This is a genomic window from Polynucleobacter sp. 71A-WALBACH (assembly GCF_018882365.1).
Taxonomy (GTDB): Bacteria; Pseudomonadota; Gammaproteobacteria; order Burkholderiales; family Burkholderiaceae; genus Polynucleobacter.
On sequence record NZ_JACVOP010000001.1, the window covers coordinates 771,403 to 829,073 of the forward strand.

General features: G+C 42.5%; 53 protein-coding genes (2 of these 53 only partly in view). 33 read left to right on the forward strand and 20 right to left on the reverse strand.

The genetic code is table 11. The features are described 5' to 3' along the window. Together ICN42_RS04030 and galE are read left to right on the forward strand one after the other, a co-directional pair. Positions 1-737, forward strand: partial view of an O-antigen ligase family protein gene (locus tag ICN42_RS04030; RefSeq protein WP_216251191.1) — the 3' portion only. The gene continues 643 nt to the left of window position 1, outside the view; the window shows 737 of its 1,380 coding nt (coding positions 644-1,380); its start codon lies off the left edge, out of view; the stop codon is at positions 735-737. Positions 738-764: 27 nt separating this feature from the next. After that, positions 765-1,775 (forward strand): UDP-glucose 4-epimerase GalE, encoded by a 1,011-nt coding sequence (gene galE, locus ICN42_RS04035; protein WP_216251193.1) that lies wholly within the window; start codon positions 765-767, stop codon positions 1,773-1,775. A gap of 30 nt (positions 1,776-1,805) precedes the next feature. Here the strand turns inward: galE and ICN42_RS04040 are convergent, their stop codons facing one another. From ICN42_RS04040 to ICN42_RS04050, 3 genes are read right to left on the reverse strand one after another with little or no spacing between them, the layout of a single operon-like run. Then, positions 1,806-2,966, reverse strand: a complete 1,161-nt coding sequence (locus ICN42_RS04040; protein ID WP_216251195.1) for a glycosyltransferase family 4 protein — start codon at positions 2,964-2,966, stop codon at positions 1,806-1,808. Then, positions 2,941-4,230, reverse strand: a complete 1,290-nt coding sequence (locus ICN42_RS04045; protein WP_216251197.1) for a hypothetical protein — start codon at positions 4,228-4,230, stop codon at positions 2,941-2,943. The genes ICN42_RS04040 and ICN42_RS04045 overlap by 26 nt, the downstream gene beginning before the upstream one ends. Position 4,231: 1 nt before the next feature. Continuing rightward, positions 4,232-5,227 (reverse strand): glycosyltransferase family A protein, encoded by a 996-nt coding sequence (locus tag ICN42_RS04050; protein WP_216251199.1) that lies wholly within the window; start codon positions 5,225-5,227, stop codon positions 4,232-4,234. A gap of 351 nt (positions 5,228-5,578) precedes the next feature. On the opposite strand from ICN42_RS04050, the gene ICN42_RS04055 reads away from it, so the two are divergent. Both ICN42_RS04055 and ICN42_RS04060 read left to right on the forward strand, forming a co-directional pair. Beyond that, entirely contained in the window at positions 5,579-6,619 is a 1,041-nt protein-coding gene (locus ICN42_RS04055; RefSeq protein WP_216251201.1) for a glycosyltransferase family 9 protein, read from the forward strand. Positions 6,620-6,692: 73 nt separating this feature from the next. After that, positions 6,693-7,790: a glycosyltransferase gene (locus ICN42_RS04060; protein WP_216251203.1), complete on the forward strand. Its 1,098-nt coding sequence runs from the start codon at positions 6,693-6,695 to the stop codon at positions 7,788-7,790. A 73-nt stretch (positions 7,791-7,863) separates the two neighbouring features. On the opposite strand, the gene ICN42_RS04065 is transcribed toward ICN42_RS04060, so the two are convergent. Together ICN42_RS04065 and ICN42_RS04070 are read right to left on the reverse strand one after the other, a co-directional pair. Beyond that, positions 7,864-8,655, reverse strand: coding sequence for a bifunctional 2-polyprenyl-6-hydroxyphenol methylase/3-demethylubiquinol 3-O-methyltransferase UbiG (locus ICN42_RS04065; RefSeq protein WP_216251205.1), 792 nt, complete (start codon positions 8,653-8,655; stop codon positions 7,864-7,866). 62 nt (positions 8,656-8,717) lie between these two features. Continuing rightward, the gene (locus ICN42_RS04070) at positions 8,718-10,034 is read right to left on the reverse strand and encodes an exopolysaccharide biosynthesis polyprenyl glycosylphosphotransferase (RefSeq protein WP_255539231.1); all 1,317 of its coding nucleotides are present in this window, start codon (positions 10,032-10,034) and stop codon (positions 8,718-8,720) included. A gap of 18 nt (positions 10,035-10,052) precedes the next feature. Between ICN42_RS04070 and ICN42_RS04075 the strand changes: the two genes are divergently transcribed. The 27 genes from ICN42_RS04075 (at position 10,053) to ICN42_RS04205 (ending at position 39,090) form a co-directional block, all read left to right on the forward strand. Then, positions 10,053-11,372 carry an O-antigen ligase gene (locus ICN42_RS04075; protein ID WP_216251225.1) on the forward strand — a complete coding sequence of 440 codons (1,320 nt, stop codon included), beginning with the start codon at positions 10,053-10,055 and terminating at the stop codon, positions 11,370-11,372. A 181-nt stretch (positions 11,373-11,553) separates the two neighbouring features. After that, the gene (locus ICN42_RS04080) at positions 11,554-12,723 is read left to right on the forward strand and encodes a hypothetical protein (protein WP_216251230.1); all 1,170 of its coding nucleotides are present in this window, start codon (positions 11,554-11,556) and stop codon (positions 12,721-12,723) included. A gap of 104 nt (positions 12,724-12,827) precedes the next feature. Then, positions 12,828-14,651, forward strand: a complete 1,824-nt coding sequence (glmS, locus tag ICN42_RS04085; protein WP_216251233.1) for a glutamine--fructose-6-phosphate transaminase (isomerizing) — start codon at positions 12,828-12,830, stop codon at positions 14,649-14,651. Positions 14,652-14,949: 298 nt separating this feature from the next. After that, positions 14,950-16,065 (forward strand): DegT/DnrJ/EryC1/StrS aminotransferase family protein, encoded by a 1,116-nt coding sequence (locus ICN42_RS04090; RefSeq protein WP_216251236.1) that lies wholly within the window; start codon positions 14,950-14,952, stop codon positions 16,063-16,065. 40 nt (positions 16,066-16,105) lie between these two features. Next, a complete protein-coding gene (locus ICN42_RS04095) occupies positions 16,106-16,801 on the forward strand; it encodes a WbqC family protein (protein WP_216251239.1) in 696 nt (231 codons plus the stop codon). Between the two features lie 252 nt (positions 16,802-17,053). Then, the gene (locus tag ICN42_RS04100; protein WP_216251241.1) at positions 17,054-17,773 is read left to right on the forward strand and encodes a bifunctional 2-polyprenyl-6-hydroxyphenol methylase/3-demethylubiquinol 3-O-methyltransferase UbiG; all 720 of its coding nucleotides are present in this window, start codon (positions 17,054-17,056) and stop codon (positions 17,771-17,773) included. Positions 17,774-17,807: 34 nt separating this feature from the next. After that, entirely contained in the window at positions 17,808-18,770 is a 963-nt protein-coding gene (locus ICN42_RS04105) for a hypothetical protein (protein ID WP_216251243.1), read from the forward strand. 101 nt (positions 18,771-18,871) lie between these two features. Beyond that, positions 18,872-19,375 carry a hypothetical protein gene (locus tag ICN42_RS04110; protein WP_216251246.1) on the forward strand — a complete coding sequence of 168 codons (504 nt, stop codon included), beginning with the start codon at positions 18,872-18,874 and terminating at the stop codon, positions 19,373-19,375. Positions 19,376-19,393: 18 nt separating this feature from the next. Next, entirely contained in the window at positions 19,394-19,825 is a 432-nt protein-coding gene (locus ICN42_RS04115) for a hypothetical protein (protein WP_216251248.1), read from the forward strand. Positions 19,826-19,850: 25 nt separating this feature from the next. Beyond that, positions 19,851-20,417: a GNAT family N-acetyltransferase gene (locus ICN42_RS04120; protein WP_216251250.1), complete on the forward strand. Its 567-nt coding sequence runs from the start codon at positions 19,851-19,853 to the stop codon at positions 20,415-20,417. Next, positions 20,414-21,172 carry a bifunctional 2-polyprenyl-6-hydroxyphenol methylase/3-demethylubiquinol 3-O-methyltransferase UbiG gene (locus ICN42_RS04125; RefSeq protein WP_216251253.1) on the forward strand — a complete coding sequence of 253 codons (759 nt, stop codon included), beginning with the start codon at positions 20,414-20,416 and terminating at the stop codon, positions 21,170-21,172. Before ICN42_RS04120 ends, ICN42_RS04125 begins: the two co-directional genes overlap by 4 nt. Next, the gene (locus ICN42_RS04130; RefSeq protein ID WP_216251255.1) at positions 21,169-22,089 is read left to right on the forward strand and encodes a glycosyltransferase family 2 protein; all 921 of its coding nucleotides are present in this window, start codon (positions 21,169-21,171) and stop codon (positions 22,087-22,089) included. The genes ICN42_RS04125 and ICN42_RS04130 overlap by 4 nt, the downstream gene beginning before the upstream one ends. Further along, a complete protein-coding gene (locus ICN42_RS04135) occupies positions 22,086-22,919 on the forward strand; it encodes a bifunctional 2-polyprenyl-6-hydroxyphenol methylase/3-demethylubiquinol 3-O-methyltransferase UbiG (RefSeq protein ID WP_216251272.1) in 834 nt (277 codons plus the stop codon). The genes ICN42_RS04130 and ICN42_RS04135 overlap by 4 nt, the downstream gene beginning before the upstream one ends. Before the next feature lie 48 nt (positions 22,920-22,967). Next, entirely contained in the window at positions 22,968-23,357 is a 390-nt protein-coding gene (locus ICN42_RS12010) for a GtrA family protein (protein ID WP_216251275.1), read from the forward strand. Between the two features lie 465 nt (positions 23,358-23,822). Next, positions 23,823-25,490 (forward strand): hypothetical protein, encoded by a 1,668-nt coding sequence (locus ICN42_RS04145; protein ID WP_216251279.1) that lies wholly within the window; start codon positions 23,823-23,825, stop codon positions 25,488-25,490. Next, positions 25,477-26,952 (forward strand): lipopolysaccharide biosynthesis protein, encoded by a 1,476-nt coding sequence (locus ICN42_RS04150; protein WP_216251283.1) that lies wholly within the window; start codon positions 25,477-25,479, stop codon positions 26,950-26,952. Before ICN42_RS04145 ends, ICN42_RS04150 begins: the two co-directional genes overlap by 14 nt. Further along, positions 26,949-28,202 carry a glycosyltransferase gene (locus ICN42_RS04155; protein WP_216251287.1) on the forward strand — a complete coding sequence of 418 codons (1,254 nt, stop codon included), beginning with the start codon at positions 26,949-26,951 and terminating at the stop codon, positions 28,200-28,202. Before ICN42_RS04150 ends, ICN42_RS04155 begins: the two co-directional genes overlap by 4 nt. After that, positions 28,199-29,482 (forward strand): hypothetical protein, encoded by a 1,284-nt coding sequence (locus tag ICN42_RS04160; RefSeq protein ID WP_216251289.1) that lies wholly within the window; start codon positions 28,199-28,201, stop codon positions 29,480-29,482. The genes ICN42_RS04155 and ICN42_RS04160 overlap by 4 nt, the downstream gene beginning before the upstream one ends. 21 nt (positions 29,483-29,503) lie before the next feature. After that, complete coding sequence (locus ICN42_RS04165) at positions 29,504-30,565, forward strand: polysaccharide biosynthesis protein (RefSeq protein WP_216251291.1); 1,062 nt, start codon at positions 29,504-29,506, stop codon at positions 30,563-30,565. Positions 30,566-30,567: 2 nt separating this feature from the next. Next, positions 30,568-31,674, forward strand: a complete 1,107-nt coding sequence (locus tag ICN42_RS04170) for an NAD-dependent epimerase/dehydratase family protein (protein ID WP_216251292.1) — start codon at positions 30,568-30,570, stop codon at positions 31,672-31,674. A 1-nt stretch (position 31,675) separates the two neighbouring features. Next, positions 31,676-32,806, forward strand: coding sequence for a non-hydrolyzing UDP-N-acetylglucosamine 2-epimerase (gene wecB / locus ICN42_RS04175; protein WP_216251294.1), 1,131 nt, complete (start codon positions 31,676-31,678; stop codon positions 32,804-32,806). A 12-nt stretch (positions 32,807-32,818) separates the two neighbouring features. After that, positions 32,819-34,036, forward strand: a complete 1,218-nt coding sequence (locus ICN42_RS04180) for a glycosyltransferase family 4 protein (RefSeq protein WP_216251297.1) — start codon at positions 32,819-32,821, stop codon at positions 34,034-34,036. After that, positions 34,036-34,647, forward strand: coding sequence for a sugar transferase (locus tag ICN42_RS04185; RefSeq protein WP_216251300.1), 612 nt, complete (start codon positions 34,036-34,038; stop codon positions 34,645-34,647). The genes ICN42_RS04180 and ICN42_RS04185 overlap by 1 nt, the downstream gene beginning before the upstream one ends. Then, positions 34,644-35,294: a NeuD/PglB/VioB family sugar acetyltransferase gene (locus ICN42_RS04190; RefSeq protein ID WP_216251304.1), complete on the forward strand. Its 651-nt coding sequence runs from the start codon at positions 34,644-34,646 to the stop codon at positions 35,292-35,294. The genes ICN42_RS04185 and ICN42_RS04190 overlap by 4 nt, the downstream gene beginning before the upstream one ends. Positions 35,295-35,310: 16 nt before the next feature. Continuing rightward, the gene (locus ICN42_RS04195; protein WP_216251307.1) at positions 35,311-36,552 is read left to right on the forward strand and encodes a DegT/DnrJ/EryC1/StrS aminotransferase family protein; all 1,242 of its coding nucleotides are present in this window, start codon (positions 35,311-35,313) and stop codon (positions 36,550-36,552) included. Positions 36,553-36,704: 152 nt separating this feature from the next. Next, complete coding sequence (locus ICN42_RS04200) at positions 36,705-38,690, forward strand: nucleoside-diphosphate sugar epimerase/dehydratase (RefSeq protein ID WP_216251310.1); 1,986 nt, start codon at positions 36,705-36,707, stop codon at positions 38,688-38,690. Positions 38,691-38,754: 64 nt separating this feature from the next. Further along, a complete protein-coding gene (locus ICN42_RS04205) occupies positions 38,755-39,090 on the forward strand; it encodes a hypothetical protein (protein ID WP_216251313.1) in 336 nt (111 codons plus the stop codon). Positions 39,091-39,119: 29 nt separating this feature from the next. Here ICN42_RS04205 and ICN42_RS04210 read toward each other — a convergent pair whose 3' ends face one another. Together ICN42_RS04210 and ICN42_RS04215 are read right to left on the reverse strand one after the other, a co-directional pair. Continuing rightward, complete coding sequence (locus ICN42_RS04210; RefSeq protein ID WP_216251316.1) at positions 39,120-40,037, reverse strand: tyrosine-type recombinase/integrase; 918 nt, start codon at positions 40,035-40,037, stop codon at positions 39,120-39,122. Positions 40,038-40,047: 10 nt separating this feature from the next. Further along, positions 40,048-41,034, reverse strand: coding sequence for an HD domain-containing protein (locus tag ICN42_RS04215; protein ID WP_216251319.1), 987 nt, complete (start codon positions 41,032-41,034; stop codon positions 40,048-40,050). Between the two features lie 117 nt (positions 41,035-41,151). Between ICN42_RS04215 and ICN42_RS04220 the strand changes: the two genes are divergently transcribed. Further along, positions 41,152-41,373 carry a helix-turn-helix transcriptional regulator gene (locus ICN42_RS04220; RefSeq protein WP_216251322.1) on the forward strand — a complete coding sequence of 74 codons (222 nt, stop codon included), beginning with the start codon at positions 41,152-41,154 and terminating at the stop codon, positions 41,371-41,373. Positions 41,374-41,574: 201 nt separating this feature from the next. Here the strand turns inward: ICN42_RS04220 and ICN42_RS04225 are convergent, their stop codons facing one another. The 13 genes from ICN42_RS04225 to ICN42_RS04285 all read right to left on the reverse strand — a co-directional run bounded on the left by ICN42_RS04225 (position 41,575) and on the right by ICN42_RS04285 (position 57,139). Continuing rightward, complete coding sequence (locus tag ICN42_RS04225; protein ID WP_216251327.1) at positions 41,575-44,301, reverse strand: hypothetical protein; 2,727 nt, start codon at positions 44,299-44,301, stop codon at positions 41,575-41,577. Position 44,302: 1 nt separating this feature from the next. Beyond that, positions 44,303-47,158, reverse strand: coding sequence for a hypothetical protein (locus ICN42_RS04230; RefSeq protein ID WP_216251329.1), 2,856 nt, complete (start codon positions 47,156-47,158; stop codon positions 44,303-44,305). Beyond that, the gene (locus tag ICN42_RS04235) at positions 47,151-47,732 is read right to left on the reverse strand and encodes a hypothetical protein (RefSeq protein WP_216251333.1); all 582 of its coding nucleotides are present in this window, start codon (positions 47,730-47,732) and stop codon (positions 47,151-47,153) included. Before ICN42_RS04235 ends, ICN42_RS04230 begins: the two co-directional genes overlap by 8 nt. A 925-nt stretch (positions 47,733-48,657) precedes the next feature. Continuing rightward, on the reverse strand, positions 48,658-48,864 hold the full coding sequence (locus ICN42_RS04240) for a hypothetical protein (RefSeq protein ID WP_216251336.1): 207 nt from the start codon (positions 48,862-48,864) through the stop codon (positions 48,658-48,660). Between the two features lie 15 nt (positions 48,865-48,879). Then, complete coding sequence (locus ICN42_RS04245; protein ID WP_216251339.1) at positions 48,880-49,257, reverse strand: MarR family transcriptional regulator; 378 nt, start codon at positions 49,255-49,257, stop codon at positions 48,880-48,882. Continuing rightward, positions 49,254-49,670 (reverse strand): DUF6516 family protein, encoded by a 417-nt coding sequence (locus ICN42_RS04250; RefSeq protein ID WP_216251344.1) that lies wholly within the window; start codon positions 49,668-49,670, stop codon positions 49,254-49,256. The genes ICN42_RS04245 and ICN42_RS04250 overlap by 4 nt, the downstream gene beginning before the upstream one ends. A gap of 85 nt (positions 49,671-49,755) precedes the next feature. After that, complete coding sequence (locus ICN42_RS04255; RefSeq protein ID WP_216251347.1) at positions 49,756-50,886, reverse strand: Fic family protein; 1,131 nt, start codon at positions 50,884-50,886, stop codon at positions 49,756-49,758. A gap of 389 nt (positions 50,887-51,275) precedes the next feature. Further along, positions 51,276-52,016, reverse strand: coding sequence for a toll/interleukin-1 receptor domain-containing protein (locus ICN42_RS04260; RefSeq protein WP_216251350.1), 741 nt, complete (start codon positions 52,014-52,016; stop codon positions 51,276-51,278). A gap of 8 nt (positions 52,017-52,024) precedes the next feature. Then, positions 52,025-53,074: a nucleotidyl transferase AbiEii/AbiGii toxin family protein gene (locus ICN42_RS04265; RefSeq protein WP_216251353.1), complete on the reverse strand. Its 1,050-nt coding sequence runs from the start codon at positions 53,072-53,074 to the stop codon at positions 52,025-52,027. Between the two features lie 4 nt (positions 53,075-53,078). Then, positions 53,079-53,762 carry a DUF6088 family protein gene (locus ICN42_RS04270; RefSeq protein WP_223146574.1) on the reverse strand — a complete coding sequence of 228 codons (684 nt, stop codon included), beginning with the start codon at positions 53,760-53,762 and terminating at the stop codon, positions 53,079-53,081. Between the two features lie 956 nt (positions 53,763-54,718). After that, on the reverse strand, positions 54,719-55,801 hold the full coding sequence (locus tag ICN42_RS04275; RefSeq protein WP_216251355.1) for a glycosyltransferase: 1,083 nt from the start codon (positions 55,799-55,801) through the stop codon (positions 54,719-54,721). Positions 55,802-55,966: 165 nt separating this feature from the next. Continuing rightward, positions 55,967-56,491 (reverse strand): hypothetical protein, encoded by a 525-nt coding sequence (locus ICN42_RS04280; protein WP_255539232.1) that lies wholly within the window; start codon positions 56,489-56,491, stop codon positions 55,967-55,969. Between the two features lie 27 nt (positions 56,492-56,518). Beyond that, complete coding sequence (locus ICN42_RS04285) at positions 56,519-57,139, reverse strand: hypothetical protein (protein WP_216251357.1); 621 nt, start codon at positions 57,137-57,139, stop codon at positions 56,519-56,521. A 93-nt stretch (positions 57,140-57,232) separates the two neighbouring features. Here ICN42_RS04285 and gspG point away from each other — a divergent pair, with 93 nt between their 5' ends. Beyond that, positions 57,233-57,671: the 5' portion of a type II secretion system major pseudopilin GspG gene (gspG, locus tag ICN42_RS04290; RefSeq protein ID WP_216251359.1), read on the forward strand. It continues 137 nt past the right edge of the window; 439 of the gene's 576 nt are visible here — the first part of the coding sequence; its start codon is at positions 57,233-57,235; its stop codon lies off the right edge, out of view.

A 57,671-nucleotide genomic window follows, 5' to 3' on the forward strand; every position in this document is an offset into this window, starting at 1 on the left:
TTATTTATATTGTGACCATCCTAATGACGGTTGCTCTTTTTCATGTGGAAGATGATCGCTTAGGTTACTTATTTGTAGCCTTACTTTTATTGATGGCCGCTATTCCAGTTGGCAATTCTTTATTAAAGAAATCTTCAATCTTTAAGTTAATATCTTTAGTACTTTTATTGTTCAGTATTACTTCGGTTGGAGTGATTGCATATCGACAGAATGATCAGTGGAAAACCTTAATTGCTGATGCTAAGGTCGGCATTCAAGTCGACCGTTATGATGCCTGGAAATACTCTCGCACAACACGCCCTGACTTACCTTTGAATGAATTTGAAAAACCAGCCAGTCTTTCAAACTACGAAAGAACTGCTTGGGCCACCGCTGGCTCTCGTTTGGCGCTAAGCAATCCTTTGGGGTATGGCCTAATGAGCCAGTCTTTTGGTCGCCTATGTCGAATTTATTGGCCAGATGCGGAGACCAGTTGGAGCCATAGTGCTTGGTTAGACTTTACTTTAGGATATGGTGTGATTGGGCTTCTCCTACTATTAGTTGCATCATTGCTTGCATGGAATGTGGGCGGATCTATTTTGGAGCCATGGAAATTAATTGGGAAATGGGGTTTGGGCTCTTTAGTCCTAGTTTTTCTAGTAAAAGAAGTGTCATCAGAGGTTTATATCAATGCATTGATTTTTTTAGTGATGCTGGTGACGGCGCTTGCTTTAAGATTTCCAGAGCGGCAAGTCTAAAGTCAGCAACCATTTCGGAAGGGGAATATGCGGATACTTTTAACTGGTGGCGCAGGTTACATAGGTAGCCATACTGCCGTAGTGCTTACTCAAGCAGGACACGAGGTTGTCATTCTTGATAATTTTTGTAATAGTCAAAGATCTGTATTGGAGCGCTTAAAAAGTATATTGGGCAAGGGGCTCCTTTGTATCGATGTTGATGTTCGTAATACAGCTTCTGTAAGTAAGGCATTAAGAGACTATCAGATTGATGCAGTGATTCACTTTGCCGGCCTTAAAGCAGTGGGGGAGTCTGTTCAGAATCCCTTGAAGTATTACGCCAATAACGTACAGGGCTCAATTAGCGTGCTGCAAGCTATGCAAGAAGTGGGCATTAAGACTTTTGTATTCAGTTCAAGCGCTACCGTATATGGTGATCCTAAGTATCTGCCTTATGATGAGGATCATCCAACTCAGCCAATGAATCCCTATGGCTGGACCAAGCTACAGGTTGAAGAAATCTTGCACGATCTTTCCAAATCAGATCCTCAATGGAAAATTTCCTGCCTTCGTTATTTCAACCCCGTGGGCGCCCATGATTCCGGCTTAATTGGCGAAGACCCAAATGGAATTCCCAACAATCTAATGCCTTTTATTTCCAAAGTGGCCTCTGGGGAATTACCGCAGTTGAATATTTTTGGAAATGATTATCTATCTAAGGATGGAACAGGCGAAAGGGATTACATTCATGTAATGGACTTAGCCGATGGGCATATGGCAGCACTAGATTTTTTGTCAAATAACTCTGGTTGGCACGCCATTAATCTTGGGACCGGTGTCTCAACTAGTGTCTTGGAATTAGTCGAGGCCTTCGAAGGGGTGATTCACAAAAAACTACCAAAGGAATTTGTCGAACGACGACCGGGTGATTTGCCAATTTACTATGCCAAGGTAGACAAGGCAAAGAATACCCTAGGCTGGGAGGCGAAAAGAAGTCTTCAGGATATGTGCAGGAGCTCTTGGGATTTTAAGAAAAAGAATTTATCTCCTGCCCAATAATAGGTAATTTCGTTAAAGATATAGATTGTTTTATTTTTTAGATAGTAAAAAAGCGGGTAAGGGTTTAAGTACATTTTCCCATTTGTAGTGCTGTGCTTTTTCATGAGCCATGATTTTCATACGACTCCTATCTTCGGGAGATAGACTAAAAAACTGTTTTAAGCCCTGCGTAATCGAGGTTTTATTTCTCGCTACAAATATTCCGTCTACCCCATCGGAGATGTAATCCTCTAAACCCCCTACTTTTGTACATAAAACGGGAAGTCCGCAAGCTAATGCCTCAATGCCGACTAAGCCAAACGATTCATATTCAGTCGGAAGCAAAAATAAATCTGAGCCTTGGTATGCGCGAGTTAATTGCTCCCTATTGGCTGCTGGTAAAGCAGAAACCTGACTTGATAGACCGAGCGCTTTTGCTTTGGTTAAAAGCTCAGTGGGATTGTCTTTGCCAATCACTACATAATGAAATTTAGAGGTGTCACCGTGAATTAGTTTCAAAGCGTCAAGTACTTCAAGGCAACCCTTGCGCTTAATCTCGTTTGTTACAGTTAGTAAAATAGTAGCATCCTGATCAATCCCCAAAGAATTAGCTAATCCAGACTTTGATGCGGTGGAGGGAAAAAAATTCCTCAGATCAACACCATGCGGAACAATGTGTACACGTTCTTTAGCTGCGCCATAAAAAAAAGTGATTTCTGATTTGGTTCTTTGCGATGGGACTAGTATCTTAGGGCTCCCTTTTAAAAAAAGGATAGCTTCAGAAAGAATATAAAACCAGTGCTTAGGATTAAATAACCACTTGAATGCACCATGCTTCAGTCTCGTAGCTTGGGCGGCAAGATGGCAACTCCCAGCCATCACTAAGTCCGCAGAAAACAGGGCGCAGGGCGCGCTAATAATCTTAGAATGTGGGGTTTTTAATTGATTTGCAATTTGATGCGCGTCCTTCATCCATTGGATGCGCTGCCAAATATCAAGAAAAGTATTTTTTGATTTTTTTAGGGGGAGACGACGGATATTTTCGCATAGGGACTCTAATGACTGGTCAATCTCAGAGCAGATTACATCAATTTTGAACCCGTCTTTAGCAAGAAATTTTAGAACCTCAACCATTACACGTTCTACACCGCCAGTGTAATTAATTGACGGGTAGACGATGATCGCTTTATTGCGCTGAACATAATCGTTCATATAAACCTTGTCTAAATAGCAATGAATATGAAAGCATCAAAAATAACGCCACTGTAACTATGCTTGCCATAAAAATTCCGCTGTAGCCAAAGTGGGAGGATAAAAATTGGGATAAAAATATCTTTATGGCAATGAGCGGGGCAAGCCATACCGCCAATGCTTTTGATACTTCAGAAAATTGAATAAAAATTTGCATCAATGTTGCGGATAGAGTTAAGAATAAGAGTAAGCCGGACAACGAAAAAACAAATGGTTTATCAATATAAATATGGCTCCATAATTGAGCTACCGGCTGCCCTATAAATGTAAATACAACAGCATAAAAGAGTCCTACAGCAAAGAAAATTAAATAACCTTGATGTATTTTATGCATCACACTTGACTTGGTAATTTTTCCGAGATGCGCGACAAAGTTGGCTATCACTGGAATAAGTGCGGCAGCTAGCAGACCGACACCTAATAACTGGAATCGAGAAATTACACTGACCTTAGCTACATCTTCCGGTGCCAGAAAAAATCCCGCCAAATAAACATCTGAGCCAAGGAGCATCACCATGACAATTTGGACTATCCACAAGACCCATCCTTCTTTTAATAGGGAGAGCGCTATTAATTTTGTTTTTTGAAAGTGGGCAATAGTTATTTTTAAAATTTCTGCAGATGTCCAGCCGGTAGTAAGTAAAAATATTTTTCCAACTAAGGGCACATACAACATGGCGCTTAGGAAAAAATAAATAACAAGAGCTGTCAGACTCCAATTAAAGAAATAGGCTGCGCTAAAGATGGATATCTGAACAATAGAGCGGGCTGCTTCAATGTAGCCAACAATCGAAGTTTCGAGATGGGCAAGCAAACTCTGGGCAGATACTGTCCCCAAAATCGTAATTGAGGAGCAGATGATGGCGATATTCCTAAGTGAGGCATGATCCTTTGTTTCTGTGTGGAGAGTACTATAGACCAAGACGCCGAAAGCGATTAAAAGAAGGATCACCACAGTCATTAGAAATGTTGTGGCGTAGAGGGCTTTATTTTCTGCTGAGTTACCGGGCCCTAAATTTTTACCAATTCGTACTCGCATGGCGCTGATATAACCAAAATCTTGCGCAGTAATTAGGGAAAAAATTGCGAATAACCAGGCCCAAATTCCGAATTCATCAGCATTTAATAGGCGACCAAGTAGCAGTACATTTAAAAAGCTCGCCACCAAGCCTGTTAGCCTCGCGGCTAAATTGGCGATTGCCCCTACATAAATTGCTTTTGACACTTCAGCTCTTTCTATTCATGCCAGTCAGAATAATAGATTTAGCAATATTTTTGGGCAAAATGGCGACTGCAATGAACCAACCGGTGTAAAGGAGGCGTTTTTTTATACTGAAGCCTGGCCAGTGGAGAATGGATTTTATTCCATCTATCAGGCACTTCCAGCGGGTATCTCCGCTGATAGGGTGCTCTTCTGGATTTACGCGCAATGAAATTAGTCGTAGTTTTACTTGGGCCGGCATCTCGTAATCGTAGGCGGAGGTAAGCCAGCGGGCCTTAGTTAGCAGTTCGTAAACAATTTTTCGAGTGTACTCAGCTAGCTCGACAGCCTTTGATGGAATGGCTGGACTATTGTTCATCACAAAGGTATTCACAGATTTAATTTTGTTGTGGATGCGATAAAACCCACCAGGGCTGTTAAGGTTGACAACTTCCCCTTGAAATGGGGCAACCAAGGCTGGAAGGGTATCGGCGCCAATTTTCCAGTCTATCTCACGCATTGGAAAGTAACCTTCTATCGCTGTCCGGCGATAGGCATTTCCACTCCCAGGTGGGCTCCCGTAGCTTCCAAACTTCTTAATAATCGTTTGAATATTGCTATCGTGAAGTGTTTCTGGAAATAATTCGCCCGTTGGTACACCTTGTTCATTCATTAAGGTCAGTCGCCACTGCACTTTAGCGACAGCAGAGTCATTAAATAGCTTTGTCGCATCTTTAACAACGTTTGGAAGTAAAAGATCATCCGAATCTAAAAAAATGATAACTTGACCGCTTGATGCCTTAAATCCTGCGTTATAGGCACTCCCTTGGCCACCATTCGCTTTTGAGATGATTTTTATTTGGTCGGAGAAGGTGTTAGCAATCTCGAGGGAGTCATCTGTTGAGCCATCATCTACAACAATCACTTCAATTGGTTGATAGGTTTGACCGATGGCACTTCGAATACAGTCTGCTAAAAAGCGCCCATAGTTGTAGTTATTGATGAGGATTGAAACTAGCATTCAGAATTCCAAGATGTTTGCACCAATGATATTTATGGGCAATCTGTAATTGCCCATATTGCCAATTGGATATGAGAGATCTTCAGTCGCTTTAAATGCTTTATGTATTAAATCTAAATAGAATTATGCATAGCAATAAATATCTTACAAGCTTAATTTTAATATAATTCAAGAGTTGTAAATATTTTTAAGCCTTATATAAGTTCTAACGGTGTATTGCTAAATAGCGCAATACTTGATCAGTAAACCTGGCTGAATTTCAGGAGAAAAGTCCTGTCAATTTTTTAGGCTAAATAAGATGTATACCGGTAGTTATCGCATATGCGAAAAATCCTATAAACTGACCAACTAATGAAAATTACGCTTGTAAAACTTGGTGGAATAGGGGACATAGTTCAGCTCTCAACGGCGCTATTTAAATATCGCCAAGATAATCCAGATCTCAAGCTTGATTTTGTAACGAGTAAATCCTTTTCTGATCTTGTTCAAGCATTTGGTGTTGCTGATAGAGTTATTGCAGTTGACGATAAAAAATTGTTTTTTGGAAATTATCTTTATCGACTTATTAATCTTTTAGCCGCATCCCTAAAAATAGCAACTTTTACTTATAACAGTAAAAAAATTATTACTGCATATGTTGATTGGCGCTATAGACTCCTAACCATGGCGACCTTCTGGGTTCCTTGCATCTGTTTTTTAAAAAAGGGGAATGACCCTCAGCTGATTCAGGGTAGAAACCGAGTGTTTGAGTATTTAAGTCTCATCTCACAAGAGTCCTTGCCAAAAATTGACGTCGCAAAGGTTTCGGATGAATTTGGGGCTCATTTACTTTCAGGCTCTGGTGATACTTTAAAAAAGTTCAATCTTTATCAAGCACCTTTCGTAACCTTAATTCCAGGTGGCGCTAAAAATCTTCTGCGTGATGATGGTTTGCGTCGATGGCCGGTCAATCACTATAAAGAGCTTGCTATAAATTTGATTGCGCTTGGTGAAAGGGTCGTTATCGCAGGTGGTCCTGAAGATATCTGGGTAAGAGAGGCCTTCAAGGGTCTGCCCGTAATCGATATTATTGGAAAAACTTCCATCATCGAATTGGTTCACATATTTAGTCAAGCTCGGCTGGTTATTTCACACGATACCGGCCCAATACACTTAGCTTCGTTAACTAAGGCGCCGCTCATAGGTCTTTTTGGCCCCACCCCAATCAATGCCGTTATTCCTTTAGGAAGGGCAAAAACCGTTGGCATACAACTGGGTAATCGTATTTCTTGTTCTCCTTGTTATGACGGTAGAAGCTATGCGGAATGCTCAAACGCGCGATGTATGAAGGAGATTTCTCCTGAGCAAGTATTGGTTGAGGCAAAAAGTCTATTGCCAAAAACGATTTACTAAAAATGGCACCCTCTTAAGCTGCGACTGATGCATTGTGCTTCTCAAAAAAATATTAGATCAGAAAGAAGATTAGATGCGGGTAGCAATTGTTCACTATTGGCTAGTAAATATGCGTGGCGGAGAAAAGGTGCTCGAGGCCTTATGTGAGCTTTATCCTCAAGCTGATATCTACACTCATGTATATGACCCCGAGAATATTTCTGAGGCTATCAAAAAACATCACATCACCACTACTTTTATTCAAAAGCTGCCTAAGGCGATCCAGTGGTATCAGAATTACCTACCCCTAATGCCCTTCGCTTTATGGTTTTTGAACCTCAAGAATTATGATCTTGTGATTGGTTTGGAATCTGGGCCAACAAAAGGTGCTCGCCTTAGCAAAAATGCAATTTGCATTAATTGTTGCTTCACTCCCATGCGTTATATCTGGGACTTATTTGATGAATACTATGCCTCTGTAGGAATTTTTAAAAAACTGATGATGCTTCTCTGTGTAAAGCCTCTGCGTTGGTGGGACGTTTTTACCTCTAAGCGAGTAGACCTCTTTATCTCCATTTCAACCATCGTAAAAAAACGGGTAAAAAACTGCTATGGACGAGACTCGGTCATTATTTATCCGCCTGTAGAAGTGGATTCTTTTAAGATTTCTCCAAATATTGGGGATTATTATTTAATGTTTGGTCAGTTGGTTTCCTACAAAAGGCCCCAGCTTGCAGTTGAAGCATTTAATGCTTCTGGCAAAAAGCTCATTGTTATTGGGCAGGGCGAACTTTTGGGGGGTCTCAAAAAAATAGCACAACCTAATATTGAGTTTCTTGGTCGACTTGATGACGACTCTATTAGGAGTTATCTCTCAAACTGTAAGGCTCTAATTTTTCCGGGACTAGAGGATTTTGGTATTGTTCCAGTCGAGGCCATGGCTTCAGGAAGACCTGTGATTGCTTATGGACAGGGTGGTGCTTTAGATACGGTTGTTGATGGGAAGACCGGCGTCTTCTTCCAGGAGCAGACTGTTCATGGGTTAAATCAGGCTATTGAGACTTTTGAAAAAAATGCTAGGCAATATAAGCCTATTGAGATTCGGGAATGGGCTAGAAAATTTTCGAAAGAGCATTTTCAGCATCAATTTCTTGAGTTGGTGAAGCCCTTACTTGCTATAAAGAAACATTAGAGACGTTCTCTTAAGGCGCGCTTACTAATGATGGTGATGTTTAGCAAAGACGCATTCTAAGAGCGCCTATTTTTTATTTTGCAATCAAAATCACTTCTAAGTTAGTCGCAAAAAATTTTAATGGAGTGTAGGCACATAAAAGTCTGTCTAATTTCTCCAAAATTCTATCTAATTTGAGCGGTATGGAATTTTTTGGAAATAATTGCGCCATTTCTATAGAAGCGATCTCGAAGCCAGAATTTTCGGCCATCTGCTTAATATCTGATCGCCAATACAGACGATCATGATAAAAGTTCCCGCGCAAGTGGGCGAGTGCCTGAGTCCACGAAAGCTTATATGGCAAGAAAGTAATAATAAAAAGACCATCTTTTTTGAGAATTCTCCGTACCTCTTGCATGGAAGAAAGATCTTGCTTGACATGCTCCAGTACGCCAAAACTAAGAACACAATCAAAACTCTCGCTAGGGAATGGAAGGTGTACGTTATCAGTTAGTGGGATGACGTCAATTTTTTGCTCTTTAATAATAGGTATCTCTTGACCAAAGCTAGAATCTTCGCTCTCTACCTGCAAATCACAGGAGGTGATATTGAGACCTTCTTTTTTGAGGAGGTAGGTGATTTGACCCTTTCCGCAACCCCAATCCAATACTTTATAACTCGCTAAGTCCTGATTAGGGAGCGCTTTAAGAAAGGTCGCTATAAATTGGGTTTGGCGTACATATACTGCTTGCGTAGACTTTCCTAAGAAGGAATGTGACTCATGCAGTGAGGAAATTTTAGATAAATATGTCTCCTCAAGTATTGGGGAATTTAAGATCCCCTTTTCTCCCCTGATAATATTTTTCACTTGCAAAAGTTGAGACATATAACGTGTTCCGAATTTTTAATTATGATAGTGAATTTCTTGGCTAATATTTTCTTGAGTATTTATTTGTTGGAATAATGTTTTTTTAAAAAAGGCTCGAGGACCGTCAATAAGATAATTTTCAGATCTAGTAGGAGCGACCAGTGCTCAATGTAATAGAGATCGTATTCAATGCGTTTATGAAGATTGGTGTCGCCACGAAGACCATTTACCTGAGCCCAGCCGGTGATGCCTGCTTTAACAAGATGCTTCTTGTTGTAGTTTTGAATCTCTTTAGAAAACTCTGATATGAATTCCGTTCGTTCGGGGCGCGGACCAACAATTGACATTTCTCCCGTCAAGACATTGAAAAATTGTGGCAACTCATCTAGATTATATTTTCGTAAAAAGAGAGAGAGCTTATCTTTGACTTTTTTATCTGAGCTCCCCCATTGGATCCCTAATTTTTCAGTGTCAACTGGCATTGAGCGAAATTTAAGCATTTCGAATTCCCTGCCATTAAGGCCGATTCGTTTCTGACGATAAAAAATTGGCCCTGGAGAGTTGAGCTTAACCAAGATTGCAATTACCAGCATGGCTGGACTTAATAAAATTAATATGACGCAGCTGATGAGATAGTCTTCAATCAACTTGATAAACGCATTTATGCCCGAAAAGGGTGGGGCGCTTAAATCAATCATTGGGGTGCTATTAATTTCTCCGATGCCATGATTAAGTAAGTGATAGTCTGAAAGATCAACCGATAGCCGAATACGAGCAGAGCTTTGACCTAATAGGGAAATTGTCTTGCCTAGCTGTGCCATTTCAGATGGGCTGGGGCATACCCAGATTTCATCTAAGGTTTGGTTTCCTAGTTGCTGCAGGACAGTTTCATTAAATTGATTTAAATCACCTATTAGTTGATAGTCAAGCCACGGATTGGCCATGATTGCTTGCATCAGTTTTTCGCCAGTAGGGTTATTACCAATAATGGCTACTTTTAAACGAAATGGCGATGATCTTGCATGTCTATAGATATAGCGATGAACAAAAAAATTGACAAAGATGAGCGCCAACCAAGTTGTAAGACCCCATACCGCTAACCATAAGCGAGAGAACTCTAGGCTACTTTGCGTAAAGATAATCGAGAGTAAGATAAGTCCATAGCTCATCAACCAGCCTTTGGAAATATTGGCAATCATCATGAGATGTCGATGGCTATTTGAACTAGTTCTTATTCCATTGAAAGCGATAAAAAGAAAACCACTGATTAATAACAGTAAATAGTAAAGATTATTTGGTATTGACTTATCATAAAATCGCACATGAATGCTGATATAGCCTATCAATATGATCGTGCATAAGTTTGTTGCTACTGAAAGAAAATGAAGTCTGAACATAATTCCCCAGAAGGTCTAATGAGCTCGCAAACCACGAAGTTAAAGGCGATTATCTCACCAACCCCCATCCTTCCTGTGAGGTCATTTTCCTTCTTGACCAAGCTCTATTTATTGGGCTATGCGATTTATGTCATCCTATTGTTTAATGTTAAGTTTGATAAGGCGTTGGATTGGTATGCGCTAGGGCTCGTGTTTTATGGATTATGTTGTCTGCGATCTAGGCATATTGATGCTTTATGGAACACATTCAAGTCAACCCCCGCGCTCAAGGTGTTTGGGCTAAGTTTGCTTGGGCTGGTCTTAGCCCTATCCGCTGCCACATTTAGGCAGCTTCCTCAAACGTCAGGTCTTTTGTCTCTCGGCGCACAGTGTTGGGTGCCACTCGCTTTGTCAATCATTACCGCATCTATTTTGATGTCCACAAAGAATGCAAATACGTTCTTATTAACGATTTTTAGCTTGGGTGCAGCAACTATCGCAGGCTTTGATATAGGGCTCTACTCCCAGCAATGGTCAAGTCCAATCCCAATGGATGTGGGCAATAGCCATCGTGATCTGGCTGATGCCTACACCTTCTTTCTGCCCTTTGTGTGGACCCTTGCAATTTTTGCTAAATCTAAGTTTTACAGAGTACTTCTGTGGATTCTGATTATTTTGATCGGCATGCTCTCGGTGGGCGCAGGATCAAGAGGAGTCTATATTGCACTATTTTTTGAATGGTTGATTCTGATGCTAATTTCAGCTTTCGGAGTTTTCTTAAAAAAGAATAATAACGAGGATAAAAGGCTCATTTCATTTACGAAATTAACTGCTATCGGAGCAATTTTAGGTTTGGCGCTTTGGGCCACCGTTCATTGGCTCTCGCCTGATTTATTTTATGGGGCTCTTAGTCGTGGCTTGCAGGTGGATGACCGCATGCTAAGCACTTGGAAACCAACCATCCTTTTTATTAGCAATGAACCTTGGTTTGGTTATGGTTTTGGCCCATCCATTTGGAATGCGGTGTATTCCGCTCATCAAATTCAGTTACCAGGCGCAATCAATTTTGGGGGTGCCCACAACTGGCTATTGCAATTGGGATTTTTAGGTGGGATATTTGCAATCGCCTTCACTCTTTGCTTAATAGTTGGAGTTTTTTGGCAACTACGCCTTATATTGGACAATATTCAGATTGATTTACCTATTCAGAATGCCGCTCTAGCCTTAGGATTGAGTTTCTTTACTTTTTATTTAGTTCGTGGCCTAGTAGAAACGCCTAATTGGAAACCATTTTATTTACTAATGACCTATCTTTTGTATCTATCTTGGAAATATAAATCTAGCTTGCAGAAAAAGTAGGTAGTCATCCTAGTATTACTTGGCTAGAAAAGCCCCGCTAATTTAAAAGTTACTATTGTTCGAAATGAGTGGTTCTGATTTTTATAAGATTATGGGGTACCTACGTTATAATCGGCTATCTAAAAACCTTAAAAATTCTTACCTTTATTAATATATTAATTACAGATGATATTTTTTGGCTATGAATAACTACATGTCCACTCCTCATGGAGACTCAAGCGATCCCGATTCGGAGATCGCCCTGCTGGACATTGTTAATTTCTTGGCCGATTCTTGGAAAAAGTTAGTTATAGCAGCTGCAGCTGGTGCTGTCTTAGGCTTTGGGGGCTGGTTTTTCTTGGGTAATTACCATGCTCAGCTGCCACTAAGCAACAACCAGGGTGTGAGCGTTATTTCCTTGAAGTCCCTCCAGCAGGCCCTCCCCAACCTAGCGGCCGAGATTGTCGAAAAAGACCGGGCACCCCAAGACCAGCTCGCGCTATACAATGAGATGTCAAGCCCAGAGTGGTGGCAAAAGGCTATTACCCCCATCTTTAGCCTGACCAAGGCCGACATCAAGGACCTAGGCGCAGAGATGGAGAAGGGCTCAAATCGCATCCTATATCTGGTGGTGGATGGGTCGGCAGCTTCCAGGGAGGCGGCCATTCAAAATGCCCGCAACACCAGCCAATTTTTACGTCAGGGTGGAGCCTACCTGGCCATCAAGGCCATGCTCGCCTCCCAGCAGTCCGATTTACTGACTGCCCAAGTAGAAATTGCTAGCAAAATTAACGCTTCCCTCATAGAGCTGGACTACGAGCAGAACCGCCTGAAGAACCTAGAGGCCTTAGCGAAGCGCTTCCCAAACGAGTCTCGCTTTTCCTCCCAAGTCATTGACCCCAATGACTTAAGTGCCAAATACCTCCCAATCAGCACCCAAATTATTGCCATTAATACGGATATCAATAACAGCACGGAGTCCTTGACCCGTCTCCGAGACCGGCAGATTCAGCTGGGTGCCCTGAATCGCTGGCTGAAAGAGGCGACTCCGATCTTCGCGGCCAGCTACGACGGCCTACAAATAAATCAAGACCTACTATCCCTGGAATCTAAGCTACGATCTGAAATCAAGCTGGATGACCCTAAGGCCTTTGTCTTTGTCGACACCCTGCGTACTAGCTTACTATCAAACGAGACCCGCTTTAGATATGGGCTAGTAGAGCCTGGTACCGCTGTGGCCAAGAAGACCGGCATGATAAAAGCTGTCGCAGTTGGCTTTGCTGGCGCTCTGCTCTCGATAATCCTAGCCCTCTTGGGTCAAAGGCTTTGGGCTAGCTTAAAGGGTAATCAGGAAAGCGATGCGGCTATATGAAGATCAAAGCAAAATCTCCGGAGCTGGGTGTTTCACGGGAACGGGCATTAGCGGGCTTGAGTGTTAAATAAGCATTTTTAATTCAATTTATCTAAGCAAAAGCCATGTGCGGAATAGTTGCTGCGATCGCAGAAACCAATATTGTTCCGACGCTAATTGAGGGTTTAAATAAGCTTGAGTACCGAGGCTATGATTCTGCTGGCATAGCTATCGTCAATCAAGATGGCGTTGAGCGTTATAGAGCTCTCGGTAGAGTTTCTGAACTAGAGAAAAAAACGCAGGATTTAAAGGCAACTGCTGGGATTGCACATACTCGCTGGGCCACGCACGGGGTCCCAAGTAAGCGCAATGCCCACCCCCATGTTTCAGGTGGGGTGGCTGTAGTTCACAACGGCATTATTGAAAATTATGAATCTTTGCGCGAAGAATTGATCGCACAGGGATATGTATTCGAGTCAGAGACCGATACTGAAACAATTGCCCATTTAATTGAGTTAATCCTCAAAACTGAGTCTTCTTTATTTGAAGCGGTGCGGCAAACTACTCAAAAATTGGTAGGGGCCTATGCCATTGCGGTAATTGAAGAGTCTCATCCAGAATTGATTGTTGTGGCCAGAGAGGGTTCCCCGCTCTTATTGGGCGTTAGTGAGTCGGGGATATATGCAGCCTCGGATGCCTCTGCTTTATTACAGGTAACGCAGCAATTGATTTATTTAGAAAATGGCGATATTGCCCAATTAAAAAACAATCAATTTTGCATTACAGATCAAGCTGGTACTCCAGTTGCTCGGGAGATTGTTGTATCTCAGTTATCTGCTGATGCGGTAGATTTAGGTAATTATCAGCATTACATGCAAAAAGAAATATTTGAGCAGCCCGATGCGTTAGCTAACACTATTGAGATAGTTGCCTCCAGCGATCAAATTCATACGCAACTCTTTGGAGCACAGGCGCCGCAAATTTTTAAAGAAATTGATCGCATTTTGATTTTGGCATGCGGCACTAGTAACTACGCTGGCCAAGTGGCTAAGTATTGGCTGGAATCTATTGCGAAGGTTCCAACAAGTGTTGAGGTTGCAAGTGAATATCGGTATCGAACTACAGTGCCTAACCCTCGCCAGTTAGTTGTGGCAATTTCTCAATCAGGAGAAACGGCTGATACCTTGGCAGCTTTGCGCTTTGCTAAATCCTTGGGTCAAGAGAAAACATTTGCAATTTGCAATGTGCCTGAGTCTGCCATTGTGCGTGAGTGCGAGCTGCGGTTCATTACGAGGGCTGGCCCTGAGATTGGCGTAGCTTCTACAAAAGCATTTACTACACAATTGGCAGCATTGTTTATGCTGACTTTAGCTGTCGCTAAACAGAGAGGCGTTCTTTTTCCTGCTGAAGAAGGTCAATATTTGCACGAATTGCGTCATTTGCCTGCAGCCGTTATTGAAGTATTAAAGTTGGAAAACTCGATAAAAGTTTGGGCCGAAAAATTTTCAAGCAAGCAAGATGCAATTTTTTTAGGGCGTGGCAGACACTACCCTATAGCGCTTGAAGGTGCATTAAAGCTTAAGGAAATTTCGTATATTCATGCAGAGGCTTATCCAGCCGGAGAATTAAAGCATGGCCCATTGGCATTGATTGATAGTGAGATGCCGGTCGTTGCCATTGCGCCCAATGACGAATTACTTGAAAAGCTTAAATCAAATTTACAGGAAGTAAAGGCCAGGGGCGGCGAGCTTTTTGTATTTGCTGATCAAGGTTCACATATTACCCAATCAGATGAAATTCATATTTTGTACTTGCCGGAGCATTACGGGGAACTATCGCCTATTCTGCATACAGTTGCATTGCAGCTATTTGCTTATCACTGCGCCTTAATGAAAGGTAATGATGTTGATAAGCCTAGAAATCTAGCTAAATCAGTGACGGTTGAATAGCACGGAAAAAAACTGTTTTCGCTCGATATTTACAGGGAAAATTTGAACATTCTTAATGCCGATGAAGATTGCTGGTACGTTGTATGAAATGTACGCTTATTCCCGCTAAACAGACTTTTAATGTGAGTGACATTAACTTTTATCGGGGTGTTTACGTGACTACTTTAGTAAGTAGAGTGGTTGATGTTAACTGTCGGTGGCAATATGAATCAGATTGACTTAAAGGAGGCGGGGGAGTACTGTTAAAAAGGTTGATAGCCACGAAACGATTAAATTACGCACTATATTCTGGACTTTTATGGCGATAAAAAATAAAAATATCTATGTAACTCAGCCTCACCTTCCTCCATTGAGTGAATTTATTCCCTATCTTGAGCAAATTTGGGAAAATAAAGTTCTTACCAATGGTGGTCCATTTCATCAAGAGCTTGAGCGTGCGCTCTGCGAGTATTTGGGCGTTAAATATCTTTCACTATTTACTAATGGAACTATTGCGTTAATTACAGCGCTTCAAGCATTACGTATTACTGGTGAAGTTATAACGACCCCATTCTCATTTGTGGCGACCTCTCATTCATTATTATGGAATGGAATAAAGCCAGTCTTTGTTGACATTGATCCAAGAACATTGAATATTGATCCGGCAAAAATTGAGGCTGCCATTACACCCCAAACAACTGCCATCATGCCTGTACATTGTTATGGCCATCCCTGCGATGTTGATGCGATTGAAAAAATTGCCAATACTTATGGTTTGAAAGTTATCTATGATGCAGCCCATGCATTTGGTGTCGAATGTCACTGCGGGAGTGTGCTAAACCACGGCGATTTATCGGTATTAAGTTTTCATGCCACAAAAGTTTTTAATACGTTTGAGGGTGGAGCCATTGTTTGTCCAGATGAAAAAACAAAAGTACGAATTGATCAGTTAAAAAATTTCGGTCATGCCGGAGAGGTCAATGTTGTTGCACCTGGTATTAATGGGAAAATGAGTGAAATTAATGCAGCTTTTGGCCTGGTTCAATTGAAGCATATGGGCGATGTATTGGAAAAGAGAAGGACTGTTGACGCTAGATATCGTAAAAACCTAAAATCTGTTCCCGGAATACTCTGTCTAGAGGGGTCTGGCGAGAAAGTTGCCAACTACGCCTATTTCCCCATACTTGTAAAATCAGAATACGCCCTTGATCGAGAGCGGTTAAATGAAGTTCTTAAGGAGGCTGGAATCATTCCTCGCAGATATTTTTATCCATTAATCTCAGAGTTTTCAATGTATCAAGGCCTTCCATCATCTATGCCAAGCAATTTGCCATATGCAATGCAAGCTACTAAACAAGTCTTATGCTTGCCAATATACCCTGATTTATGTCTTGAGATTGTGGATGAAATTTGCTCTTTAATTGCTGCTCAATGAGAGATTTATGTCGGCAGCCTGAAATTACTGGGGTGTGAAGATGAAGGTTGGAGTAATGCAGCCATACTTTCTTCCATATATAGGCTATTTTCAATTGATAGCAGCGGTTGATTTATTCGTTATTTACGACAACATTAAGTACACAAAAAAGGGATGGATTAATCGAAATCGATTCTTGCAAAATGGGGGAGATGAGATGTTTTCTCTGCCCCTTAGGAAGGGAAGTGATTCGCTGGATATTTGTGAGCGTGAACTGGCTGCTGATTTCGATAAAGATAGGTTTATGAACCAGTTAAGGGGTGCATACTTTAGAGCCCCATATTTTGAGCAAACATTCTCTCTGATTGAGCGAGTGTTGCGACATTCAGAATCGAATCTATTCCTTTTTTTGCGCAATGGAATCGAGCAGGTATGCGCTTATCTTGGTATATCTACAAAAATAATAACTTCATCTGAGATTGAAATTGATCATCGGCTCAGGGGGCAGGATCGTGTGCTGGCTTTATCTAGTGCGTTAGCTGCGACCATCTATATAAATCCAATCGGCGGAGTAGAGCTCTACTCAAAAAAAGCATTTCTAGAAAATGGTCTTAAGTTGCAATTCATTCAATCAAAGAAGTTCGAATATCTACAGTTCAATAATGCATTTGTGCCATGGCTTTCGATTGTCGATGTATTGATGTTTAACTCTGTTGATTTAGTGAAATTTCAATTATTGCAATTCGATATTGTATGATTGCAAAATAAAGTGCCTATCAATCAAAAAGTTAAAAAAATGAGTTAATAATTTTTCAGGTTTAATTTGAGAAAGGTCGAATAGTTTTCTTCAATTAAGGGTATTCGGTTTTGTCTAAATAGAGCCGCCATATGCTTTAGTTAGAGTTTCAAAAAAATCTAATGAGTTAACAAGTTGTCCAATTAGGATTTTCGCAAGTTTGATATTAGGAACTCGATCCTTGAAATTAGCTAATTATTTTGGAGTATCTAGATGAATAAAAAAGAAATTGAGCATCTTGAATCAATCAACCCTTTTTATGAAAAGGGTGATCATATGGATGCATTGATGATAGAGCGTGAGATTGAAATTATCAAGCAATACAATCTCACTGGCAAGAGTGCGCTGGAGGTGGGGTGTGGTAGCGGGCTTTCAACCGAAAAGCTCTGCGACTTATTTGATGATATTGAGGTTATTGAGCCGGCCCCAAAAAATATTGACCTATTAAGGCGTAGAGTGCCGAATGTAATATGTCACAACGTTTTGCTTGAAGACTTTAATACACAGCGAAAATATGATTTTATTTTCTTTTTGAATGTGATTGAGCATGTCGAAGATCCAATTTCCTCTTTGAGGGCATTGTCTCATCTTGTTAAGGATGAGGGGTTAATTTTTATTTCCGGCCCAAACTGCATGTCCCTGAATCGGCGTGCCGGATACAAAATGGGGCTATTAAAAGGTTATGATCAAATGGCCCCAAAAGATTATGAGGTCGGCCATCGGCGCCTATATACCGTAGATATGTTAACTGAGCATTGTGAGGAAGCTGGCCTAAAGATCCTGTCGATGAAGGGGATGTATCTTAAGCCTCTGGCCGAGTCGCAAATGATAAAGCTGGGCGATGAGGTTATCAGGGCATTCTATGCTCTTGGTGAAGATACGCCCCAGTTGTGCGCTAGTCTGTTGGCTATTGCAACTAAGAAATACTATTAATAATTGCGATGCGTAATGTATTAGAAAATTAGCCATGTTTAAATGGAAAAAAAGAGGGCGAATATTCGCTCCTCAGAGCGTCTCAGATAGAGATTGGTTAAAGGAGTACGCTCAAGCGCCAGCAACGCTAATTTTTGATGAATTTATAAGGGTGTACTTCTCATGCCGCCCGTATCCCGATGCGGCAGGTCAGTATGTCAGCTATTCAGCTTATATAGATCTGGATAGGGGTGACCTGTCAAAAATTCTGAGGGTAGCAAAAAATCCAATATTGAAGCTTGGACACGTCGGGACATTCGATGAGTTTGGAACCTACCCTGTTTCAGTAATGCGTAATGGTGGTGACGTGCTTGCTTATTATGGCGGCTGGACAAGATGTGAGTCGGTTCCGTTTACTGTCTCAATTGGCTTGGCCGTCAGTCGTGACGATGGCATTAGTTTTGAAAAGCTGGGGGAGGGGCCTCTTCTAACATCTGACATTAACGACCCGCATGTCCTTAGTGGGCCCAAAATCAGGCGCTTTGGTAAGGGGTGGCAGCTTTGGTATGTTGCAGGAACAAAATGGCACAGATTTGAAGGTAGATCTGAGGCTGTATATAAGATTCGTATGGCCACGTCAGATGATGGATTCAATTGGCGCAGGAATGGCGTAAATATTATTCAGGACAAGTTGGAGTCAGATGAGTGCCAAGCTAGCCCAGATGTTTTCTTTTACGAAAATAGATACCACATGTTTTTTTGCTATAAATATGGAGTAAATTTCAGAAGCAATGAAAGGGGTTATCGAATTGGATACGCATATTCTGACGATCTGATTAATTGGGTTAGGGAAGATGCAAGGGCTGGTTTGGATATTTCTGCTGAAGGGTGGGATAGCCAGTCTGTAGCCTATCCACACATATTTGAGTTAGATGGGAAGATTTACATGCTTTACATAGGTAATGAGGTTGGTCGGTATGGCTTTGGATTGGCTGAATTAGAAGAGTATTCGCGGTAAATTTTTATGTTGCTTAAGGCATATTTAGTTAACTTTTAAAGGGCAACCTTGGCAACTACCTTTTTAGAAAATATTTTAGTGAATGACGGGCGCGTCAAAATATGAAGTGGATAAAACTAGGAAAAATATTTGATCCTACGAATCATGCATTACCAAACGGCTGCGCTGAATTTGCTCAGTCCCCACAAGCGCTCATTTTTGATGACTATATTAGGATATATTTCTCAACAAGAGTAAAAGATGACAAGGGAAAGTTTTTAAGTCATGTAGCTTTTGTTGATTTTGATAGAGGTTTTAGGGATGTTCTTGGCATTTCAAAAGAGGCCGTCATACCGCTTGGAGGACTGGGGTCGTTCGATGAGCACGGCATATTTCCATTTGGAGTGATGCGCAATGATCATAAGTTATATGCTTACACTACGGGCTGGAATAGAAGGGTATCCGTATCCACAGATGCCTCAATTGGTCTAGCAGTAAGCGAGGATGGTGGCCTAACTTTTGGTAAGGTGGGTGTTGGCCCTGTATTGGCCCCTACGTTGCATGAGCCTTTTTTAGTGGGTGATGCGTTCGTTAGAATATTTGATGGGGTCTTTCACATGTGGTAGATATATGGCACAAGGTGGGTGACTTATGATGACGGTGAGCCGCCAGAACGTGTTTATAAAATTGCACATGCAAAATCTATAGATGGAATTTCCTGGGAAAAAGAAGGTCGACAAATAATTGTTGACAGATTAAATGCTGAAGAATGTCAAGCGCTACCAACGATTATAAAAATCGAACAAAGATATCACATGTTTTTTTGTTACCGAGAGGCGCGTGATTTTCGAAGAAATCTTAGTAGAGGCTATAGAATTGGTTATGCATTTTCAGATGATTTAATAGAGTGGACTCGTGAGGATGAGAGTGTGGGAATCTGTCTATCGGAGGATGGATGGGATTCAGAAATGCAATGTTACCCACATGTTTTTGAAATGGATGGCGAGGTTTTTTTGCTATATAACGGTAATGAGTTTGGGCGTTTTGGGTTTGGTTTAGCAAGGCTAGAAAAATGAATAGCTGTATTTTCGGGGGTTGTATATGAACATCAAAGGAAGAGCTGTCACATTAAGAGCTATTGAGGAGGGCGATCTTGAGTATTTGCAAAAATGGGCAAATGACCCTATAACTCAGGATGGAATAGGTGAGCAGCACTTTCCGAGCTCCATGGATTTCCATAAAACATGGTTTCAGGCCCTAAAGAACGATTCTCTCAATCAGCGATTTGTTGTTGAGGTCCCGGACGGTGGGGTTATTGGAGTTTCTAGCCTAATCAGTATTGATTGGCGAAATAGCCATGCTTGGCATGGACTGGTTCTTGGCGAGGAAAGTCATCGTGGAAAAGGTTATGGCATTGATGCCATCATGGCTACCATGCGATACGCTTTTGAAGAAATGAATCTCCAAAGGCTGGATGGTGCGATGCTTGAGTACAACACCCTTTCTCTTTCCACTTATTGCGGCATGAAATTAGGCTGGAAGGAGGAGGGTCGAAGACGCGATTACTACTTTAGGAAGGGTCGGTATTGGGATCAAATTTTGGTTGGGGTTACAAAGCAAGACTATCTCACATTGATAGATAGCACCAAATACTGGGATGTAACATGAGTTTCCGTAGAGATTACAACATCGAATCAGATGATTCAGTAAATTCTGAAAGCGAAAAGTATGCGTACAGTTTTGATTTTAGTGTTATGCATCCATACATGATGCGTTCATTCGAGCCATTTTTTTGCGAAGGTAGTCTATTAGAGTTGGGGAGTTTTAAGGGTGACTTCACTCGCCGCTTTGTTGAGCGTTTCAAGGACATAACTTGTGTTGAAGCTTCAAGCGAGGCCATTATTGAGGCTAAGGCGAAATTAGGGGATATGCCAACTTATATCCATTCGCTATTTGAGACGGTAAATCTTCCAAAGCGTTACAACAATATTGTTTTAACCCACGTGCTGGAGCATCTTGATGATCCAGCACTCGTTCTCAGGCGTATTAATGAAGAGTGGTTGGCTGATGGTGGACGCTTCTTTTTAGTCTGCCCCAATGGAAATGCCCCTTCAAGACAGATTGCTGTGAAGATGGGTCTTATTTCGCATAACTCAGCGGTGACGCCGGCCGAGGCTGAGCATGGTCATCGTTGTACCTACACTCTTGATACTCTAGAGCGTGATGCTGTCGCTGCTGGTCTAAAAGTGGTGCACCGATCAGGGATCTTTTTTAAAGCACTCGCTAATTTTCAATGGGATCGTTTGTTGCAGACGGATATTATTTCTAAGGAGTACTTGGAGGGGTGTTATGCACTCGGCCAACAGTATCCAGATTTATGTTCTAGCATATTCCTGCTGTGTGAACGCGGTGAAGTTAAATGAAAATTTCATTTGTTATTCCTGTATATCACAATGAGGGTGCAATCGCTAAGACTCAAGAAAGGATTCAATCAATTTTCGCAAGTGATTTACCTCAGCATGAGTATGAAATTATTTTTGTGGACGATGGGTCCCAGGATGGCTCTCTTAGTGAAATATTGAATGTAAGAGAATTAGACTCAAGAGTGAAAGCAATCACCTTTACCAGAAATTTTGGTCAGATGGCTGCTATGCTAGCGGGCTTTAAGGAGGCTACGGGTGATGCCGTAATTAACATATCTGCCGATTTGCAGGATCCCGTGGAATTGATACCTCAAATGGTCAACAAGTGGGCGGAGGGAGCGGAAATAGTCATTTGTCATCGAACTGATCGATCTGATGCGCTGACCGCAAAACTCTTTTCACGTTTGGCATATGGGGTATTGCGTATATCATTCCCGCAGATACCGCCAGGCGGTTTTGATTTTGTATTGATGGATAGAAGGGTGATGAATGAATTTAATGCCATTGATGTGAGGCATCGTTTCTTTCAGGGCGATTTGCTGTGGACTGGGTTTCGCACAAGCTTTATTCCTTACGTGCGCTTAAAGAGAACTATCGGAAAATCTCAATATAACTTCAACAAAAAGTTGAAAAACTTTATAGATGGAGTGATAGATGCCTCCTATTTGCCCATCAGATTTATTTCTCTAATGGGGGTAGCCACATCTATGTTTGGTGTTCTTTATAGCCTCTCTATTATTTATAGTTGGCTGCGAGGCGAAACCCCATTTGAGGGTTGGGCGCCACTGATGATCGTAACCTTACTTATGGGGGGGATGATTATGGTAATGCTCGGTGTGATCGGTGAGTATGTGTGGAGAATAAATGAAGAGGTTCGAAAGAGGCCGAACTATGTTGTAAGGGATAAGTTCTTATGAGCTCCAATTTGCGGTATACGATGATTGATGGAATAAAGTGCTACAGCCCAGAGGTTGCGCGTGCTTATACGGATTACCCTGATGGCGGTTTTGATTTAACTAATGAAAATGTAGGGAGTAGTTTTTGGGTTAGCTCAAGAAACCGTTTATTTAAAAGAATTGTTGAATCTCATTTGGTTGTTGGTGGGAAAACGCGATTTTTAGACATAGGCTGCGGTACTGGGGATTTTATACGGCAAATATCCCCAAATAGTGGTTTAGAAATTACCGGCTCTGAGATTTATTTGAAGGGGCTTTCATATGCAAAGAAAAGTCAGCCAGACGTTGATTTTATTCAATTTGATGTTACTCAAGGGGTAATTAAAGAGCAGAATTTCGATATGATTACTGCTTTTGATGTTATCGAGCATATAGAGAACGATAATAAAGCCTTATCTAACATCAGCCAAATGATGAATCAAAGCGGCGTTTTGGTGATTAGCGTTCCACAACATATGTTTTTGTGGAGTAAGTTGGATGAAATTGTTAAGCATAAGCGCAGGTATTCCAGGCGCGACTTGGTTGGCAAGATTGAGGCAAGTGGTTTTACTGTTAAGTATGTAACGTCTTTTCTTTTTATTCTTTTTCCGTTAATGTTGGTTTCTCGACTGCTTGATAGGCGTGGAAATAAGTCTTTAGAAGACAAAGAGGGCTTAGAGAAGAGGGTTAAATTCTCTGGCTTATTAAATTGTATTTTTGACTGCTTTATGCGAGTTGATGAGGTTTTAATAAGGCTAGGCTTCTCACTTCCATTTGGCGGTACTCTGATTTTAGTGGCTAGAAAGAATTGAGTCGAGGCAAATTTTATTTCTTGCGACCAGGCCCCCTTGTAAAAAAGTATGAATAAGCTGAAGGTGGAGGCTGCAAAATTCACTATTGTTGGGAGTGTAAATTTTTTTCTAACTTTTATTGTATTCACGGTAATGTTAAAAATTTTATATGTGAATTACCTAATTTCATTAAGTTCTGCTTGGGCTATTGGATTTATTTTTTCTTATATCGTAAATTTTTCTTGGGTATTTAAGCCTGACAAAAAAATACAATTTAGAGGAAGATTCATAAAGTATTTTTTCGCCAGTAGCTTTTCATTGGGCATGAACATACTTGTCTTAAGTCTTGTGGTGTCATGGTCAGGCTTTGATGCTTACTATGCTCAGATGTTATTGATGCCAATCATTGTGACTCTGAATTTTTTTACCGCCAAATACTGGTCATTGCGTAAGAGTTGAGCAAGATGCTTTTAGACGTTTTTTTGTCGAATAATTAAGGTCAAGTCTCCAAAATTAATTCTAGAGATCTTTGAATGCCTTGGTGATTTATCGTTAATTGAAGTCATAAAGTAATTCTCTTTTGTAAGGTGATGCGGGTCTGTGCAAAGGTGAATTACTGGGACTCCATTCTTCTTATTGCGCCAATTTAATGAAAACCACGACTGTTTGGTATTATGTATTTAAATTTTTGAGTGCTATATGGGGTATTTAGACCTCTTATTAGCGTGAATTTATAAGATCAATGCTTAGAATTTCTTCGTATTAATGCCATGGATTTTCTTTGTCAACTAGCTGGGGATGATATTTAGTTGGAAATATGAGAAAATCAAAAATACTATAAATATTATCCAGATTAAATACTGTTGGGCTTACTGTATGCTGCCATTAATTTATAAACTATGCTCTTCAAGTAAGGCGTTCTAATTGATTAAAGATAAATTTTTTAATCCTATTGCAGCAATAGTCTTCCTAGTTTTAATAGTCATCATCATGCTGGGTGTATTGATACCCTTATATGCCGATGAGGCTTCAACCAAGATCACTCAAGCAACGGTATTTCTTCATGGTGGCCGACTTTTGACTGCATTGCCGCAATGCTTTCCTGAGCTCACAATGGGGCTACCAATTTCTTGGGTTCCAGGCGCCGCAATTTATCAGTTAATTTATTTAAATCTTAGCCCACTCCATATTCGTCTTTCAGGTGTTTTTTTAGCGCTGTTCATTGTTGGTGGATATGCAGCTGGTTTGAGGTATCTGCTGCCAAAGAATGCACCCTCTTTGCATTTAATTGCAGGCGCGCTCTCTATCTTGGGGCTTGGTGTATTGCCGATGACGTTGATATTATCTCGGTCTGAGCAGTGGCTATTACTCCTGATAATATTTTTTGTATTTGCGCCTCTATTGGGAACGGTGAGGTCTACTATCCGCCTAATTTCTTATGTTGTAGCCTATATAGTTCTTACATCTTTATTGTTTTACACGCACCCGAAGGCTGTTTTCTTCTTGCCAATCATTATTGCATCTGTATGGATTAAATTTCGAGGAAGGCGACTGCTGCAAATAATTATGATTGCACTTTCGATCGCTTGTTGCCTTGAGTCAATTTATGCTGCAAAAGAGCTTTTCAGTTGCGATGGCGCACCGCTTCTGGCGTCTGCTTTTTCTGCGCAAACATCCCAAATCTCAAATTTAATGACAATTCCAATCATTACGCTTGCGGAGTTTGGTGAAAATCTTATCTCATTTCCGAAGAAGATTATTGGGCATGCAGTATTCCAGTCTGCATATCAATCCTCCTGGTTACCAGCCTTACAAGCGGGTGGAGCATTAAGTGCGTTCACTGGGATAGTCAATAAGTTATTGGCCATTTGTTTATATTTCATAATAATTTTAGGCATTACACTCCCTCCGTTGGTTTTTTTGCGGGGCCTGTACCGCAAATGTCTTAGGGACTCAAATATCCTTTCAATAGTGCTGTGGCTTTGTCTTATAGGACATTTGCTTATCTATAAAACATGGAATTTCTATGGGGGAGTTTTGATTTTTGGCATCTTGCTCCTCTTAATTTCTTTAAGCTTTATGCAAAATTCATGGAATCTAAAGGGTAGGCTTAAGGATATTGGTGCAGGCGCTTTAATATTTTTCTATTCCACATTCTTACTAAGCGCAATTGTTTTGGTATCGACAATATTATTGCCACTAATGAGTGATAAGAAAACTCATGAATTCGGCGTTTTAGGTCAACAACTTTCAGTTCCTACATTTACCTTTCCTGACCAGCGTAAAAAAATAAGAAGCTTTGCAAGTTCATGCAATCTAAGTCCTGACTCATCTAGACGTATAGTTATTGATGATCTTACATACTTTGCATTTGATAATTTGAAGGAGCCTATACATTTAGTTTACGTTGGTCCGTATGGAATGGGTGGCGATATTAAGGATGGCGAATTAATTCCTATGCTACGCCGTCTTGGCAGCCCGGGAGCTATAGCCCAATGTGCTTTTTTCCCAATTGAATTCAAGAACAATGGTGCCCTTAGTTTTGAAAATTTATGCTGTATAAAGTTTGAAACTGTTGATGCCAAAAAGTAGATTAACAATCGAGGATGGCAATCCATCGTCTTTTGGTCGGGATATTCTGGGTTATGTGCCTATAAAAGTCATACCTGGAATAGCTGGCTTATTCTGCATTTATTTACTTGCAAAACAGTTAGACCCGGAGGAATACGCACGCTACTCTAGTGTGCTGGCGGCCGCTATTCTTGCTGTCCAATTGTGCAGTACGTGGCTGGCAAATGCTATTCAGTTCCAATTACCAAATACTGACGATTGCGATAAGAGCAAATTAGTATGTGAGGTGATTGGATTGCAATCCATACTTTTTGTTGCTTTTGGGCTTATTTCATCGATAGTAGTTTTTTTTGCCACTAGAGATTTTGCACTCTCGATACTTTGCTTTTTTTTGGTTGGGTTCCAATCATCTAATTCTTTGATGCAAGCTGTTATGCAATCTGTAAAAAAAATTATGTATCAGTTGGCATTAACCTCAATTCAGAGTTTTGCTTGGATTATTGGCTTGCTTTATTTAGTGTGGTTTTTTCCAGGTAACGCAGTCGGAGGTATTGCTGCCATTACTTTTGCAAATGCTCTAACTGCTGTTGCTGCGGGCTATCTTTTGTTGAGGATGATAGGTGGTTCTAGCCCAATAGACTATGTACCGAGCATTAAAAATTTGAGAAAAATTTTTCATTTTGGGTTGCCAATGTGCTTTTGGTTTTTTGCGACTCAAGTTTTTTCAATCGGCGATCGTCTCATTTACCCCTTTCTTGGAATTACAAATGAAACCGGGCAATACATGACATTTCGAGATCTTGCAGTGGGTATAACTGGTTTTTTAACCATGCCAATTCTGATGGCCAGTCACACGTCAATAATGTGGGGATGGAAAGATGGGGATGGCATTGCACAGGTTCAAGATATTCTCAGTGAAAGTGTGGAATTAGTGCTACTGCTAACTTTTCCAGTGCTAATTAGCGTCTGCCTAATTGGCTCAGATTTGATGGGTTTAGTTTTTGGCGGTGAATATAGAACCTCTGCTTTGATTATGGCATTGGTTTACTCTTCAATTATCGCAATGACCCTCGCAATGTATTTCCAAAAGGGGCTTGAGGTTACGGGAAATACATTTTTACTGGCCAAGCTCGCATTATGTGTGGCTTCTATATTTGTGGTCGTCTCATTTATATCAATTTCTTATTTTGGCGTTATTGGCGGTGCCGCAACTGTTTTTTTATCTTCGGTATTTTATCTAATGATTGTCTCTATTATGTCAGCATCTATTGTTCGACCTAAATTTAAAAAACCATTTTTAATTAAATTATTAATTTGGTCAATTTTTGTAATTGGTTTGGATTGGATGCAAATTACTGTACTAAGTTTGGAGTCCTCAAGCCAGGCGCATATTTTTTATAGGTTGGCAGTGTTTGCTATAGCTGGAGTAATGTTATGTTTGAGTGATAAAAGATTTCGCCTTTTGCTATCGAGAATTTTATGACTGTAGATATTGTGCTGCTTGGCTTTCTTGTTCCTGATGATGATTTTGATAGAGACTCTCGTGAAGACCTTTATCCTCAGATTGCCGCGAGAAATTTTGAGTGTGGTTTTTTTGAAGGCTTTCTTAGTAATAAGTTGAGTGTTCAAATATTGGCATCTACACCAGCATCAACATATCCACTTAATAAAAAAATTATATTCAGGGGGCGCGAATCTAAAATTGATTCAAGCTCTTGTGTGAGCATGGGGTATGTGAATCTTCCAGGCCTCAAAGGCCTTACTCGTTTTACCTCGGCCCTAATTAACTTGCGCCGGATATTTTCTTGGCATCATGGTTCTACTAAGGCCTTGTGTATATATTCTTTGCACAGCCCATACCTTTTGGCTGCAAATTTAATGAATCGATTTTATGGGGTGAAATATTTTGTAATTGTTCCAGACTTACCGCAATTTATGTCTTTGGGGCTTAAGCGTGGACTAGTCTTTAGGGTACTTAAGAAGCTTGATTATTCTTTCATTCGTTTTTTATTGCGGCGTGCTAGTGGCGCATCTATAGTTGCCCCCGCTATGTTGGAGTCGATGCTTGAGTTAAGGGCTATCCCATCTGTTGTAATTGAGGGGATTTCTGTTGGCCTCACCCCTTCAACCCCTAAGCAGGAGTTGAAGTCAGGTTCTCAGTCCAACAGACCATATTTTTTATACGCGGGAGGGCTAAATGAGGCATATGGTGTCGGTAGTTTGCTAAGGACATTTTGCCAATCTAATTTAGATGCTGAGCTATGGTTTTTCGGTAAGGGGCCACTTTCACATGAAATTGAGTTGGCCGCATTGCAGGATGAACGCATACGTTATTTTGGGTTTATTTCCCAGGATATTCTTGTGGGGTACCTCGCAGGAGCGACAGCACTCTTGATGACTCGATCCTTAAAAGATAATTTTGTTAGATTTTCATTCCCTTCAAAACTGTTAATTTATATGAGGAGTGGAGCGCCAGTTCTATCAACAAGATTGCCAGGAATTCCTGAGGAATACTTTAAGTATTTAACGGAAATTAGTGATGATCCAGATCAATTGATAGGATCGCTGCATGATCATCTTTTGCGATCTCAAGATGATCGCAAGGATCAAGCTCGAAAAGCTTTTGAATTTATCGCTAATGCAAAAAATCCTCATGCTCAAGTGGCCAAGTTGATTCATCTGATTTATGGTCAGGTTGACTGCAAAACATTGCGAAAGAGGGGTGAAATTTGATTGGAAATGATCACAATAACTTAAATGTCAGAGGTGCCCGCCGATTTGTTTTGAACAATCTCGCTACATGCACCTTTCTATTCTCATACTTCATAACAATTGTTTTGGGAAACTTGTTATTTGAAACTCAGATCAGCCGCAATTTTATAGTTGACTCAGGATACTCATTAATTTTCACGTTTCAGACAATTTATGGAGCTGGTTATTGGATATTGTTGCTCTCCCCCTTTTTTGTCGTACCTATAACGGTTTTTATAGTTAGGTGTTCGGGGCTCTCTGCGCTCTTTAGAGGATTTGGTCGCCTGAAAGAGCTTAAAAAGAAAGAGTATCTAATAAGTATTTTTATCTGCTATGGTTATATAGCTTACGCATTTATGGCTGCTGATGCCTGGATCCTATTGGTAGATAGTGACAATGCAGTAGCAGCAGTCGAGGCTAGATTTCTTCTGCGGGAAAGATTAGGGTTTGGGCCATTGATGGTGATTATGTCAGTTCTCCCATTCCTTTCGATTTATTGCTTTGTCAGGGTATTGCGGGGGGCAGATCGCTTCTGGTTTTTTGCAAATTTTGCAAATTTTATTTTGCTTTCTTTCTATTACTTTTTACTTAACATGAAGTGGCCATTAATTTTGTACTATTGTGGTTTATTGCTTGTTTTATTTACATATTCAACCAAGAAGATTTATGGGCGCCTTTTTTTAGCGGCATCTATCATAGTGATTGCCTTTTTTGTTATTTCATCTTTTGTTTTTCGTCTAGATGGGAGCTCATCTAGTGATGCGAATCCCGTAAGCGGCGCTATCGCTAATATAGAGTTTCTTGCCATTTCGTCCATCAATCGAATGGCAATAATATATCCCTACTATTTTCAGGTAGAGGCTGATGAAGACTCGGTTTGCGGGGGGTTTTTTGAGCAGCTAAAAGTGGGTCCGCCATGTAGACCAAGTACATATATTTATTCTAAAATATTTGGATTTGATGGTTTTGAGGGTCGCGGAACTGCTCCTCAACCTGCCCATATTACTGGGTATGTTTTGGGTGGATGGCCATTAGCATTAGTTTTGCTGTTAATGTTGTCATTTATTATTAGCGTGATAGATTCCATGCCTCTATATATGGGAAGCCTAGGAGGGAGTTTAGCTATATATGGAGGACTTGTTGGCTACCATTTATCCCAGATTCCAATCGAGGGGCCCTTTATTTACGATCACGGAATATTATGGGTGTTACTATTTCTCATGGTCTTTCCTTTATTAAGAATATTTTCTTTTCGCAATTAACTTTGTCATTAATTACTTATTATGAAATCATCAAATTCAAGTTGCTCATCATCCCCGGCCCTTAAGGGTACTTTGCTAATAACAGGAGGTACCGGCTCCTTTGGAAATGCTGTATTGCGCCGCTTTTTAAATACAGATATTTCTGAGATTAGAATTTTTAGCCGGGATGAAAAAAAGCAAGATGACATGCGAAAAAAATACGCTGATCCTCGTCTAAAGTTCTATATCGGTGATGTGCGTGATTATTCATCTATCCTCAACGCTGTTCGCGGGGTTGATTACATTTATCACGCAGCAGCATTAAAACAGGTCCCATCTTGTGAATTTCACCCAATTGAAGCAGTTAAAACAAATGTTTTGGGCACTGAAAATGTATTGGAAGCCGCAATTTCTAGCGATGTAAAGAGAGTAGTTTGTTTAAGTACAGATAAGGCCGTTTACCCCATTAATGCCATGGGAATCTCCAAGGCGATGATGGAAAAGGTCATGGTTGCAAAATCCCGCAGTAGTGACAAAACTGTTATTTGTGGAACGCGATATGGGAATGTCATGGCTTCACGTGGCTCTGTTATCCCTCTTTTTATAGAGCAGATTCGTAATGGGAAGCCAATTACAATCACCGATCCCTCAATGACTCGCTTCATGATGACTCTGGATGATGCGGTGGATCTTGTTCTATATGCATTTGAGCATGGCAACCCTGGGGACATTTTCGTTCAAAAGGCTCCAGCAGCTACTATAGAGACCCTTGCAAAAGCGCTAACTAGTTTGCTTGATAAGTCTGAGCATGAAATCAGGGTTATTGGCACTCGCCACGGTGAAAAACTTTATGAGGCCCTTCTTAGTAGAGAGGAGCGAGTTGCTTCTGAAGATATGGGCGATTATTATCGCGTCCCACCAGATTTGCGCGATCTTAATTACGGTAAATTTGTCGAGGAGGGTGAGGCAAAAATATCTGTTTCCGAGGATTACAACTCTCATAATACCAATCGTCTTGATGTTGAAGGCATGAAAAAACTGCTTCTCAAACTATCTTTCATGCAGGCTATCGCACGCGGTGAGCATGCCAATGCAGAGGAGTGAGCGTGAGAGTTCTTGTTACAGGATCAAATGGGTTTATTGCAAAAAATCTCATAGTTCGATTGGGTGAACTACAGGGCTACGAAGTAATTTCGTTCAATCGCACTCACTCACTGGCTGATCTAAAAACTCGTATAGACCAATGTGATGCGATAGTTCATTTGGCCGGCATTAACAGGCCAAATGACATCAAAGAGTTTGCGGAGGGAAATGTCGATTTAACAGCTCAACTTTGCGAGATGATAGCTGCTACTGGTCGCAAGATTCCTCTGATTGTTTCATCCTCGGCTCAGGCTGGTTTTGCTAATCCTTATGGGGAAAGTAAGAGAATGGCCGAAGAGGTGTGTGAAAAATTTTCTTCAGCCAGCGGTAGCCCAATATCCATTTTCAGGCTCCCCGGAGTATTCGGCAAATGGTGCAAGCCGAACTACAACTCTGTGGTGGCAACCTTTTGTCACAATATAGCCAATCATTTGTCAATACAGGTAAATGATCAATCTGCCTTAGTTCGATTGGTATATGTGGATGATGTTGTGTCTGCTTTTATGGGAATGTTGGGTAATATGCCCTCTGGCTTGACGCATGGTGGGGTTGAGCCTGTTTATGAGATAACTTTGGGTGATCTAGCGTCTCAAATTGAGGGTTTTCAGAATTGCCGTAGCACTTTAGTTTCGGAGCAAGTCGGCACTGGGTTAGTGCGTGCTTTATATGCTACTTATGTAAGCTATCTTCCGCCGAGTGAGTTTGCCTATGACCTTCCAAAACACGGTGATGAGCGCGGCATATTTGTTGAGATGCTTAAAACGAAGGATTCGGGTCAATTCTCCTTTTTTACTGCGCACCCAGGGGTAACGCGTGGTGGCCATTATCACCATACTAAAACAGAGAAATTTTTGGTGATTAAAGGTGAGGCTCGTTTTGGTTTTCGTAATATTTTGAGTAATGAGCGATATGAGCTTACTACCTCCGGAGATAAACCTCGCGTAGTAGAAACCGTGCCTGGATGGACTCATGACATCACAAATATTGGTAAAGATGAGATGGTTGTAATGCTTTGGGCGAATGAGATTTTTGACCGCCAGAAGCCGGATACTATTGCTAGTAAGGTTTAATATGAAAAAATTAAAAGTGATGACTGTGGTTGGAACGCGGCCGGAGATAATTAGATTATCCAGGGTAATGGCGCGTCTAGACGAGTCCTGTGAACACATCATTGTGCATACTGGTCAAAACTATGACTATGAGCTTAATCAAATATTTTTCGATGATCTTGGGATTCGCAAACCGGACCATTTTTTAAATGCTGCTGTAGGTAGTGCGGCCGAAACTATCGGCAAAATCATTGCAAGTATTGATAGTTTGCTGGTTAGTGAATCGCCCGAAGCATTATTGGTGTTAGGCGATACCAATAGTTGTTTATCCGTTATTCCTGCAAAGCGAAGAAAAATTCCTATATTTCATATGGAGGCAGGTAATCGCTGTTTTGACATGCGCGTCCCTGAGGAGATCAATAGACGTATAGTAGATCATACCGCTGATATAAACCTGACCTATAGCAGTATTGCACGGGAATATTTATTACGTGAAGGCTTGCCGCCTGACCAGATAATTAAGACTGGTAGTCCCATGTTCGAAGTATTAACGCATTACGATTCAGCGATAAAGTCGTCAGATGTACTGGAACGTTTGCGTCTAGAAGCTGATAAATTTTTTGTAGTTAGCGCTCATAGGGAAGAGAATATTGAATCGGATCGTAATTTTGAGAAACTAGTCAACATCCTTAATGTCATAGCTGAAAAGTATGGAATGCCGGTAATTGTGTCTACTCACCCCCGCACTCAAAAAAGGATTGATGCGAAGGGCATTGAGTTTCATCCAAATGTTCAATTGCTAAAGCCATTAGGATTTATTGATTACAACCACTTACAGGTCACAGCTAGAGCGGTACTTTCTGATAGTGGAACGATTAATGAAGAATCTTCCATTATGAATTTTCCAGCCCTGAATTTGCGAGAGGCGCATGAGCGACCTGAGGGAATGGAGGAGGCTGCTGTCATGATGGTAGGCTTAAGTATTGAACGTGTACTGCAGGGGCTGGCTATTCTAGCCACTCAGCCGCGAGACACTAAGCGCCTTCTTCGTCAAGTTTCGGACTACAGTATGCCCAATGTGAGTGACAAGGTTATTCGTGTTATTCATAGCTATACCGATTATGTTAACCGTGTAGTCTGGAAGAAGTATTAAATTTTTTCTAGCATGCATGACAAAAAAATAGCTCTGTTAGCCCAATGGTTTGACCCCGAGCCAACTTTTAAGGGTTTGGTTTTTGCACGCGAATTGGTAAGGCAAGGTTTTAAGGTTGAAGTTATCACGGGCATTCCAAATTACCCAGGCGGCAAGATTTATGCTGGATATAAGGTTGCATTGATACAGAGGGAAGTGATTGATGGGGTAAATATAACTCGATTACCTCTGTACCCAAGTCACGATCAGTCTGCAATTATGCGTATTTTAAATTATGTGAGTTTTTCTGCTTCAGCTTTATTTTATGGCTTATTTTTTATGAAGCGGGTAGATGTTATATACGCCTATCATCCTCCATTAACAGTAGGCATTGCAGCAAGTCTGATTAAGATGTTCCGAAGAATTCCTATTGTTTACGATATTCAGGATATGTGGCCCGATACCTTGCGGGCTACTGGAATGATTAATAATGCGCGTTTATTAGCGGTTGTGAGCAAGGTTTGCAATTGGGTCTATCGTCAGGTTGATCAGATTGTGGTCCTTTCTCCTGGATTCAAGCGCTTGTTGATAGACCGTGGAGTGCGAAAAGATAAGGTCGAGGTGATTTATAACTGGGCAGACGAGGATTCATTACTTACTCCAGGGGGTACCTTACCAGAAAATTTCCCTGATAAAAATGCCTTTAAAGTTATTTTTGCAGGAAATATGGGCAAGGCTCAGGCTTTGGATGTTGTGCTGGAGGCGGCTGCACTGTTAAAGGCTGCTAATTCTAGAGTGGTTTTTGTGATGATTGGTGGTGGAGTAGATGCCCTGCGACTAAAAAATAAAGCTGCAGATATGCAGTTGACCAATATAGTTTTTTTACCTGCCGTTCCAATGGCGCAAGTAGGAAAGTTTTTGATCTCCTCTGATGCATTGCTTGTCCATTTAAAAAAAGACCCATTATTTCAAATTACCATTCCCTCAAAAACTCAGGCCTATATGTGTGTAGGAAAACCCGTTTTAATGGCTGTTGACGGGGATGCATCTGACTTGGTTCGCCAATCAAATGGTGGAATTACCGCCGAATCACAAAACCCCAAAGAATTAGCTCGGGCGGCAGAAAGATTGGCGGCTTTAGATCACAGTCAATTAACTCAGTTGGGTGAAAATTCCCGAAAATATTACTGTGATCAGCTCTCGCTAGCGGTTGGTGCAGGTAAGTTCGCTGAAATTTTTAAGAGGCTTTAATGAAAAGATTGTTTGATTGTTTGATTGCATTTTTGCTTCTAACTATCTTGGCGCTGCCCCTAGTCATATTGATGTTTATGATTCGAGTTAAATTGGGTGCACCAGTATTGTTTAAGCAGACACGCCCAGGCCTCAAATCACAGTCATTTGAGATGATTAAATTTAGAACAATGACTAATGAGCGTGATCTTCATGGACTTTTGCTTCCAGATGCCAATCGGCTAACTCCATTCGGTCGTTTTTTAAGGTCCACCAGTCTTGATGAGTTGCCAGAACTTTGGAATGTTTTAAAGGGGGATATGAGCTTAGTAGGTCCGCGCCCATTATTAATGGCCTATCTGCCGCTCTACTCGCCTAATCAGGCTCGTCGTCATGAGGTAAGGCCTGGGGTTACTGGGTGGGCCCAAGTCAATGGGAGAAATGCAATTAGCTGGGATGATAAGTTTATGCTGGATGAATGGTATGTTGATAATTATTCATTTTGGTTAGACTTGAAAATTCTTTTTCTAACGGTGCATAAAGTTTTGGGGCGAGATGGGGTTAGTGCGCAGGGTGAGGCAACCATGTCACCGTTCACTGGTAATCATCACTCGCAAAAGGAATTATTGTGAAGCGGTTCGCTATTTTTGGCGCCAGTGGCTGCGGTCGCGGTGTTTTGCCTTTGGCTCTTAAGCAACTGGAAGCTAGTAACCATGAATATGATTTGGTATTTGTAGATGATCGTCCAGGTTCAGGGTTGATCAATGGGCACAAAGTACTTGCCTACGAAGAATGGCTATCTCAACCTGCGAGTAGTCAGCATATTAATATTGCGATTGCTAATAGCGTAATTCGAGAAAAATTAGCTAGAAAGTGCGCGAGTGATGGCGTGCAGTTCTTTGAAGTGCGCGCCTCAAACGTAGTCGAGTTAGATGATGTCAAGATAGGCGATGGCGCAATTCTTTGCCCTTTTGTAACTCTTACAAGCAATATCCGCATTGGGAAACATTTTCATGCCAATATTTATAGCTATGTTGAGCATGATTGTGTCGTTGGAGATTATGTAACTTTTGCTCCTGGCGTCAAATGTAATGGAAATATCCACATTGAAGATCATGCATATATTGGATCTGGTGCCGTGATTAAACAAGGTGCTCCTGGGGAGCCGCTAGTAATTGGTCGCGGGGCGATTGTTGGCATGGGTGCCGTAGTTACCAAAAGTGTTCCGCCAAATACAATAGTGGTTGGCAATCCTGCTCGCCCTATGAATAAAACTTAAATAGTTAACACGTAATATGCTCAATACCCCTTTTAGCCCCTGGCCCAGCTTCACAGATGAAGAGGCCTCCGCAGTTCATAGTGTTTTACTAAGCAATAAGGTTAATTATTGGACTGGTAATGAGTGTCGGGAATTTGAAAAAGAGTTTGCGGATTGGTGTGAAACTCGTTATGCAGTGGCATTGGCTAACGGCACATTGGCATTAGATGTTGCGTTAAAGGCGCTGGGCGTTGGCCCCGGTGATGAAGTGATAGTTACGCCACGTACTTTTATTGCAAGTGTTTCTTGTGTGGTTAATGCGGGGGCTACCCCGGTTTTTGCTGATGTGGATTCCGATTCAGGAAATATTTCTGCTCAAACCATATCTGCTGTAATTTCCCCTAAAACTAAGGCGGTTATTTGCGTTCACTTAGCTGGCTGGCCCTGTGATATGGATCCAATCATGAGTATTGCTGAACGGCATGGATTTGCTGTAATTGAAGATTGTGCTCAAGCCCATGGAGCGCGATACAAGGGGCGCTCTGTTGGTAGCATTGGTCACATCGGAGCTTGGAGTTTTTGCCAAGACAAAATTATGACCACGGGGGGCGAGGGGGGTATGGTCACAACAAATGACGAAGCTCTATGGCGCAGTATGTGGTCATTCAAGGATCATGGAAAAAGTTTTGCTGCAGTATATGAAAAGCAACATCCCCCCGGGTTTCGCTGGCTTCATGAGAGTTTTGGTACAAATTGGCGGATGCTCGAGATGCAAGCTGCTATTGGTCGAATACAGTTGCGACGTATGGCTGATTGGACAGAAAAAAGAACTTCTAATGCTCGTCTTCTGGAGCAAGCTTTCAAGCCTTTTTCTCTCGAAGACGGGGTTATTCGAGCACCATTTTTTGGATGCTCAATTAGTTGCTCGATCGCTTCCATGGGGAATGAAGATTGTAAATTATCCTGCTCACATGCTTACTATAAATACTACGTTTATCTTCGGCCACAGGGGCTGGCGCCCGAATGGAGTAGAGATCGAATTATTGAGGCCATTAATGCGGAAGGTGTTCCTTGTTTTCAGGGGAGCTGTTCCGAGGTTTACCTGGAAAAGGCTTTCGATAGCACTGAATGTAGGCCAACTGCTCGCCTGCCAGTCGCAAAGGAATTGGGTGAGAATAGCTTAATGTTTCTTGTTCACCCAACCCTTACTAATAAAGAAATGCAAAGATCTGTCGAAGTGATCCAGAGTGTGCTTACAAAAGCCTCTGGGTCAGTATAAGAATTTTAAGGTTTTGATTTCCCGAAATTCAAAAATATCATTAAAATCAATGTATTGCACACTAAAATCCTTTACGGCGCCTGGGAAAAAGTAATTTTGCCGATAGTTTTGAAGGCGCCTATAAATTCATTCAATAATTTATAATCTCTTCAATGCCAATTAATACAACTAAACAGTCACTATTAAACCTCCCTCGCTCAGTTAAGAGGGGTGTGGTGATGTACTGTGATGTCATTATTTGCGCATTCAGTGTTTGGCTGGCTTTTGGGCTTCGCTTAGACCAGTGGGGCTATTTTCAAGGCCAGCAGTGGATAGTTCTCCTTGCTGCCATTGGATTTTCATTTCCCCTCTTTATTTCTTTTGGCTTATATCGAGCTATTTTTAGATATGTTGGCTCAGCTGCACTCGCTTCAATGGCGCGTGTTTTCATCATTTACACAAGCTTATTCTTCTGCACTTTTACACTCCTTGGGGTGGATGATGTGCCTCGGTCAATTGGCGTCATTCAACCTATCTTATTGTTTATCGGAATTGGTACCAGTCGATACTTTGTGCGCTATTGGTTGGGCAGCATCAACAATGTTCAAAAGTCATTTCATCGAGCTCAGCCTGTTGCGCTGATTTATGGAGTTGGCGCAGCAGGCCGTCAATTGGCATCAGGCATCGCTAGCACTAAAGAAATGTTGGTCAAAGGCTTTATTGATGATGACCCTCACTTGCAGGGAAGCACTGTGAATGGGATTTCTGTATATCCCAACATCGATGTGCAAGATTTAATTCAACGACTTGACATTACAGATGTGCTTCTGGCCATCCCCTCCGCTAGCCAAACCCGCAGAAGCGAAATTATCTCCTCATTAAACGGATGTGGCGTACGTGTTCGTACCTTGCCAGGACTCATTGATTTGACCTCTGGTCGGGTTAGGATTTCAGACTTACATGATTTGGATATGAATGACTTGCTCGGCAGAGCAGTAGTTCCGCCTGAAGTAGGGCTATTAGAAAAAAATATTCGCAACCAAGTTGTATTGGTCACTGGAGCGGGCGGCTCCATTGGTAGTGAGCTCTGTCGTCAGATTATTAAATTTTCTCCTAAATCATTAATCTTGCTCGATAGTAGTGAGTACTCCCTCTATTTAATCTATGAAGAATTAAAGAAGGCTGTTACTGGGCTTAATGGGAATCATTTAGCGAATGGCAGTAATGACCAAGCTTTGCTGCCCCACCCAGTTTTGCCAATCAAGTTGGTGGCTTGCTTAGCTTCAGTTCGAGATAGTGATTTGTTGCGAAAGATCTTTAGAGCTCATCAGCCAAATACGGTCTTTCATGCGGCTGCATATAAACATGTTCCATTGGTGGAGCAAAATCCTGCTGAAGGCATTCGCACTAATGTTTTTGGAACATTCACTTGCGCTCAAGCGAGCTTAGAGTGCGGTGTAAGCAATTTCATTTTAGTAAGCACCGATAAGGCGGTCAGACCAACGAATATCATGGGCGCAAGTAAGCGCATTGCTGAACTGGTTTTGCAGGCAATGGCAGATATTAAAGATGATCATTCAACGAATTTTTCGATGGTGCGATTTGGTAATGTGCTGGGCTCATCGGGGTCTGTGGCACCACTTTTTAGCGCTCAAATTGCGGCAGGCGGCCCCATTACCCTGACACATTCTGAAGTGACGCGTTATTTCATGACCATTCCAGAGGCGGCGCAGTTGGTGATTCAAGCCAGCGCCATGGCTGTTGGGGGTGATGTCTTTGTGTTGGATATGGGCGAGCCCGTGCGTATTCATGATTTAGCTGTCAAGATGGTGTATTTATCAGGCCTATTGGTCAAGGATGAAGTTCACCCTCATGGCGATATTGAGATTGAAGTCACTGGTTTGCGTCCAGGGGAAAAGCTCTACGAAGAACTCTTGATTGGTGACAACCCGCAGCCAACAGCCCACCCAAAAATCATGAAGGCGCATGAAGAATTTTTATCTTGGAGTGATCTACAGCAAGAGCTTGAAAAGCTTAATGTTGCCTTGGATGCATGTGATGGTAAGTTGATTAGAGGTATGCTCAAAAAGTTAGTGCCTGGCTACCAGCCCAATGGCGATGCAGTAGATTGGAATGGGGGGGAAATTCCTAAGCCATGAGCGCCCCATTTAAGCTTGATGTTTGGGCCATGATCTTCGTGCATTTTTAAAGCAGTGATGGATTATGTCAGTTAATACATTTCTCTCTGATCTTAAGCAATTTTTTATAGATTCATTTACAAGCCCCGTATATCAAGATGGGGTCTTGTATTTCATCATTGAAGAGCTGCCCAATCCAAGAGATTCTGGCCTCTTCAAAATTCTATGTGGTGGCACCCAGATTGCTTTAGATGCGGTTACTCTAGATGAGCCCGGGGTTGTTATTGCCAATGAGCTCATTGGCCTACATGCCGCTACCATTCGCAAGTACCCATACCAAAAAATTGAGTATGTGAATATTGCACCTTGGGCTCAGGCAAAAATTGAGGCTCGCATGGCAAGAATTGGCTTGAAGATCTAGCCCAGCTTTAGCGGTGCTGCATTCTGAGTTTAGCAATTAGAGTGTTCTACATATCTCATGACCGTATCAGTCTTAGACCATCTCCCTCTTTGCATAATGATCGGCATGCTTGCTCCGGAATTCAATAAATCCTGAGCAGCACCTACTCGCATGGAGTGGCCGCTGATCCCCTCAATTGCCGATTCATCCAATCCCGCTTTTCGAGCAATCTTCTTGTAGATGCGATTAATCTGGCCTGCCCCAATTTGGGGGCTTATATCTAGTGCGCGGTTTAGGCCGCAATACAACATTTCCTGTCCATCAGGAAGCTTTTTTATCCACTCAGCCAATGCTAAGTGAGCTCTTTGACTTAGGTGTAGCCATTTCCCAGTAGCGTCCTGATCAGTTTTACTTTTTCTCAGGAGAATGGATGACGTCTCAATACCATTTTTAATGTTGACTTTGACATCCTTGACTTGCAGAGAGACTAATTCACTGCGTCTACATAAGGTGTCATAGGCTACTAGCAATAAGGCGCGATCTCGGATTCCTCTAATAGAATCATCGGTAGCTAGTAACAATTTATCTAAGGTGTCTGCATTGATGCTGCCAGCCTGACTGCAGGAGCGCCCTAACTTGCGGTGCATTCTGCGCATCTCCAGAACGACATCGGGGTCTTTGGTAGGGTCGGGATAGCGGTTGAGTTTATGAATGGTTGCGATACCAGCTACTGCTCTTCGAATGCTGGCGGATGATCTCTTGCCATTACTCATCTTCAGAATAAAGTTTGCAATTGTCTGAGGGTGAGTGGGTAATACATCTTCCTCTTCTTCATCGCAAAAGCGAATCAGTTCATTAAAGTCGGCCTTGTAAGCACGAATGCTTGCTGGGGCATATGCTCCGTCAATTCTCTCGAGGGTTTCAGCAAGTGCCGCCCTTGCTTTTAGGTTTAGTTCTGAGTTACTCATGGCTGAATCCTTAGAGTTCATATCTAAAGTTAGGAGTTTTGCTATTCCCTAAGAATGGATGTTTGCCAAAGGGCAATCCACAAAAGGCATCGCTGTGTAAGTTACCTTTAGCCGAGAGAATGTCTGCTAATTGAACCAAGTCATACTCAATCATTTGGGCATTGCGATAGTTCAGTGGGTCGCTACTCATGCGCGCTGTCATTAGGTGGCGCAAGTGATTAAAAGTTGATTCTGGATATTCGGGGGTATATTTCGTACGCGCTTCCAGTAACTTATAAAAGCCCGTCATTTGATGGCCATGAAGATAGCCAGTGGAAGTTAGTTTGTATTGCTTATCGGGTGAATTACTGGATTGGTATTCATCCGCTTTTCCAATGTCATGCAACCAGGCAAAGATGAGGGCCAGCTGATAATTGGCGTTATGGATGTGCAGGCAATTGAGGGTAGCAATGTGAATGACTTCAATCGTGTGCTCAAGGTTGCCATTGCGGTACGCATGATGATTGCTTGTTGAGCTGGGCCCCTCGCAAAAGCGTTTGAAGAATGCATCATCATGCAATAGGGAATTTAAAAGTAAGCGATTCTTTTCATCAAGCCAATTCCAGCAGACGATGGCCTTATCGCGTAACTCTAGGTTATTAAGCCAGGAGGGTAGGGCGGTGCTGAATATATTGATAGATGCAAGCGGGCTTTTTAGAATCTCCAATTGCTCTATCAGAACCGCTCCACCATCAAACAGTACGCTGAGATTTCTGGGGATGATTTTCACCAGCGGATGACCATGAATCAGTGGGCTGCCAATCGCCTCGTTCCATTGCACCTCTAACCTTTTACCATCTCCAAAGAGTGAGGCGTGATGGGCTTGCGTTCCCGATGGTTCCAGATTGGTAGAAATGGAATTGCTCACCAGCCGGGATACGGGTGGAATTTGCAGAAAGTCGTGCCAATCTTCGATGGTTGCGGAGGAATTAGTGTGCTTATCGGAGTTGTTCATCATGCTTAAAATACCTTTATATATGCAAATATTTATCTATTACTTCTAATGTAAATATAGTTTAACATAAGTATTCAGAAAAAGCAAGGAAATATGCACATCGGTTAAGATATCGCAATAATGATTCGATTTCGTATACAAGAGTTAATTGCTGAAAAGCAATTCAAAGACGGTCAAAGGGTGACCTTGCTTGAGCTAGCTAGTGCTACTGGCATCAATAGAGTGACCCTATCGAAAATGATCAATACACGCAATTACGGTACCGTTACCCACAACATCGAAAAGCTCTGCAAGTTCTTTGATTGCAAAGTCCAAGATGTCATGGAGTATGTGGACGACTAAAAGTCTGTCTTAGAGGGCTTAGCTTGATTGGGCATTTTGAGCTTAATAACTCTTATCTTTTTAGGCCTACCCAGCGCCTTGGCACTCAGAAGCGTAACCTCTGCTTGCATATCTTTTAGGGATTTCTTGCGCGCCTCCAATTGGGATTTAAAGTCCGGATGAATAGCTAGCTGCAGCCTCTCAGGAAAAGCGCAAAAGCGTTCATTTAAAAAGGCCCCCCACCAAGACATCAGTCACATGAATGTAACTAGTCAATGTAGTCATCGGCGAAGAATGCCCTAGTAAGCGCGAGACTGCATACAAGTCTGAGCCTGAAGAGTCATCTCCTGCAAGCAGTACTTCTCTTGCTTTGGTGCTGCGCAGTTCAAAGTCATCGATGCGTACTTGAATATTCGAAAAGTTGACTGCTAAAGGCCCTCTATCTGGCGCATTTAATTCTTCGATGGCATCTGGATTGCCATACATCAAATTAAAAAGATATTTTTTTGAATTGGGTAAATGCTTGCCTAGTAACAGTAGGGAGGTATTGCAAGCGCAAGAGTGTCTTAAGTGATGAAAACGCAATTGCGCTGCGGAGTCGCCTGGACTTCTGATAGCTTCATGAATAAGTGTGATGATTTTATCGACTTGCGCCGTTGCTTTGTTTCTTTGACCTAGATAGCTATCCTCAATAAAGAGGAAATTATGAGATGTGGTGATTGGACGCGTTTTGCAATTCTGAATGTATTTCTTAAGCTTCTCGATTGATACATGCAACAGATCGGCTGTGCTCCATAAGCCTCGGGCTCTAGCCGCAGTAATGAGTTCAAGCCACAGCATTTCTCGCTCACTCAATAAGGCTTTAATGGGAATGATTCTGGTTGATGAGGCTGTTTTCAATCCGCGCTCAACCCACCACTGAACCGATAGGCCGCACATTGCCCCATTTAGAAAGGAGATGTGGGCTGTAGAGAGTTTGACCACTTCAGAGCGACGCAGTCCCAATCGATACGCTAGGGTGAGCACCACCAGGCAAATATTACGCAATTGCGGTAAATCCGCATTTTGGGAGTAGAGGGTTTCTCGTGCGAGTTCAAACTCGGGCTCACTAATATAGGCACTTCCAACACGCGATAACTTGGAATCCTTTTTAATGGGGGTGAATTGATCCTTTTGAATTTGCCCAATCTCAATGAGATATTCGTGGAACGAGTTCCATGCTTGGCGTAGCTTTTCTTGATCTTTTTTGTTGTAGTGCGATTCTGTTTCTAATACATCGTATTCATCAATGCTACTTTCGGCATCAATGTCTTGAAAATCGGCATACATCTCATAGGTTTGCACCATGGGTGGTAGGAAGATTTTGACAAGCTCCAGTTCCCCACGATTTTTCTCATTGGCATTGATATTGGCAATGAGCCATCCGGCCCAATCAGAAAGCAGCGGAAATACCGTCTCTGGGGGTAATTCTAATAACGCCTTGTTTTGTTCGAGTTGTGCGATGGCTGTTGGTGCATTGCACTTGGCCTTGGCAAACTCATCGGCAATATCTAAGATCGATTGCGCCCAATGATTTTGCAGATCTAGATCAATCGTTGGATATGGAGTGATCTGCTCCTCGCTGGCGGATTCATCAGTGGGAGTCATTTTCACCTTCACTTGCTTACCCTGCCTCTTTTGAGGTGCGAGTTCAATGACGTTTAAGCGATGCAGGCTCGGATAGCCCAAGCCCTTAGTATCAAAATCCCGTGCTAAGCGATGCCAAACAAAGGCCGGTAGGGTGCGGCATTGGTAGGCCTTGCTGGCACTAATGAGTAAAGAGGTATTGGAGAAGTGCAGCAGGGCATGTTTGAGTAAATAGATCTGACCACCCGTTAAAGATGATTTACTAGAGCTACTTTGCTCTTGCAACATGGTTTTAAGCACACCCAAAAATTCCTGGATGCACTTGCTGTAAAAGTTAGAGTCTGCCGACCCAAATTTCCAGTTCTTACGCAGGCGTTGGTATAGGCCGACGCTCACCGGATCGGCAATCCAGCGATCAGTTTGATTTTGTCCTGACTCCAGTTTTTCAAGATCGTAGACTTCGCCTAAGCGTAGGCTTGAATCGATGGGAAGCAAAAGACTACTCAAGGGCGCATCAAGGGATTGCCTCATGAGACTGATGTCGGCTATCACTTTGAGTTGGGAGTGGGTTGTTACGCCAGAGAGGCAAATTACAAAGAACAGGTAGCCACCAAATTGCGCTTTAGGGTTCAGTTCACGCCAGGGGATCGATGACAACTCCCCTTTTTCAAAGGCAGAAAGAATGTGCATCAAGCAAAGGTAGCCCGCTTCGTCTTCTTGGGCGTAGGCATTGGGCTCGAGAAGGCCAACACGAATATTGGAGGTTTCATTAAACCCAGTATGGGTAATTTGCTCATAATCTAAGCGCCACTGATCTGTCAATTCAAAGAGTGCGCGTATTCCATCAGTTTTAGTGGAGGCTTGCGTTTTTAAAACTCTCAGTAGGCGCGACAAAAAGGCGCAATAGAATTTTTTGAGTCGCTCAATCTGCTTTGTTGATTGCTTGTTTTGCAATGGGAGTAGCAGGGCTGGAAACTGAAGTAAGCCTAAGGCCCAGTTTGTAATGAGGCTTGGCCCATTTTCTTCAAACTCGTCTAGCACCGATAAGGAGAGGGTTTTGCGGATGTGCTGGGCAATATTCTCAACGCTGTCAAACTCTTTACTCTCAAGTAGGAATTTCGACGCAGCCATCATCTCAATGCGATTAATCAAGTCCTGATCAACGCTCTTGGCTAGGTGGCTTTTGAGTTGAGCCTTAAGGTCAGCGATAGGATCGACGACGGCATTGATGATCGTCTTGCTACCTGACTTAGTCGGCACCTCAATCTTCGGTTGAGCCTTTGGTATCAGCGAATGGGTCGGTTTTTCTAATGGGAGATTCATGTTAAATACTCCCTTTCTCAGAGTCATCTAGATCGTAGGCTAGGTTGGGCAATCGAAATTCAAAGGCATGAAAGCCTAAGCTAGAGATCACGGATTGAATCTTGTTTTGCATGCGCGTAACCAGCGATAAGGGAGAAGCACTCGTAAACAGATGAAATGGAGCGGTGCCGGTCATCCAGTGACCAAGCCAGCGATCAACATCTTCTGGACTAACGGGGTCGGGACCTTCTCGGAGTAGGTCAGATAGCAGCTTGCGATAAAAATTGGCTTCCACTTGGAGTTCATCGCCAATCTGCTTTGCAAAATAGCGCGAATCTAGCGGCTTAATCCGAAGGTGTTTTGAGCTATTTTGATCAAACTCTAAAAGTATCAGTAGATCAGCTTGCACTTCAATATCTTGCTGTCTTGCCCAAGAGATGAGGGTGTCAATCGTATAGGCATAGTCAAACATCTGCAATCGTAAGGCCTCAGAGAGCCAGGCCAATCGAAATTTACTGCCCTCGGAATCGGATTTGTCCTTGAGTTTAATAAAGCCATGCAAAGGATCGATTTGAAAGACATCGCCAAATGGGATGTGGTGCGGGCGATGGGATGTTTCAAGGCAAAACCAAAATGCCACATATTGGCTATAGGCATTTATTGCCTGTACAAACTGTACTAAATCACCTTTGGAATGGATCGCTTCAGGGCAAGTGCCTATCTTTTGATGTAAGGTCAGAACATAGGCTTTTACGATCTCCGGTTTAACTAAGCCAGTGGCGAAAATCATATGGTTTTTAATTCCGGGCAATGGTTGGCCAGCGCAATGTTCCAATAATGCGGTGCGATTGGCTAAGTAATATTGAAGCCCCCATTTACCGTGCTGGGGTTTTTGCCATAAATGACTTGTGAAGTAATGAAGAGTTGACTTTTTAGAGTCCGGCACTTTCCAGTCAAGGGCATCTACCAACAAGGAATCAAATCCCAGATTAAGGAGGTAACTTTTACTGTATTGCCGAATTTTTTCGATGCTGATGTTTCTTTTGCCGGCAGTGAGCTTTACGCCCCCATTTTGTTGGCGATTAAATTCTTTGATCAGCTCTTTGCATTGTTGGGCAATATCGATTTTGTCTTGATTGCTAAAGGCGGGTACTGGGCCCAAGAGTGCTCCACTGGAAAGCTGTTTGTCGATCAGCTTTTTAGCGACCCCCGAGAAATCAGTAAATGCAATGGCGCTGGTGTGGCTCTGATACCGAGTTGACGCGTCAATATTGGCGTGGTGCTTAAGAGCGCGCACTGGAATGGGGTAGACCCAAACTTCAAATGGGTTGGTATGTCCAGTAATTGAGCAGGCACGTAATGTGTCATTCGTCCCGCCAATCTTAAATCGAGATTGACCTCTGAGCCAATCCCACTCTTGCTCTGGGCATACCTCTAGAGAGAGTGCCATATCTAAGTCAATGGCCAAAATGGCTACCATCAACAGTATCTGTGGCGCTATGCCTGGTTGACTACGAATAAAGCTGAGAAAGGCTTCCATTTCTTCGTGGGTGGGGGTGATGCGATTCCACGAAAGATCTTGATTTTTGGAAGCTAGCAGAAGCTGGGTGTGACTGGTGTGTTTGTCTAGTTTGAGCTGTGACGATTTCCCCTGCGCCATAAAGAGCACTTCAATTGGGGGCTCGTCATACTCATCCTCATAGGGATCTTCGCCCAGTTCCTCAAGTTCTTTGATGCGCTCTTTGCTAATGGGCGCTTGGGGCAGGCGATAAACTTCTACGATATTGCCGTAAAGATCTTCTTCCTGGGTAATGAACTGGGGAGGAATTTCCCAGGTATGGTTTCCGGCTGAAGAGACAGAGGATCCGCCCGATCCCCCTCCTTTGGCAGAGCTACCATGGACTATTCGAGTCTCAGAAAAAAATTGCAATAGGAGTTTGAGATTGGTAACTCCGGCATTGATGATCGGCTCATCAAAAATGGGGTTGAGTAGTAAAAATGCGCTAACGCGAACTAAATCGGAATAGGGGCGGTTGATGATGCGCTCTAATTGGCGACGTATTTTTTGCGAGAGATTGGGCCATGACTGACTTTGGATGCGAATCTTGCGGTCAACATCACAAAGTTTTGAGCGATCGGGAGCATGGTCGGGCTCTTGCAATAAAAAGGTATAGGGATTGCGGTGCAGGCTCTCTTTCTCAAGAGTATTGAGATCGCGACCTTCACTGATGGGTGTTAAGCGGCGCTCATTTGCGCAGAGGTAAATCGCAGCGATGAGTAGGGCATTGCAATTGTCAGTAGCGCGATACTCCCTGATTTCAAGGTCCGATTCGGTTTCGGGCCAACGCATGTTGTTTAGCGCAATTGAGTACAGCGGAAAAGTTGAGCATCCTTTTCTGAACATGGGGTTGGAGGTGTAATAGCGACCAGCAGATCTTGCCTTGAGATCACTCATTGCTTGAGGGCGAAATTGCGGGAAAAGAGTACCTAATGAGGTTGTCTCGTAATTGCGCTGTACTACTTGCTCAATCTTTAGCGCCGTCTTTAATAGACTTTCAAAAGGGATGGCGAGTGATGTAAGGCCAATGCCGCTTTCAATCAGCGCCGTGACTATGCGATGAAGGGTTTTGACGAACTCGGGATAGGCCCGAAAATCGGCGGCGGGTTTTAAGAAATAAAGCAATTGCCTCAGCTCTAAATCGGGCTCCAACACTTGACTATCTAGCGGTAAGTCATAAAAACCCACATGAAAGGGCTCGGTAATGACTGAATGCGATCTAGCGAGAAAGTCCTGAAAATTCAGTTGGGGATAGAGTAGGTCATAAATGACTTTGAGCTCAGAGCTGATGTAATAGTTGGGGCAGTAGGTTTCACTCATGAGGTTTGGCTTTACTTCGGTTCTGCGCGGCGCGCATGTCTTGGAAGGCTTTTGTGGTGACACCTATAAACTGCGCAAACTGGGCATCGCTGGGGCGCTGCTCAAAACAGTCATGCAGTAGGGCAGTATTCCATTGCTGGGATAGCATGTTCGACAAAGCGAGACGCCCCGAGAACTGGGCATCCGCATAGGTGTTGGCAAGTGCTTCGGAGTTATTTTTTACTTGCACTAAGCAGTTGAGTTTTTCATGGGGATTAATTTTGATGAGAAGGCCAATGAGATCAATCTGCCAATACTTAGCGATCAAGGAGTAGCGTGTAAGCTCTTTATTGATTGGGGTAACTATCGGTGGATCAACCCCCAATTGGCTAAAAGCAATATCAGGATTGATTCGTAGATCGATTTGCTTTCGGTCATCTTGGATGAGGCCAACAGAAGATTTTCCTTCTTTGAGGGCCTGCATCGTTTTTCGAATGATCCCGGGGTCAAGCACAATTTGATCGGCAGACAGCTCGATGAAAGTCATTCTCCCTGTTGGAGATGCTGGCTTATCGAGTGGTGGTGCTGTGCTCACAGATTCATTCTGATAGTTATAAAAATTCATCCTATCTCGGAATGTCAATCGACAGCAAGCCCTTTATTCACGGGCAGTATAGCGTTGTACTATACTAATTTCGTAAATTTTATGAAATAAATAAATGCTGCTTGACTTTTATTGTTGTAAATCTCATGCCGAAAAAATCAATTCAAAAATTAAGAGTCAATGTGGGTAACGCGCAGACAGAATTTTTGTTTCTAACGCGATAGGATTCACTTCTGTGTACTTCGAAATAATTTGAAGAGCTAAAAATCAAGCAAAATTATTTTTACGAAGTTAGGGAGATGTTGTATTCGCGCACATATATTTTCTGGTGAAGACGTGTCCACACCCTCTTAAGTTTTTAAGGTAGCGTGTCCACACTATCTGTGGATAAAAAATTTGGTAAGAAGCGATGAAAATCTATTTTTATTTCGTAATGGGAGTATGCGAATTTCTTTCTCATGCCAAAACTAAGCTCAGATTAAATGTGAAGTTGGTTTTTCATGCGCATTCAAGATAGTCAGCCTGCATCATGATGACGGCTAAGTGAACCATGCTTAATATTAGCGATGAGGTACATATTTTGAGAAATTGCCTACCTTACAAACTAAGGATCTTCTGTTGTGCTGAAAATGACTTTAATAGCTAAATTACGACAATATCGCCGCTATCTTAGCTATAAAGCGACATTCAGCATGATTTTTATTCAGATCATAGCTATTTGGCGACAATGAGTGCGGGTAAATCTTGATTAAGAGCGTCAAGCTAGGCGCCTTATTTATCGATGCATAGGCATCGATAATATTCATATCACCTATATTCCTGAGGTTATCGATGCTTGTGCATCGATTATCTATATTTTGCGTTTAATTAATTGGCCGCGATTACTTGAGCTGTTCTATATGGCTACCCAGCAACATTAAATGCCCAATTGCTTATATAGCTTTGAGGTGCTTTTTGCGGTAAATACTCCTTCACCTTTGCGACTTGTAGCAATGACTTTGGCCGTTAATGTATTGGGTATTTCGTTGTATGCGTTGGGGCAATTGCGCTCATTAGCTGGCACCCTGAACTCATCACGCAGATCGCATTCCATCTTTACCGATGTTGGCGTTTCTTTAGTCATACTTTTCAACCCTGTTTAGGCAAACTCGAGCCGATCGTTTTGTGAGAACGGATCGATATTGATTTGGAGTGATTGAATTGAAGCTGTCGGAACCTTGCGACGCTCGACAGTATTAAAGCGCACAAAGCCGATAGCCTCCAACTTCCCCAAAGTGCGTGTCAGGTTAGGCTGGGCTCGACCTGTCAACTTAGCCAGCTCAGCGATTGATTGGGGTTTTTTGTCGCGAATAGCGGCGAGTAGCTCGCGGTTCTGTGGTGTCAGGAGGCGCAACAAGGCCTCTACGGAATCAAAACTCATTCCCCCGGCATCCTTTGGCGCCTTTTTTTCTCCGCGTGCAACCAATTTCATTTCATTGCGCAAAGATGCGTGGCTTTGGATCTTAAGGTTCTTCATGGTCTATTTCCTTCTTTTGTCTCAATGGTTTCAAGCGAAATACCATGCTCAGCAAGTACCCGCTCAACTTCATTAAAAAAATCATCAATCAATGTTTCTGCATTCTTAAATTCATAAGGACGCCCCTTGTCCTTTTCAGTCCTATGCCAGTGATCTATTGCTTTTGAACGCGCCTTATAGTTTGACCCTTTCTCGGGAACAGCATGGGCATTGTCAAAACCAATTAATCTCTGGTTGCTAGGGTCGTGCAGAGTGAACGAGTAGTTCAATCCATGCGGCCTTAGTTCACTTTTATCCCCCTGTGTTATTTCGAACTTCACCCAATATCCCTTTTCATAGCAGTGGATGCGCCCGTTAAAGTCCAGTAGAAACTCCAGCGTATGTTCAGCATTTTTTTTATCATACGTTACCATATCACCATAGGATAAGTCTAAACCTACTTTGACACCCGAGTCAAACTTATATTTCGCGAATGCTGTGGCTTTGCGGTAAGTGCTATTAAGCGTTGTTAATAGGGTCCTGCAATTCGTAGCTAGTACTCCGGCCCCCAGAATCCGATTTCACTAAAGCACCACGTTCTACTAAATCAGTGATATCTCGTAATGCAGTATCCGGTGAGCACTTGGCAATCAGAGCCCATTTGCTGCTAGTAAGTTTCCCATCGAATCCATCAAGCAATTTATTAAGTAACTTGATTTGCCGCTCGTTCATCGGCGTTCCAGACCAGTGCTGCCAGAAGCTGGTTTTGATAAGCGTTGTAGAGAGCGCCGCTTCTGCAACTTGGATAGCAGATAGCAGACTACTTAAAAACCAGCTAAGCCACTGCGTCACATCCAACGTCCCCTTTTGGGTTTTCTCAAGAAGATCATAGTAATTTTTACGATCGCGTCCAATTTGCGCTGATAGACTATAAAAACGCTGCGATGATCCATCTGCTCGAGCTAATGCCATGTCGCCAATTGCCCTTGCTATCCGACCATTGCCATCGTCAAAAGGGTGCAGCGTCACAAACCAGAGGTGAGCTAAGCCTGCTTTAATAATGGGGTCATCTTGCTGATCTACATTGAACCAGAGTAAAAACTGCGCCATTTCTGGTGGCAAGAATGGTGCTGGCGGCGCCTCAAAGTGAACCTGTTGACGACTCACGGGGCCCGAGACAACTTGCATGGGTCCTAGGGCATCATCGCGCCAAGTACCAACCAATATTTTGGATAAGCCGCTATAGCCAGCAGGAAAGAGGGCGGCATGCCAGGCGAAGAGTCGTTCTTGCGTTAAATTATTCTGATGGTGCTGGGTAGCGTCGAGCACCATATCAACCACACCATCGATATGACGATCTGCCGGAGCTAAGGCTCCGATTTCGATACCCAGCCGTTTTGCAATGGATGAGCGGACCGAGTTTGGGTCGAGCTTTTCACCTTCAATTTCGCTGGTTTTGAGTACATCTTCGGTGAGTACGCGTAAGGACTCTTGATCGCGCAGGTGAATACCAACATGATGTAAGCGCCCCAGTAGGCGTCCTTGAGCTTGGTAAACCTGAGTCAACAAACCAGTGAGCTGCTTGAGGTCGTATTCCCAATGAGGCCATTGGGAATCTTGCCAAATGTAGTTCTTATCTCCGCTATCCATGCGGAGATTATAGGGTGTATTCACCGCAAAGTCTATTATTCTCCGCATTTATTGCGGATTAAATGGAGGTAATCACCGCATTGTTACAGATATCTTTAATAAATTCCAATAAAATCAATTAGTTAACATCATTAATGGCACGCTAACATCGACCATGTTAGCGTGCAAATTCAGCGTTACTAAGCTAGTTACTGTTGTAATTTTAATGTGGTGCTTGTCAATTAATTATCTTGATGATTTTGAGTTCAATGGATGGTGGCGAGAGCCCTATGTTGGGTTTTTCTAGCAGCGTGTCCATAGTCTTCATCAACAAAAACTAATTTTAGACAGGAGACATGAGATCACGTCAGACTATAGCGTGAGCCCACTTAAATCCTGCATATAGCGCTTCATATTTGAATTGCAGCATAAAAATCATCGTGCAAAGTCAATGAAAATATTGTGTGTGGTTCCAGGTCGGCGCTTGGTATTGCGCCTGACGGGCCAAATCCACCATTCATGAGTGTATTGCGATGATCATGGCCCTGACAGATTTTCTGGCTAATATTGGAAAGGATGCTAGTTAGATGGGCAGCTTTTGCGGTTGAAACACGTATTACCAGGCATTTGGATTTAATGCTTAGTTGATTGATTGAGGTTGGGTTATTTTCTCTGAGAAAGACATAAAGTTGACGAATAGGCTCGTCTCGGATTAATTTCTGAAGGCAAAGTTGGGTGATTTCTTCGATAGAGTGATTGCGGAGGTCAATATACCCGGTAGTAATATTTAACCCAGGAAGCTCTGTGTCATCAAGTCGAAGGGGCAGAATGTATTCAACATCAGATTTAAAGTCTCTGGCCTGCGCTTGTTTTAATTCATGCTTTGGCCATTGTTTTTTTAAATAATTTTCCGATATGAATGGTATGAAAAACCTACATTCACGCCCATATATTTGTTGAAATTTTTGATAAAGATCCTGCCCCCATAGCTCTGCCTCTTCATTGTGATCGTAAAAAACTCGAATTTTCTCAGCCTTAAGCAAGTCTGCGAGGAGTTTTGCCTTGTCGCGGTCTTCCCCGGCGAAAGATAATCCAAAATCATATTTGTACATTGCCATCCCTTTCGACTTGCCCGCATCACCATTGGGCATTAATCACTCTAAAGTAATTTTGACGCAGATCTAATGGTGTCAATAATCTCGTCAAATGTAGGCGTCTCACCAAAAATCATCGTGGACATCTGCTCATAATCCCTGCTTAGCGCTGGGATCATTTCATCATTAGGGTAGATTAAGAAGTTACCATCCGCAGCTAAACTCTGTCGGGAGTCTTTATCAAAAAAGAAGATTGAGGCATGCAAGGCGCATTCCTTGCCAAGCCTAATATCTTTAATGGTATTTTGGCCCACGGTATTATTTAAGAGCATGTGTAAGTCATAGTAATGGCGAGAGATGCGGTTGCCATTATTCCTGAGGCTGCCCCGAGTCTCAAACCAAGCGCATAAGCCATGGGCAATAACCGCTTTATCCCAGAATGTTCTTTCGGGCGCAATGCAATTCACATTTGGTACGCTCAAATCACCACCAATAAATTCTTGGCCTACATAGGGCTTGATGGTCATAAGATTGCTAGGATCTAAAGCGGATTTAGCGCCAGCCTCAATCTTGACCTTCGATTCAATATAGCCATCTTTGCCGGATGTTTCCAGCGATGGGTATTCAACTAGTAGCGTTTGCCGATCAGGATCGGTTGGGTCGATCACAACTTTGAGCTCAGGCATGCTGATGCCCGCATTAGCAAATTCTGTTTCAATTTGCGTAGTAAGACGCTCTTTTAAATGCCCGAGGATGTAGGCGGAACAGGTAGCCTTTACTTCCTTTAGGTATTCAGCGCGTTTATTTTTTCCCCAACTTTGCAGTGTTACTAAGTCAGCTGGATGCCCGATATCTTCGCGATACACGGTGATATCAATGTCTTCAGAAAACCGTGAGATTAAATCGTAGGCTTTTGATAGAGAGGTGCCGCCCTTGAATAAAAGACGTGGTTCACCCTCAGCTTTCCCGTTAAACAGCAGATCCAACGTAAAGCAAACCCAAAAGTCTTTCTCAATGTTACGCAGTGGCGTACCTAAGCGAGTCGCAGTTTCTAAAAAGAGATTGCGCCGATCGGTCTCACTCGCCTGCAGAACTTTGAGGAAGTTGCTATTCATCTGCTCAGTTTAATGAGGGGCTTGAGACTTTGGGTAAATCATTCAAACCCTTGAGCAAGGGATGCATCCATGCTGGCAGGCGAGATAAGTCTTTCTTGAGATCTCGTTGAATCATTACCCCTGCCTTGGGGTCATTAAAGATCTTGGACAAAGTAGCTTTGACATCCGCTTGCGCTGCAGGGTCCTTTTGCTGAATGCCATCTTTGAGCCAATGCAGTGCTTGGACTACTCGCATCGCAGGACGATCGGCCCATAGGAGTTTGCTAGGGGAGGCTAACTTAAATTGGATGGTGAGATTACCAATTTGAATCGGTTTGATGCGTGCATCGGTATGCACAATCACTTTGCCTGGCACTGCATTGGTGAGTCCTAAATCATTGGCGGCGGTCATGCCGTCAATCAGTATGCGAGCACTGTCGCGCCGTGCAATAGCCCAAATCACCTGCTGATAGTTTGGCTGAGTTGGCTTTCCGGTGAGTGGATTGGCTCGTGGACGGTCATATAGACCGTGATCAATGCGGCGTAAATCACCTTTATTGGTCAGGCGTTGCAACGTTTTATCAACGGCGCTACGGCTGCCGAGGTCAAGAAAGTCCCTAGCCGTCCAAACCTTATCAGCTTGACTATGGCTAATGCGCCGAGCAATCAGCGTATTAAGAGGGGTTTTAGGGCTTACTAGGGCGTTCATAGTCCTTAAATTATATACAAATATCGGACAAAAACAATATAAATTAATAGGTAAATTACTATATAAAACAAGGAGTTATCTTTGTATAAAAAATGACCTAAGCTATATATCTCAAAGGATCATAAAGGGGGAGGGTGTTCAAGCCACTTGGCTTAGGTGTCGATGAAGCTACCCTAGCCATGAATGGGAAGCCTTTTTGATCTGGAGCGCGTGCGGAAATTCAGATACTGGGGATTAAAATTGCGTCCTTAGGACGCAATTTTAATCCCCAGCTCTTCCATTGTCTTGAAGGTTGCTGCTTCAAATTGACATGACAGTGCGAGCTATCTTGCTCATGGCTGTAGTTGCAACAATGCGTGTCCACGCCACTTTCAATTTAGCTTGCGAAGTGTTCACAAATGCAAAAAATTGTCGTGTCCACACACTTTTTGAAATTCAGCTAAATTTTAAAAACTTCACAATTGTGAAAATACATTCAAAACTTTTCGATTTTTTTAAAACGCAAAAATGATTTTTGAGGTTCGCTTTTTGTTCTGAAATCGCAAAATTGACCCAAATCATTTCTCGACCCTGGATGCTTTAAAGCCAATTCTCAGAAATATCACTTTGCCATGGGTCTATATGGTATATGGCTCATAAGGCGATGGGCCTGCTAATACCATGTATCGAACCTGCTTAGGGCCATCAAATCCTCTTGTCAGAAGTTTCCCTCAGTTCTTTCTAATTGATCCGATGGTGCTTTTTTGGTTAGCTGCTTACTCTTAATCTTTCACTTATCTGAAGGATGAAGATGCTCTCTATTGAATACACCCACAAACGTTCCCGCCTCTTTCGAATTGAATTGAGCTTAATTGTGCTTGCTTCATTAATTGTCTTGATCTTTGTGTGGCAGATTTTGAGTGTACTCAAATTCATTAAATAAAGAAGGGCTTACTTTATTTTGCTCACGATTTTGATTAATAGGGATGCATCCAACTGGGTGTTTTAAAAGTCACAACCCTCTTATAGATCCAGATATAGCTTGCAGTGAAGATGAATGAGCAGGCAATCATGATGTTGGTCGAATGCCACCAAAGGATTGCGGGCACGATCGCCATGGCTGTTAGGACCCATAAATAGGGTGATGTTTTTGCATTCGCCGTAAAAATATCCTCTTTTTGGGCATTGCAAATCGGATTGAGAATGCGCCTGAAGATCAGTGTATGAAAATGAATTCCATCGGGCAACCCAGGATTTTTCCCTTGATGAATTTTTCGTCTATAGATAGTGAAAAGCGTTTCAAGAATCGGGTAAGCATTGATCAAGAGTGCAAACCATGGTGATATATTTTGGTGGCGTGCCACAAGCATTACGGTAATGATCGCTATCCAAAAACCAATGAGGTAGGCGCCGCCATCCCCAAGAAAGATCAATCCTCTTGGGTAATTCCATAAGAAAAATCCCAAAATAGATCCGGCCATCACTAGGCTGAGGTACATCATCAATGGGTCGCCAACGGTGTAACTTACATAAGTTAAGCCTAGTAAGGTGATGATGCCTACCATGCTAGACAGGCCATTGAAACCATCAATGATGTTGTAGGCATTTGCTAGGCCAGTTACTGCAAAAATAGTAAAGATAATTCCAATACCCGGTAGGGCAAGCAGGTAATCAATGCCGGGAATGTCTAATCTAGGTATTAGTGCGCCTAAATAAATAGCTGCCATACCAGCAGCTATCGCTGTGAAGATCAGGCGAGTTTTGATACCTACTTTTTTGGTCAGGTCCTCGGTTAAGCCAATCGCAAAAGTGGGGATGGCGCAAACCAAGAGGGTGGTCTCAATAGTAGAGCCGGGATTAGATTGCAGGCGAAAGAGGGTGGCGGTGAAAATTCCTATGGCGATACTAATTCCGCCAATTCTGGGGACGGAAAATTTATGAAACTTTTGGGGTCCCGATAAATCAGAGTCGGCAGAAAACTGGCTATGCAAGTGCTGAAAACGAATAATCAGCAATGTTGCAATAAATGAAGAAAAGAAGGCAGCCAATAAACCAGTCATTGGATCATTATAAATTCCAAAACTGTTTTAAGGGGTGGATTTGTCTTTGACTCCTGCGGTGCAGTGTTCTGGGAGTCTTGGCTCTACAGCAGGTATGAGTGCTATTCGGGAGTTATTTTGTCGGACTTTATTTATAAGGGTTTACTTGGGGTCTGGCATTCACTGCTATTGGCGCTCTGGATCAAACACTTTGAGCTTTAACTGTAACGAGATCGCCCCATGCACCCGATCCCCAATCGTTGGGATGACAAAAACGTTGGCCCCTACCCAAGTACCTTCCCAAGTCAATGCTGGCAATGCTGCTGCAAACCAGCCACCGTTATTGGTTTGTGGGTAACCATTGAAGCCACCCAAGACTGCACCCACTTTGATGGGGCCAATGGCGATGGGTTGGTAGTAAACACCGGCGTAGTTGGAGTATTGACGATCACTGTTATAAAAGCGACCTGCTGTTAATGAGGCGACGGTATTAAAGCGGTACTCTAGGCCGGCACCCCAGTTGCCATTATTGAAATTCTTATCTTGCTGAAAATGGTATGAGGCCATTCCAGCATTAACCCAGAGTTGGTTTTTGGTTTCTGGTTTGATGATCTGAAAGAGGTCATCATTGCTAGTCTCATCTGCATGGCTGATACTAGGCATGAGTAGATTTGCCATTGCCAGTAGGCTGAGAAGTGGTTTGGTGACCATCTTGTTTTCTTACTCTTCTATTGCTCTTTACTTCTTGTGGGCTGCGCTATTGCTGCTAACGCCACTTTTTTCTTTTCCCGGCTTACTGAGCTTGAAATCCAATTTTTGACCTTGATAGAGCAGGGTGGCGGATTCATCGCCGATGCTTTGCAGGCTTAAGCCTTTGCCTAGTGTTTCGCCTACGCTGATTGCATTGGTAGGTTTACCGTCAATCTCAAAGATGGCAAAGCCATCCAAGGTTCCGTCTTTGTTTTTTGAAGTAGCCACAACCCCGCGCAAATAAATATTGTCGGTCACGATGGGTTTGCTACCAAAGAGGCCATAAGCATTCGCTCCCTCTTGATTACTATAGAGCGTGATGCCTTTATTAATGCCTGAAGCAGGTTGACCTGGAGGTCCCGGAATTTGCGCAATCTGCATCATCCAGAAAGCGGCGCTCACAGCTGTAATGACCATCAGTAGATAAGTGAGTGCAGTACTAACGGATGCTGGCTTCAAACTAAGGCTAGCCCCTCCCTGAAATGGCGTGCCTTGCTTATTTTGAGAGCCTTTAAGCCACTTTGCTAAGCGTGCTGGTGCACCTATAGTTCTGTCAGAATTTTTAGCTGATGAAGAAGCTTGAGTAGCCTCTTGGGGGCTATTACGCATGGCTTTTAGCCGATCCTGCATTCGTTGGAGAAATTCGCTCAAAGTAACAAAATACCTTTAAAATTTGATTCAGTTTATCTCATTGAAAGCGCTATGTTTATTTCTCGCTGGCTAGGCCAAAAAACCTGTTCTGACCGCAGCAATTGGAGTTTGCAATCGCTCTATGAGAAGCGTCAAACTCGACGTGCTTTGGTTTCAACTTCGGGTTCTACTTCAGCCTCTACTTCGCCTTCTACTTCAGCTCGTAGTAATGCAAGTGATGCTGGTTTCACCCTAATTGAAATCATGGTGGTCATTGCTATTATTGGTATTTTGGCTACCTTGATTGTTCCTAAGATTATGGGTCGTCCAGATGAGGCGCGTGCGACTGCCGCAAAACATGATGTTGGCACGATTGTGCAATCACTCAAACTCTATCGTTTAGATATCGGTCGTTACCCCACTTCAGAACAAGGCATCAAAGCTTTAGTAGAAAAGCCTACTGCTGAACCAGTTCCTCAGAACTGGAAAGCGGGTGGATATTTAGATTCAA

Bases quoted from the DNA above. Each gene is read 5' to 3' on its own strand.
- galE (WP_216251193.1), top strand. From the start codon at position 765: ATGCGGATACTTTTAACTGGTGGCGCAGGTTACATAGGTAGCCATACT.
- ICN42_RS04040 (WP_216251195.1), bottom strand. From the start codon at position 2,966: ATGAACGATTATGTTCAGCGCAATAAAGCGATCATCGTCTACCCGTCA.
- ICN42_RS04050 (WP_216251199.1), bottom strand. From the start codon at position 5,227: ATGCTAGTTTCAATCCTCATCAATAACTACAACTATGGGCGCTTTTTA.
- ICN42_RS04055 (WP_216251201.1), top strand. From the start codon at position 5,579: ATGAAAATTACGCTTGTAAAACTTGGTGGAATAGGGGACATAGTTCAG.
- ICN42_RS04060 (WP_216251203.1), top strand. From the start codon at position 6,693: ATGCGGGTAGCAATTGTTCACTATTGGCTAGTAAATATGCGTGGCGGA.
- ICN42_RS04065 (WP_216251205.1), bottom strand. From the start codon at position 8,655: ATGTCTCAACTTTTGCAAGTGAAAAATATTATCAGGGGAGAAAAGGGG.
- ICN42_RS04070 (WP_255539231.1), bottom strand. From the start codon at position 10,034: ATGTTCAGACTTCATTTTCTTTCAGTAGCAACAAACTTATGCACGATC.
- ICN42_RS04075 (WP_216251225.1), top strand. From the start codon at position 10,053: ATGAGCTCGCAAACCACGAAGTTAAAGGCGATTATCTCACCAACCCCC.
- ICN42_RS04080 (WP_216251230.1), top strand. From the start codon at position 11,554: ATGAATAACTACATGTCCACTCCTCATGGAGACTCAAGCGATCCCGAT.
- glmS (WP_216251233.1), top strand. From the start codon at position 12,828: ATGTGCGGAATAGTTGCTGCGATCGCAGAAACCAATATTGTTCCGACG.
- ICN42_RS04090 (WP_216251236.1), top strand. From the start codon at position 14,950: ATGGCGATAAAAAATAAAAATATCTATGTAACTCAGCCTCACCTTCCT.
- ICN42_RS04095 (WP_216251239.1), top strand. From the start codon at position 16,106: ATGAAGGTTGGAGTAATGCAGCCATACTTTCTTCCATATATAGGCTAT.
- ICN42_RS04100 (WP_216251241.1), top strand. From the start codon at position 17,054: ATGAATAAAAAAGAAATTGAGCATCTTGAATCAATCAACCCTTTTTAT.
- ICN42_RS04105 (WP_216251243.1), top strand. From the start codon at position 17,808: ATGTTTAAATGGAAAAAAAGAGGGCGAATATTCGCTCCTCAGAGCGTC.
- ICN42_RS04110 (WP_216251246.1), top strand. From the start codon at position 18,872: ATGAAGTGGATAAAACTAGGAAAAATATTTGATCCTACGAATCATGCA.
- ICN42_RS04120 (WP_216251250.1), top strand. From the start codon at position 19,851: ATGAACATCAAAGGAAGAGCTGTCACATTAAGAGCTATTGAGGAGGGC.
- ICN42_RS04125 (WP_216251253.1), top strand. From the start codon at position 20,414: ATGAGTTTCCGTAGAGATTACAACATCGAATCAGATGATTCAGTAAAT.
- ICN42_RS04130 (WP_216251255.1), top strand. From the start codon at position 21,169: ATGAAAATTTCATTTGTTATTCCTGTATATCACAATGAGGGTGCAATC.
- ICN42_RS04135 (WP_216251272.1), top strand. From the start codon at position 22,086: ATGAGCTCCAATTTGCGGTATACGATGATTGATGGAATAAAGTGCTAC.
- ICN42_RS12010 (WP_216251275.1), top strand. From the start codon at position 22,968: ATGAATAAGCTGAAGGTGGAGGCTGCAAAATTCACTATTGTTGGGAGT.
- ICN42_RS04150 (WP_216251283.1), top strand. From the start codon at position 25,477: ATGCCAAAAAGTAGATTAACAATCGAGGATGGCAATCCATCGTCTTTT.
- ICN42_RS04155 (WP_216251287.1), top strand. From the start codon at position 26,949: ATGACTGTAGATATTGTGCTGCTTGGCTTTCTTGTTCCTGATGATGAT.
- ICN42_RS04165 (WP_216251291.1), top strand. From the start codon at position 29,504: ATGAAATCATCAAATTCAAGTTGCTCATCATCCCCGGCCCTTAAGGGT.
- wecB (WP_216251294.1), top strand. From the start codon at position 31,676: ATGAAAAAATTAAAAGTGATGACTGTGGTTGGAACGCGGCCGGAGATA.
- ICN42_RS04180 (WP_216251297.1), top strand. From the start codon at position 32,819: ATGCATGACAAAAAAATAGCTCTGTTAGCCCAATGGTTTGACCCCGAG.
- ICN42_RS04185 (WP_216251300.1), top strand. From the start codon at position 34,036: ATGAAAAGATTGTTTGATTGTTTGATTGCATTTTTGCTTCTAACTATC.
- ICN42_RS04195 (WP_216251307.1), top strand. From the start codon at position 35,311: ATGCTCAATACCCCTTTTAGCCCCTGGCCCAGCTTCACAGATGAAGAG.
- ICN42_RS04200 (WP_216251310.1), top strand. From the start codon at position 36,705: ATGCCAATTAATACAACTAAACAGTCACTATTAAACCTCCCTCGCTCA.
- ICN42_RS04205 (WP_216251313.1), top strand. From the start codon at position 38,755: ATGTCAGTTAATACATTTCTCTCTGATCTTAAGCAATTTTTTATAGAT.
- ICN42_RS04210 (WP_216251316.1), bottom strand. From the start codon at position 40,037: ATGAGTAACTCAGAACTAAACCTAAAAGCAAGGGCGGCACTTGCTGAA.
- ICN42_RS04215 (WP_216251319.1), bottom strand. From the start codon at position 41,034: ATGATGAACAACTCCGATAAGCACACTAATTCCTCCGCAACCATCGAA.
- ICN42_RS04220 (WP_216251322.1), top strand. From the start codon at position 41,152: ATGATTCGATTTCGTATACAAGAGTTAATTGCTGAAAAGCAATTCAAA.
- ICN42_RS04225 (WP_216251327.1), bottom strand. From the start codon at position 44,301: ATGAATCTCCCATTAGAAAAACCGACCCATTCGCTGATACCAAAGGCT.
- ICN42_RS04230 (WP_216251329.1), bottom strand. From the start codon at position 47,158: ATGAGTGAAACCTACTGCCCCAACTATTACATCAGCTCTGAGCTCAAA.
- ICN42_RS04240 (WP_216251336.1), bottom strand. From the start codon at position 48,864: ATGACTAAAGAAACGCCAACATCGGTAAAGATGGAATGCGATCTGCGT.
- ICN42_RS04245 (WP_216251339.1), bottom strand. From the start codon at position 49,257: ATGAAGAACCTTAAGATCCAAAGCCACGCATCTTTGCGCAATGAAATG.
- ICN42_RS04250 (WP_216251344.1), bottom strand. From the start codon at position 49,670: ATGGTAACGTATGATAAAAAAAATGCTGAACATACGCTGGAGTTTCTA.
- ICN42_RS04255 (WP_216251347.1), bottom strand. From the start codon at position 50,886: ATGGATAGCGGAGATAAGAACTACATTTGGCAAGATTCCCAATGGCCT.
- ICN42_RS04260 (WP_216251350.1), bottom strand. From the start codon at position 52,016: ATGCCCAATGGTGATGCGGGCAAGTCGAAAGGGATGGCAATGTACAAA.
- ICN42_RS04265 (WP_216251353.1), bottom strand. From the start codon at position 53,074: ATGAATAGCAACTTCCTCAAAGTTCTGCAGGCGAGTGAGACCGATCGG.
- ICN42_RS04270 (WP_223146574.1), bottom strand. From the start codon at position 53,762: ATGAACGCCCTAGTAAGCCCTAAAACCCCTCTTAATACGCTGATTGCT.
- ICN42_RS04275 (WP_216251355.1), bottom strand. From the start codon at position 55,801: ATGACTGGTTTATTGGCTGCCTTCTTTTCTTCATTTATTGCAACATTG.
- ICN42_RS04280 (WP_255539232.1), bottom strand. From the start codon at position 56,491: ATGGTCACCAAACCACTTCTCAGCCTACTGGCAATGGCAAATCTACTC.
- ICN42_RS04285 (WP_216251357.1), bottom strand. From the start codon at position 57,139: ATGCGTAATAGCCCCCAAGAGGCTACTCAAGCTTCTTCATCAGCTAAA.